Raw genomic sequence first — 57671 nt, forward strand, 5'->3', positions numbered from 1 at the left:
GTGGCCGCCGAGGCGCCGACGGGCGGCGGGGCCGGGCCGGCGACCGCGCCGGTCGGTGTGCGCCCGCCGCGCACCGCAGGGATGCGGCTGGCCTGGTCGGTGGTACGCGGACAGCCCGCCGCCCGACTCGGCATCGCCGCCGTGGCGATCGGTCACCTGGTGATGGTGGCGGTGATGGCGATGACCCCGGTCCGGCTCGGTGAGTCGCACGCCGACGCCGACGTGCTGCGGCTGGTCGGGATCGTGTTGAGCCTGCACATCGCCGGCATGTACGCGTTCTCCCCGGTGGTCGGCTGGCTCACCGACCGGCTCGGCCGGCGGGCGGTGATCCTCGGCGGGGTCGGGCTGCTGCTGGCCGCCTGCGCGGTCGCCGGCACCGCCGGGCACCACACGCCCCGGCTCTCGGTCGGCCTGGTCCTGCTCGGGCTGGGCTGGTCGGGGACGATGGTGGCCGGCTCGACGTTGCTCTCCGAGTCGGTGTCGGCCGGTGTGCGGCCGAGTGTCCAGGGATTCTCCGATCTGATCATGGGGTTGGCGGGGGCCGGCGCCGCGGTGCTCAGCGGGTTTGTCATGCAGCTCGCCGGTTATCCGGTGCTCACCCTGCTCGCGGCGGTCGCGACCGTGCCCCTGGTGGCGCTAGCGTTGCGCCCGGTGCCGACGGGGGCACCGGGCGAGGAGGATTGATCACGTGCGGCTGACCGACTTCTGGGCGCGGCTGGAGGAGGCGTTCGGGCCGGGCTACGCGGCCAGCATCGCCCGCGACCAGGTGCTGTCCCAGCTCCATGGGCGGACCATCGAGCAGGCGCTGTCGTCGGGGGAGCAGACGCACGTGGTGTGGCGGGCGGTCTGCGCCGCGTATCCCGACCGCGTGCCCGCCCGACTACGCTGAGCAGCCTTTTCGCCGGTTCCGCGTGTCGCTTGTCGAGTCGTACACCTGTTCGGCTATTGTCCACAGCGGGGTGCTCGTCCACAGCTCGCGGCCCGTCGGCTGGTTTTCTGTCGGACCCAGCGCCTAGCGTGTCCGCGTGACGCGAAGCTCAGCAAAGACGCCGGCGAAGGCAGGGGTGGCAACCATGGCAGCAGGGCCTGACCGGGAGAAGGCACTCGACCTTGCTCTCGCTCAGATTGACAAGCAATTCGGCAAGGGCTCGGTGATGCGACTGGGTGACCGGCCGGTTGTCCAGACCGCGATCATTCCGACCGGCTCCATCGCGCTCGACGTGGCCCTCGGCATCGGTGGTCTGCCCCGTGGCCGGGTGGTCGAGATCTACGGCCCGGAGTCCAGCGGTAAGACCACGGTGGCTCTGCACGCGGTGGCCAACGCCCAGCGCAACGGCGGCATCGCCGCCTTCATCGACGCCGAGCACGCGCTCGACCCGGAGTACGCGAAGGCCCTGGGCGTCGACACCGACGCCATGCTGGTCTCGCAGCCGGACACGGGCGAGCAGGCGCTGGAGATCGCGGACATGCTGATCCGCTCCGGCGCTCTGGACATCATCGTGATCGACTCGGTGGCGGCCCTGGTGCCGCGCGCCGAGATCGAGGGCGAGATGGGCGACAGCCACGTGGGCCTCCAGGCCCGGCTGATGAGCCAGGCACTCCGGAAGATCACCGGTGTGCTCAGCAACACCGGCACCACGGCGATCTTCATCAACCAGCTGCGGGAAAAGATCGGCGTCATGTTCGGCAGCCCGGAGACCACCACCGGTGGTCGGGCGCTGAAGTTCTACGCCTCGGTCCGGCTCGACGTGCGACGCATCGAGAGCCTCAAGGACGGCACCGACGTGGTCGGTAACCGCACCCGGGTCAAGGTCGTGAAGAACAAGGTGGCCGCGCCGTTCAAGCAGGCCGAGTTCGACATCATGTACGGCAAGGGCATCTCGCGTGAGGGCTCGCTCATCGACGTCGGCGTGGAGCAGGCGATCATCCGCAAGTCCGGAGCGTGGTACACGTACGACGGCGACCAGCTCGGCCAGGGCAAGGAGAAGGCCCGGGAGTTCCTGAAGGAGAACCCGGACGTGGCCGCCGAGATCGAGAAGAAGATCCTGGAGAAGCTCGGCGTCGGGGTCGGCGCGGGTGACGCCGCCGGTGGCCCGGAGCTACCGCCTGTCGACTTCTGATCGGTCGCTGACCAGTGGCAGGACGACGCGCCCGTACGGGGCGGGGCTGGGATGCCAGTCCGCCTCGTACGGGCGACGCCAGTGACCCGCCCCGCCCTCGCCGGGGCGGTCGGGCCGAGCAGCAGGTCGACAAGCCGGAGTCGCCGCCTCGCGACGAGTCGGAGGTGGCTCGCGAGATCTGCCTGCGCCAGCTCGCCGTCCGGCCCCGCACCCGGGCCGAGCTGGCCGACGCGTTGGCCAAGCGGGGCATCTCCGAAGAGGTCTCGGCCGAGGTGCTCGACCGCTACGACGAGGTCGGCATCATCGACGACGCCGCGTTCGCCCGCGCCTGGGTGTCCAGCCGGCACACCGGTCGGGGCCTGGCCCGCCGGGCGCTCGCCAACGAGCTGCGCCGCAAGGGCGTCGACGGCGAGGTGGCCACCGAGGCGCTGGGCGAGCTGGACGAGGAGACCGAGGCGGCGACCGCGCGCGCTCTGGTGGACCGCAAACTGCGTACCGCCCGGGGTGAGCCCGACGCCGTCTTCCGCCGCCTGGTCGGGATGCTGGCCCGCAAGGGCTACCCGCCCGGCGTGGCCATCCGCGCGGTGAAGGACGCGCTCGCCGCGCAGAGCGCCGAGGCGGCCGAGTTCGCCGAGCAGATCGATGCGGACGCGCTCGCCGACGCCGAGGGCGATCTGGAGCGCGACAGCCGTCCGCTCGACTGAGTGACGTGCTGGGTGCGGTGGGGAGTGACCCGATGCTGAAGGCGTGTCTGAACGGCCAGCGCAGCCGTGCGGCCCATCCGGCCGTGCCGGTGACCCCGACGGAGCTGGCCGCCGACGCGTCCCGCTGCGCCGCGCTGGGCGTCGCGGCAGTGCACGTCCATCCCCGGGACGCGGGCGGCGTCGAGTCGCTGCGCCCGGCGGTGATCGCCGACGCGCTGACCGCGATCCGTGCGGCCAGTCCGGGGCTGCCGGTGGGGGTGAGCACCGGCGCCTGGATCGAGCCGGATCCGGCCGCCCGGGTGGCCGCCGTCCGGTCCTGGTCGGTGCTGCCCGACTTCGCCTCGGTCAACGCGCACGAGCCCGGTGCCGAGGGGGTCGCCGCCGCGCTGCACGAGCGCGGCGTGCTCGTCGAGGTGGGGGTCTGGACACTCGACGCCGTCGAGGCGTACAGGTCCTGGCGGGTGCCGGTCGGCCGGATCCTCGTCGAGTGCATGGCCGAGGAGGCACCTGTCGCGTTGGCCGATGCGGCACGGATCCTCGCCGCGCTGCCGCCGTCCGGCGTCGCACCGGTGCTGCTGCACTCCGAGGGGCCGGCGACCTGGGCGGTGCTCGCCGAGGCGGTCGGCCGTGGCCTGCACACCCGGATCGGTCTGGAGGACACCCTGCTGCTGCCCGACGGCACATCGGCGCCCACAAACGCCGCGTTGGTCACCGCGGCGCTGGCAGCCGGTGCCCAGTGAGCCGCCGACGTCGCGTCAGCGGGGGAAGCGCAGGCTCTTCACGATCAGGTCGCACCCGGCCCGCATCTCCGCCACCAGACGATCGTGGCGACAGTCGACCATGAACGTGTCGGTGCTGCCCGGTACGACGCCGTAGACCATCACGTCTTCGACACCCGGCAGCGTCGCGGTGCTCGGCAGGGGTCCGGGGGCAAGTTCGGAGAGGTTCATCCGGACAGCCTTCGCGCCGTCCAGGGTCAGGCGTTCCATCGATGGATTCGGCGGCATGATGGCGGGGTCGTCGATCAGCAGCAGATCCATCGGTGATCCCTCCACCGAGTTGGCCGGTGACGTCAGCACCGTGACGGTGTCACCCTCGGTCGCTCCCCTGGGCGAGATCTGGGCGCAACCCGGGTCTTCGCGCGGAGGGCAGGGGCCTGTCGTCCAGCCCCTGGGTGCGGTGAAGCTCACCCTGCCGTCGACGGTGCCGGTCCGCTCACCCGGTTCGAGTGCGGTCGTACTGCCCGACCGTGCAGCCGGACCGTTGTTCACGCCCCGGCGGGCGAGGATCACCACGACGCTGAACGACAGCACCAGCACCACGCCGAACAGGAGCATCTTCCGCATCATGCATGGACCGTACGGGCGGCTCAGAACGTCGACAATCGCCCAGCCGTCCCGGACCGCGCTCCGTTGTACGTGAAGGTGGAGTGTGGGTCTGGCACGAGTTGGTCCGGTGCGGCCGGTTGTGGTCGATGGGGTCGCTGTTGTCACACAGCCGGCTCGGCGGATGGTGTCCTCGTCGCTGAACAGGTACGACATCCGGATCGAGGCCCGTCAGCTCGCCGCGTTTGTCCCTCGGTGTCCGCAACGACATCAGCTTTGGGTGACGCTACAACTTCGCTCCGTTCGGGGGGTTTGATCATGAGTCCTTGACCAGACCGCCCTTGGCGACCTAGCCTCGCCATACAGGCTCACATTGCCCGACCAGCGCAGGCTAAGCGCACAACATAGATCTCGTAACAGAACAGCATCACTTTGGCCGACTCCGCGGCCTTTGGCGGCAGTTCCGGACTGGCCGGTCCGGCGCTCCGCGACAACTGCACCCGGTCGCCGACGATGCCCGAGGGCACCGCCGGCGGAGAGAGCTATCCACGGCCAGCCGCTCCGGTCGGGCGTCCACAGCCGCAGGAGTGTGCCTCGGGCACAGTCGCTGCGGTCTCGACGTTCAGGGGAGGCGGCCATGGCGGCGCGGCGGCACAGGTTCACCGGTAGACCTCACGGGGTCCCGGCATGAACGCCCTCGACGTCGTGCTCCTCGCGGCCGTCCTGATCCTCGCGGTGGTCGTGGTCGGGGCGGTGCTGATCGGCATCCGGACGATGCGCCGGATGGGCACGGCGCCGGCCCCGGAGGATCCCGCCTTCATCGCGGAGAAGGACCGTCAGGAGCAGTCCCTGGCCGCCCTGCGCAACGCCGCCGACCAGGCGAACAGCACGATCGACGTGGCGAAGTCCGCCGCCTCCGCGGCTCATGCCGAGGCGGCGGCGGCGAAGGCCGAGGCGAAGGCGGCCCGGGCCGAGGCCCGGCGGGTGCTCGACGACGCCCGCGCCGAGGCGGACACCGTGCTGGAGCGGGCGCACAAGCAGGCCGAGGCCGACGCCGAGCAGCTCCGTACGGCCGCGCGGCGCAGCGGCGAGCGGGAGGTCGCGGTGCTCGCCGCCACCACCCGGGAGCAGGCCGCGGAGGTGGAGCGCCGGGCGGCCCGGATGGACGAGCGGGAGCGCCTGCACACCGAGGAGGTGGAGCGGTTCGCCGAGCGGGAGCGGCAGCTCACCGCCGCGAGCGCCGCCCTCGCGGCCCGGGAGTCCGCGCTCGCCCAGCGCGAGACCGAGCTGGCCGAGGCCGAGGAGTTGCGCCGTCGGGAGCTGGAGCGGGTGGCCGGTCTCACCGCCGACTCGGCCCGACTGGAGTTGATCGACGCGATCGAGACGTCCGCCAAGCGGGAGGCCGCGCTGCTGGTGCGCGACATCGAGTCCGACGCGCGCAACACCGCCGAGCAGCGGGCCCGACACATCGTGGTGGACGCGATCCAGCGGGTGGCCAGCGAGCAGACCGCCGAGAGCGTGGTCAGCGTCCTGCACCTGCCCGGCGACGAGATGAAGGGCCGCATCATCGGCCGGGAGGGGCGCAACATCCGCGCCTTCGAGTCGGTGACCGGGGTCAACCTGATCATCGACGACACCCCCGAGGCGGTGCTGCTGTCCTGCTTCGACCCGGTGCGCCGGGAGGTCGGCCGGCTCACGCTGGAGAAGCTGGTGCTCGACGGGCGGATCCACCCGCACCGGATCGAGGAGGTCTACGACCTGGCCCGCCAGGAGGTGGAGCAGCTCTGCCTGCGTGCCGCCGAGGACGCCCTGGTCGAGGTCGGCATCACCGAGATCCACCCTGAGCTGGTGACCCTGCTGGGCCGGCTGCGCTACCGCACCTCGTACGGGCAGAACGTGCTCAAGCACCTGGTCGAGACCGCGCACATCGCCGGCATCATGGCCGCCGAGCTGCGGCTGGACGTGCCCACCATCAAGCGGTCGGCGTTCCTGCACGACATCGGCAAGGCGCTCACCCACGAGGTCGAGGGCAGCCACGCCATCATCGGCGCCGACCTGGCCCGCAAGTACGGCGAGCACGAGGACGTGGTGCACGCCATCGAGGCGCACCACAACGAGGTGCCGCCGCAGACCATCGAGGCCGTGCTCACCCAGGCCTCCGATGCCTGTTCCGGCGGTCGGCCGGGCGCGCGTCGGGAGAGCCTGGAGGCGTACGTCAAGCGGCTGGAGCGGATCGAGGAGATCGCGGCCGGGAAGCTCGGTGTCGACAAGGTGTTCGCGATGCAGGCCGGCCGGGAGATCCGGGTGATGGTCAAGCCGGACGACGTGGACGACATCGGGGCGGCCGTGCTGGCCCGCGACGTGGCCAAGCAGATCGAGGAGGAGCTGACCTACCCGGGTCAGATCCGGGTCACAGTGGTCCGCGAGTCCCGGGTCACCGAGATCGCCCGCTGACCCGGCGGGCCCTTGATCGACACGCTTTCAGCGATATCGGGGTATCCCGTCGCCGGTGATACCCCGATATCAACGAACCCGTGTCGCCCGGCGGCCCGCCGCCCTCAGATCATCCGGGCGGAGTCCGCGCCGGCGTCCTGGGCGGGCAGCACCTTGGCCGCCGTGCGCGGTGTGCGACCCATCCGCTTCTGCAACCACCAGGCCAGGGCCGACAGCGAGCCGCAGATGGCGATGTAGATCGCCGCCACGATCAGGTACGTCGGCACGTACGGCAGCCCGAACGGCAACCGACCGCCGATCTGCTTACCCACGAAGAGCAGCTCGGGGTACGTGATGATGAAACCCAGTGCGGTGTCCTTGAGTAGCACCACGAGCTGGCTGACGATCGCCGGGAGCATCGACCGGACGGCCTGCGGCAGCAGGATCAACCGCAGCACCTGGTTCTTGCGCAGGCCGATCGCGTACGCGCCCTCGGTCTGCCCGTACGGCACGGCGTTGATGCCGGCCCGGAAGATCTCCGCGAGCACCGAGCCGTTGTAGAGCACCAGCCCGATGACCAGCGCCCACAGCTTGTCGATCGACCAGCCGTACTGCAGCGGCACGTAGTAGCCGAAGAAGATCAGGATCAGCAGCGGGATCGCCCGGAACAGTTCCACCACGAACGTCGCCGGGGCCCGCAGGATCCACTTGTCGCTCAGCCGGCCGCTGGCGAAGACCGCGCCGAAGAGCAGCGCCAGGACCGCGGCGATGCCGGCCGCCTTCAGCGTCGCCCCCAGGCCGCCGAGCAGTTCCCGTTGCACCGAGGCGTACTGGAACTGCTCCCACTTGCGGGCCTCGAACTGGCCGGTGTCGGCGAACTTGTAGCCGACGTAGGCGAGCAGCGCGATGATGCCGACGGTGGAGGCGACGCCCAGAATCGCGTTGCGCCGTCTGGCGCGCGGGCCGGGCAGGTCGTAGAGGATCGACGCCTGGCTCAACTCAGCCACCTTCCGTTCGCGACCACACCGACGGCGCTCATCGGGCCACTCTCCACTTGCGCTCCAGGAACCGTTGCAGGGCAACCAGCGGCAGGATCAGGATCAGGAAGCCGATGGTGATCCAGAGCAGGACGGCGAACTGCGGCTCACCGCGCTCGGCCATGTACGCCGGGATCGCACCGGCCTCCAGCACCGAGAACCCCGCGGCGATCGTGGTGTTCTTCAACATCGCGATGTACACGCTCATCATCGGCGGGACCATCGCCCGCAGGGCCTGCGGCAGCACGATGAGCGTGAGCACCTGGCCGAAGGTCATGCCCAGCGCACGCGCCGCCTCGGCCTGCCCGGCCGCGACCGTGTTCACGCCGGAGCGGATCACCTCGCAGACGAACGCCGAGGTGTAGACGGTCAGCGCGATGGCGGCGCTGGGAAAGTAGTCGATGTTGACGTCGAGCTTCGGAACCGCGAAGACGAGGAACGCGAAGACAAGCGTCAGAGGGGTGTTGCGTACCAGGTTGACGTACGTGGCACCGAACGCCCGCAGGGCCGGCACGGGGGAGACCCGCATCGCGCCGAGCAGCGTGCCGAGGACGAGGCTGCCGACCGCGGCGATCAGGAAGAGTTTGACGGTGTTGGTGAACCCGTCGACGAACAGTTGCCCGTTGTCCGTCAGTACGCGGAAGAACTCGCCCATGCCTCGCTCTCAGTCCCTGGGGCGGGCGCCGGACGGGGACGAGCCCCGTCCGGCACCGCAACTCGTGTCGAGCCGGTCGGTCAGTACCGTTCGACCTTGGGCGGGGTGCCCGCCGAGCCGGACTTGCCGAGCGTGCCGTCGTAGATCTTCTGCCACGTGCCGTTCGTGAAGGCGGCCTCGATCTGGTCGTTCACGTAGTCACGCAGCGCCTTGTCGTCCTTCGGCAGGCCGATGCCGTACTTCTCGGTGCTGAACGGCTGGCCGACGACCTTGAGCTCGTCCGGGTTCTGCGCCGCGTAGCCCTTGAGGATGGCGTCGTCGGTGGTGACGGCGTCGACCTTCTTGTCCAGCAGCTGCGAGACGCACTCCGAGTAGGTCTTGAACTCGACGATGTTGTTCGCCTCGGTCAGACCCTCGTCGCGGACCTTCTGGATCGGGGTCGAGCCGGTGGCCGAGCAGACCTTCTTGCCCTTGATGGTGTCCTTGCCGGTGATCGACGTCTCGTCCTTGCGGACCAGCAGGTCCTGGCCGGCGATGAAGTACGGGCCGGCGAAGGAGATGTCGTTCTTGCGCTTGTCGGTGATCGAGTAGGTGCCGACGTAGTAGTCGACCTCACCACCCTTGATCGCGGTCTCCCGGTTGGCCGACGCGATCTCCTTGTACTCGATCTTCGAAGGGTCGACGCCGAGCGTGCTGGCCACGTACTGGGCGATCTCGATGTCGAAGCCGCACCGCTTGCCCTGGGCGTCCTTGTAGCCGAGGTTCGGCTGGTCGAACTTGACCCCGACGGAGACCTTGCCCGCCGCCTTGATCTTTTCGAAGGCCGGGCTGCCGGCGACGGCCGCGTCCGTCTTCGGGGTGAAGGTCGCGCCGGAGCTCTTGCAGGTGTCTCCCTGGGCGGCACCGGAGGCGTTTCCACCGGCGCTCGGCGTCGGCTCACCCTCCTTGCCGCAGGCTGCGGCGGACAGGGCGAGGGACGCCATCATGGCGACCGCCGCCACGCGCTTCATACGCATACTCTTCTCCTTCTTCGACGGAGCCCACCGAGGTGCGGTGGTAGCTCCACTACGGACGCCTAGTGCGTGAGGATCTTGGAGAGGAAGTCCTTGGCGCGTTCGCTGCGCGGGTTGGCGAAGAACTCCGCAGGGGAGGCGTCCTCGACGAGCTTGCCGTCGGCCATGAAGATGACCCGGTTGGCGGCGTGCCGGGCGAAGCCCATCTCGTGGGTGACCACGACCATGGTCATGCCGTCGCGGGCCAGCGAGGTCATCACGTCCAGCACCTCGCCGACCATCTCCGGGTCGAGGGCGCTTGTCGGCTCGTCGAAGAGCATCGCCTTGGGCTGCATGGCCAGGGCGCGGGCGATCGCCGCCCGCTGCTGCTGGCCACCGGAGAGCTGGGCCGGGAACTTGTCCGCCTGGTTGGCGATGCCGACCCGGTCGAGCAGGGCCAGGCCGCGCTCGCGAGCCGCGGCGGGCTTCTCCCTGCGGACCTTTACCGGCCCGAGGGTGACGTTCTCCAGGATGGTCTTGTGGGCGAAGAGGTTGAAGGACTGGAAGACCATCCCCACCTCGCTGCGCAGCCTCGCGAGGGCCTTGCCCTCGGCCGGCAGCGGCTGACCGTCGAAGGTGATGGTGCCGGAGTTGATCGGTTCCAGTCGGTTGATGGCGCGGCACAGCGTCGACTTGCCGGAGCCGGACGGGCCGATCACCACGACCACCTCGCCCCGACCCACCGACAGTGAGACGTCGTCGAGCACGTGCAGCGGCCCGAACCACTTGTTGACCGCGTCCAGCACGATGAGCGGTTCGCCCGTCGTCACGTCGTCCACCGTCCCTGTCGTCTCCCCGGATCGGGGTCGGTTGACCCCCGGTTGGGCAACTGTAGGCGGCGGGCTGTGGCGGAGCGCAACTCAGTTGGTCACGGAGCGGTAACACCGGTCACGATCGGTGTCGAGGGTCCGATTTCGGTCATCGCGCGGGCCGCAACAGTGGCGGCGGCACCGGATGCCCGCGACGATGGGAAGCATGACCGAACCGGTACGCCTGACCAAGTACGCCCGCGGCGGTGGCTGCGCCTGCAAGATTCCGCCGGGTGAGCTGGAGGCCATGGTGGCCGGTCTCGGCCCGGCCACCGGCACGGCGGAGCTGCTTGTCGGCCTGGACCACGGCGACGACGCCGCGGTGGTCCGCCTGGACGAGCGGACGGGCCTGGTCAGCACCGCGGACTTCTTCACCCCGGTCGTCGACGACGCGTACGACTGGGGGCGCATCGCCGCCGCCAACGCGCTCTCCGACGTGTACGCGATGGGCGGCATCCCGCTGGTGGCGCTCAACCTGCTCTGCTGGCCGCGCGACGTGCTGCCGCTGGAGTTGGCGCGCGAGGTGCTGCGCGGCGGCCAGGACGTGGCCCGGCAGGCGGGCTGTCACCTGGCCGGTGGGCACAGCGTGGACGACGACGGTCCGAAGTACGGCCTCGCGGTCACCGGCACCGTCCGTCCGGAGGAGTTGATCACTCTGGACGCCGGCCGGGCCGGGGTGCCGCTGTCGCTGACCAAGCCGCTCGGGGTGGGCGTGCTCAACACCCGGCACAAGGCCACCGGCGAGAGCTTCCCGGAGGCGGTCGCCACGATGAGCGCGCTCAACTCCGACGCCGCGCGGGCGGCGGTCGCCGCCGGTATCCGGTGCGGCACCGACGTGACAGGCTTCGGCCTGCTCGGGCACGCCTCGAAGCTGGCCCGTGCCAGCCGGCTCACGGTGGCCATCGACACCGCCCGGGTGCCGTACCTGGCCGGAGCGCGGGAGGCGCTGCGCGACGGGTACGTCAGCGGCGGCAGCCGTCGCAACCTGGACTGGGTCACCCCGTGGACGGATTTCGGCGCGGCGGACGAGGGTGAGCGGTTGCTGTTGGCCGACGCGCAGACCTCCGGCGGTCTGCTGGTCGCCGGTGAGCTGCCGGGCGCGCCAGTGGTGGGCGAGCTGCTGCCCCGCGGCGAGCACCTGGTGGTCCTGCGCTGACGGCCACGGCGGCGCGATGACACGCGGGCGCGATGACGCGGACGGCGCACGATACCCGATAAACTGTCACCTTCCCGCTACTCCGAGCAATGCCGCTCAGGGAAATTTTGCCCGGAATGGTCACAGACCGGTAACTTGCCCCCGGCTGGGGTCAAATGCCCCCCACCATCGTGAGTAAGGCCCGATCCGGAGGCCGGTGGGACGAACGCAGCGAGGAGGCGGAATGACCGAGCTGTGGAACTGGAGAATCGATCGGGTACGACCCGTGGAGGTCTACCCGGCGCTGGCCGAGGCGCTCGGCCGGGTGGTGATGCCGCTGGCGGTGGCGGACCCGGCCCGACTGCCGGCGTACGCGGTGGTGTGTGACGTCTGGCAGGCGCCGGGCGAGTTCTCGACTGTCATCGACTGCTACGGGGTGCCCGACCGGCTCTCCGAGCACGCCAGCATCGCCGCGCTGGCCCGGCTGCTGGGCCGCGACTGTCTGCTGCGCGACGACACGCTCGACGCCGGCCGGCACCTGCTCGTCGCACCGGACGGGACGGTCCGCCCGGTGCACTTCGACGTCCGGGACACCGACGACGGCGAGGTGCTCAGCCGGCGGCGGCTGTGCACGCTCGGTGATCCGGGCTGTCGGGGCTGGTCGCAGTGTCACCGTTCGCGCTGGGCGCCCGACACCGTCGCGCCGGTGCTCGCCGCGGCGTGACCCGCAGCGACCGAGCTCGACCCGCCACCCCGCACGACCAGCTGGTCGAGCAGGGTGCGGGTGGCCTCCGTCACGGCGGCCACCGCGGCCTCGAACGCGGCGGCGTTGTGCGCGGCGGGCGCCCGGAAGCCTGAGATCTTCCGGACGTACTGCAACGCCGCCGCCTCGATGTCCGCGTCGGTCACCTGCGGGGTGAACGGCTCCCGCAACGTCTTGATGCTTCGGCACATGTCGGGTGCTCCTCGGTTCGGGGCGATCCGGTCGACCCGGATACGCTGTCCTGGTCATGACTACCGCAGCGGCGGGCAGCCCGCGCACCTACCAGGTGCGCACCTACGGCTGCCAGATGAACGTGCACGACTCCGAGCGCATCTCCGGCCTGCTCGAACAGGCCGGCTACGTGCGTGCGCCCCAGGCCGACGACACCCCGGACATCGTCGTCTTCAACACCTGCGCGGTGCGGGAGAACGCCGACAACCGCCTCTACGGCAACCTCGGTCATCTGCGCCCCGTGAAGGACAAGCACCCGGGCATGCAGATCGCCGTCGGTGGTTGCCTGGCGCAGAAGGACCGCGGCGAGATCGTGCGCAGGGCGCCCTGGGTCGACGTCGTCTTCGGCACGCACAACATCGGCGCGCTGCCGGTGCTGCTGGAACGCGCCCGGCACAACGCGGCCGCCGAGGTGGAGATCCTGGAGTCGCTCGACGTCTTCCCGTCCACGCTGCCGACCCGCCGCGAGTCCACGTACGCCGGCTGGGTCTCGATCTCGGTGGGCTGCAACAACACCTGCACGTTCTGCATCGTGCCCTCTCTGCGCGGCAAGGAGAAGGACCGCCGTCCCGGCGACATCCTCTCCGAGGTGCGCGCCCTGGTCGACGAGGGCGTGCTGGAGGTGACCCTGCTCGGGCAGAACGTCAACTCCTACGGCGTCGAGTTCGGTGACCGGTACGCGTTCGGCAAGCTGCTGCGCGCCTGCGGCGAGATCGACGGGTTGGAGCGGGTCCGGTTCACGAGCCCGCACCCCAAGGACTTCACCGACGACGTGATCGCCGCGATGGCCGAGACGCCGAACGTCTGCCACTCGCTGCACATGCCGTTGCAGTCCGGCTCCGACGACGTGCTGAAGGCGATGCGCCGGTCGTACCGCTCCGAGCGCTACCTGGGGATCATCGAGAAGGTCCGGACGGCGATGCCGGACGCGGCGATCACCACAGACATCATCGTCGGCTTCCCCGGTGAGACGGAGGCCGACTTCCAGCGCACCCTGGACGTGGTGCGCGAGTCCCGGTTCTCCTCGGCCTTCACCTTCCAGTACTCGAAGCGCCCCGGCACCCCCGCCGCCACGATGGACGGCCAGTTGCCCAAGCAGGTCGTGCAGGAGCGCTACGAGCGGCTGATCGCCTGCGTCGAGGAGATCTCCTGGGCGGAGAACAAGCGCCTGGTGGGGGAGGCCGTCGAGGTGCTTGTCGCGGTCGGCGAGGGCCGCAAGGACGAGCGGACCGGGCGGCTGTCCGGCCGGGCGCGTGACGGCCGGCTCGTGCACTTCGACGCCGGCAGCTTCGCCGGGTCGATCCGGCCCGGCGACATCGTGCGGACCACCGTCACGTACGCCGCGCCGCACCACCTCAACGCCGACGGAGCGCCACTGTCGCACCGGCGGACCCGGGCCGGCGACGCCGCCGAGGCGGGCCGCTCCCCGCGTACCCCCGGGGTGTTGCTCGGTCTGCCCACGATCGGCGCGCCGGCGGTCGCGCCCGCGCCCACCGGCGGCTGCGCCGCGCACTGATCCGGTCGGGGCCCGCCGGCGCGGCGGACCCCGACCGACCACGGTCAGACCGTGATACGACCGGCGCCGGCGCCTGCCGTCACGATGGACTTGACGTTGCTCGCGGTGTCCAGTTGGTACGAGTACGGGATGCTGGCGACGCTGCCGCCGGTCTGTCCGGCGGGCGAGTTGACGAAGTGGTTGTTGCGGGCCACCAGGCGGCCCGGCCCGGAGTCCGCCTCGCCGAGGTGGTACGTGTCGTTGACGTTCTCGAAGTAGTTGCCCTCGACGAGCACGCCGGCGTTCTCGGTGGAGGCCACGCCGTAGCCGCCGTTGGCCCGGTAGTAGTTGTTGTAGACGTGCACCGGGTTGCCGAAGCGCACCCGGGGGTTGCGCTGCCTGCTGCCGTCGAACCAGTTGTGGTGGTAGGTCACCCGCAGGTGGCCGGTGTCCTGGGCGCCGTTGTCGTCGCTGTGGCCGAGCAGCATGGTCTTGTCGTGGTTGAAGACCCGGTTCCACGACACCGTGACGAAGTCCGACCCGCGCTTGATGTCGACCGCGCCGTCGTACCCGTTGCTGAAGGTGTTGTGGTCGATCCAGATGTTGGTGGCCGACTCCTGCACGTTTATCGCGTCGTCGTTCCAGTCCCGGAACGTCAGGTTCCGGATGATGACGTTGCGGTCGCCGCTGACGTTGAGTCCGCAGCCGACGATCGTCGCGCCGGAGTTGCCGAGGACGGTCTTGTTGGACCGGACCCGCAGCATGCCGGAGCAGGAGATCGTGCCGGACACCCGGATCACCGCGGCGCCGCTCGCGTTGAGGGCGCTGGTAAGCGCCGAGGCGTTGCTGACGGTGGTGGTCGGTGCGCCGCCTCCGCCGGTGGTGCCGCCGTTCTGGGTGGCCCAGCCGACGAGACCGGTCGGTGGCGGCACGCTGGGCGGTGGATCGCTCGGGATCGGCGGGGTCGTCGGGGTGCCCGGCGTTCCCGGCGTGCCTGACGTGCCCGGGGTGCTCGGCGTGGTCGGGGTGGTGGTGCCGCCGGTGCAGGCGACGTTGTTCAGGGTGAAGCTGGTCGGGTCCGGGTTGCTGGAGCTGTTCCAGCTCGCGTTGAACCCGAACGAGGCGCTGCCGTTGGTGGCCAGGGTGCCGTTGTAGTCGACGTTTGTGGCGGAGACCTGGGCGCCGCTCTGGGTGGCGGTGGCGCCCCACGCCTGGCTGACCTGCTGGCCGGCCCCGTACGACCAGCGCAGCGTCCACCCGGAGACCGGGTCGCCGAGGTTGGTGACAGTGACGTTGCCGGTGAACCCGCCCGGCCACTGGCTGGCGACCGAGTAGGCGACCCGGCACCCGGCGGCCGCCTGGGCCGAGACGGCGGTCAGGAGCCCGCCGGTGACTAGGGCGGCGGTGGTGGCGGCGGTGGTGGCGAGCAGCGTCATCCGACGCTGTGGTGTGCGCATGCTGCTTCCTCTCGATGAGGCGGACAGACCGTCGCGACGCCCATGCCCGTGGGCGGCGAGGTGGGCCGCATAGAAGCCAGTGGATGTCATGCCCGGGTGGCCGACGCCCACGACGTGGGCGCCGGCCACCCGGTGGCTCAGCAGCTCGCGCCGTTGAGCTTCACGGTCGCCGGGGTGCTTGCCGTGCCGTTGGCGGTGAAGCCCACGGTGACCGAGGCCCCCGCCGCCAGGGACGGCGCGTGACTCGGCGCGGCAGCGGTGACTGTCGTACCCGACTGGGTGACCGTGGCGTTCCAGCCACTGCCCAGCGTCACGCCGGACGGCCAGGTCCAGGTCGCCGACCACGGGTTCACCGCGGCCGTGCCGGTGTTCTTCACTGTCAGTTCGCCCTGGAAGCCGCCCTGCCAGGCGTTCACCTGCCGGTAGGTGGCCGTGCAGGCACCCGGGGGCGGTGTCGTCGGCCCACCGGTAGGTCCACCCGTCGGCCCGCCGGTCGGTCCGCCCGTGGGTCCGCCGGTGGGTCCGCCACCGGACGGCGCGATCAGGTACGGCTGAAGGATCGCCTGCTTGGTGGTGTTGATGTTCGTCCAGTCGTCGAGCGCGATGCCGCCGGTGTCACCCGAGTTGGGGTTCCACGACCAGTACGTGAAGGACATCCCGGTCACCCCGGTGCCCGTGTACGCCATCAACTTCTCCAGCCACACCCGGTCCTTCGGGTCGGCCAGGGTGCTGCCGAACTCACCCATCATGATCGGGGCGATGTTCTGCTTGTAGAGGTAACCGAAGTACTTGTCCCAGATGGCCGGCATGTTCGCCGGGTAGTCCGGGGCGTCGAACCAGGTCTGCCGGTACACCGACGTGGCGTACTCGTGCGGCGAGTAGACCAGCCGGTTCGCCACGTTCAGCCGTACCGGGAACTGGCCGGCCTTCGACAGGTTGCCGCCCCACCAGCCGCAGTCCTCGTCGTTGCTCGGGTCGTTGTCCCACACGTTGGAGAGGCCACCGCTCGGGCAGCTCACCCCCTCCACGAAGATCAACCAGTTGGGCTGGACACCGAGGATAGCGTTGCCGGCCCGCTCGGCGGCGAGCCGCCAGTCCCGCGCCGTGTCGCCGCAGCCCCAGCACGCGCCGGTGGCAGCCGGGTTGGTGCCCTCGGCGTGCGGCTCGTTGTGCAGGTCCGCGCCGATCACCGTGGGATTGCCCGCGTACCGCTGGGCGAGCATCTTCCAGTCGTTGATCCAGGTCGCCTCGGAGACCGTCGGCGTGTACCACAGCGGCGACTGCCCGGCCGACGTCGGCCGGTGCCGGTCCAGGATGATCCGCATCCCCTTGCTGCCCGCGTAGGCGATCACCTTGTCCAGGATCTGCAACGGCGACAGCCCGATCAGGTCCGGGTTGACGAAGTCGTTGATCCCGGTGGCGGTCGCGCCCGGCTTCAGCGCGTCGTTCGAGTACGGCACCCGCAACGTGTTGTAGCCCAGCCGGGCCATCGTGTCGAGCTGCCCCCGCCACGGATTGCTCGACCAGAGCCCGTGGAAGGTCTTGTTGTCGGTCTCCATGCCGAACCAGTTGATGCCTGTCAACCGGACCGTGGCGCCGGTGCTGTCCACGATCTGACTGCCGTTCGTGTGCAGATAACCGGTGCCGGTGCCCGCGGCGGAGGCCGGGGTGGTGCTGACGGCGGCGGCGAAGAACACGCCGGCCGCGACGGTGGCGAGCGCGGTCAGCGCACCGCCGAGAGCTTTGGGACGGAACATTCGAGCTCCACTTCACAGGCCCGGCGTCGGCCATGAGGCCGCGCGGGCGAGCTGCCGTCGGCACGTCACGGCCCCTCTGGGGTACGCGGACAGTGCGCGACGGTCCATGTCACGCGGACGGGGACACTCGCGGAAGCTCACCGGCCGATCCTCGACAGCGGAGACCCGCCGTCGTCGCCCTCGTCCCGGTGGCCCTACCTGGCTCCGTCGCCCATTCTCATCAGCCCGCCTCGATGCGTCAACTGCACACCCCGCCGCCCCGCCCGCGCCGACGCGTCATCCCGGACACGCGAGAGCCCCCGGACACGCGAGAGCCCCCGGTCCCGCGCGGGGGACCGGGGGCTCTCGGACAGCGTCAGGTCAGCCGGCCTGCTCGGCGAGCTGGAGGAACTGGCGCTTGGAGGCGAGGGCCTGCTCGGCCTCCTTGATGCGGCGGGCGTCCCCGGCGCTCTGCGCCCGGGCCAGCCGCTCCTCGGCCTCCGCCACCTGGGACCGCATCTGGGCGAGCAGCGGGTTGTCCTCCTTGGTGGTGCGGCGCCACGCCGAGTCCATCACGTCGCGGACCTTGTCGTCGATGACACGCAACCGGCGTTCCAACCCGGCGGCGGCCTCGCGGGGCACCCGGCCGGCCTCGTGCCACTGGGCCTGGATCTCCCGCAGCTTGGCCTGGGCGCCCTTGGGGTCGGCGTCGATGTCCAGGGCCTCGGCCTCGGCCAGCAGAGCCTGCTTACGCTCCAGGTTGCCGCGCTGCTCGTTGTCGCGGGCGGAGAAGACCTCGCTGCGCCGGCTGAAGAAGGCGTCCTGCGCGGCCCGGAACCGTTCCCAGAGCTTCTGCTCGGCCTCCTTCGAGGCACGCGGGGCGGCCTTCCACTGCGTCATCAGCTCCTTGAGCTGGTTGGCCGTGGCCGCCCACTCGGTGGAGTCCCTGATCTTCTCGGCCTCGGCGACCAGCTCTTCCTTGACGGTCTGCGCCTGCTTGCGCGTCGCGTCCAGGGTGGCGAAGTGGGCGCCCCGACGTCGGGTGAAGCCGTCCCGTGCGGCGGCGAACCGCTTCCACAGCTCGCCGTCGGCCTTCTTGTCGACCCCGCGAATGGTCTTCCACTCGTCGAGGATCTCCTTGAGCCGGTCACCGGCCGTCTTCCAGCCGGTGGACTCGGCGGCGAGCTTCTCGGCCTCCTCGACCAGCGCGGTCTTGCGGGCCAGGGCCTCGCCGCGGGCGGCGTCCCGGGCGGCACGCGCCTCGGTGGCCTTCTCCTCGGCGACTGTCGACAGCTTGTCCAGCCGAGCGGCCAGGGCGTCGATGTCGCCGACCACGTGGGCCTCGGGCAGCGTCGCGCGGATCCGCTTGATCGTGCTCAGCGAGTGCCCGGCGTCCGCCGCGCCCGAGTTGAGCCGCGCTTCGGTCAGGTCCACCTCGGTGACCAGGTCGGCGAAGCGGCGTGCGAAGTGCGCGAGACCCTCCTCCGGTGCCCCCGCCTGCCAGGATCCGACCACCCGCTCGCCCTCGGAGGTCTTGACGTAAACGGTGCCGTCCGCGTCCACCCGTCCGAAGGCAGTCCAGTCGCTCATGTGCCCATCCTCGTTCTCCCGGCGTCGAGGGAACAGTCCCCCGTCGCCGCCACGGCGCAGCCAAGTTACTTCCGGCATTGTCACAGGTCCGACCCGGTCCGCGTCGAGCGCCTATCGCCGACCGTGACCATACGGTGTCCTAGAGCCTGATTGACCGTATCGGCGCGGAGACGCACCGGGCATTCCCGCTACGGTGAACGGGTGCCACTGGTCGCCGCCGCTGTCTGCCCCCATCCGCCTCTGCTCGTGCCCGAGGTCGCGGGTGCCGCCGCGGGGGAGCTGGACGACCTGCGGGCGGCCTGTGACCTCGCCGTACGCCGGCTGCTGGCCGCCGATCCGGACGCGGTGGTGCTGCTCGGTGTCGGCCCGTCGACCGGCCCGATCCGGCCCCCGGCCACCGGCACCCTGCAGCCCTGGGGCGTCGACCTGGACGTGCCCCTGATCCCCGGTCAGCCGGACCGGGGCGCGGTGCTGCCGTTGAGCCTGACGGTCGGCGCGTGGCTGCTGGCCCGGCACGCCGAGAGTTCCGCCGTGGCCGCCGCGCCGGTGAGCGCCGTGCAGGTGACCGCCGACGCCGGACCGGTCGAGGTGGCCGCGCTCGCCGAGCAGGTCGCCGGGTCTGGCGACCGGGTGGCGCTGCTGGTGCTCGGCGACGGGTCGGCCTGCCGGGGGGAGAAAGCGCCCGGGTGCGACGACGAGCGCGCCCTCCCGTACGACAAGCGGGTCGCCGCGGCCCTGGCCGAGGCGGACCTGGACGCCCTGCGCGGCCTGGACGCGGGCGTGTCGGCGCAGTTGAAGGTCGCCGGCCGGGCGTCGTGGCAGGTGCTCGCCGAGGCGGCCCGGTCGAGCGGCGGCGGGTGGCGCGGCGAGCTGCTGCACGACTCGGCCCCCTACGGCGTGGCCTACTTCGTGGCGTCCTGGGAGCGCGCGTGACCGGCGGCGGCGCGGTCCCGGCCGGCACGGTCGTGGCGGTGGTCGGGCCGACGGCTGCGGGCAAGTCGGCGTTGAGCATCGCGCTCGCGCACGCGCTGGACGGGGAGGTGGTCAACGCCGACTCGATGCAGCTCTACCGGGGCATGGACATCGGCACCGCCAAGCTGACCCCCGCCGAGCGGGACGGTGTGCCGCACCACCTGCTCGACATCTGGGAGGTCACCGAGCCGGCGAGCGTCGCGGAGTACCAGCGGCTGGCCCGCGCGGCAGTGGACGACATCCTCTCCCGGGGTCGGGTGCCGTTGCTGGTGGGTGGCTCGGGGTTGTACGTGCGGGCGGTGCTGGAGCGCTTCGAGTTCCCCGGCACCGACGCGGCGCTGCGCGAGCGGCTGGAACGGGAGTTGGCCGAGGTGGGCCCCGCGCCGCTGTACGCGCGGCTGCGTGCCGCCGACCCGGTCGCTGCCGAGGGCATCCTGCCCGGCAACGGCCGGCGGATCGTCCGTGCCCTGGAGGTGATCGAGTTGACCGGTGCGCCGTTCACGGCGTCGCTGCCGCAGCCGACGCCGTACTACCCGTCCGTGCAGCTCGGCGTCGACCTGGACACCGGTCTGCTGGACGAGCGGATCGCGCTGCGGGTGGACCGGATGTGGGCCGACGGTCTGGTGCCGGAGACCCGCGAGCTGGTGGGTCGGGGGCTGCCCGAGGGGCGGACGGCGAGCCGGGCGCTCGGCTACCAGCAGGTGCTGCGGATGCTCGCCGGTGAGCTGACCGAGGCGCAGGCGCACGACGAGACGGTCCGGGCCACCCGGCGTTTCGTCCGCCGCCAGCGGTCCTGGTTCCGGCGCGATCCGCGGATCCACTGGCTGGATTCGGCGATGCCGGACCTGATCGGGGCCGCCCTGCGTCTGGCGCCGGCCACTGCGCGATGATGGGGGCGTGGAGTTCACCAAGGGCCACGGCACCGGCAACGACTTCGTCCTCCTGCCCGACCCGGACGGTCAGCTCGACCTGACCCCGGAGTTGGTCGCCGCGCTCTGCGACCGCCGGCGGGGCATCGGCGCGGACGGCGTGCTGCGGGTCGTCCGCGCGGCCAAGCATCCGGACAGCGCCGGCCTGGCCGGTGAGGCCGAGTGGTTCATGGACTACTGGAACGCCGACGGTTCGTTCGCCGAGATGTGTGGCAACGGCGCGCGGGTCTTCGTCCGGTACCTGCTCGACAACGAGCTGGCCACGCCGGTCGGCGCGGCGCTGCCGCTGGCCACCCGGGCCGGCGTCGTGCGCGCGCTGGTCGAGGGCGACGCCGTGTCCGTCGAGATGCGCCGCCCCCAGGTGTACGACGCCTCGACCGCCACCCTGGGCGGTCTGACCCTGCCCGGCACCGCCGTGGACATCGGCAACCCGCACCTGGTCTGCGTCCTGCCGGCGGGCGTGGAGCTGGCCGCCCTGGACCTGACCGTCGCGCCCGGGTTCGATCCGGAGGTCTTCCCGGCCGGCGTGAACGTGGAGTTCATCGTGGCGGGCGATCCGGTCGACGCCACCGACGCGCACTCCCTGATGCGGGTGTACGAGCGCGGCAGCGCCGAGACCCTGTCCTGCGGCACCGGCGCGTGCGCGGTGGGCGCGGTGGCCCTGCGCGACGCCGGCCGGGACACCGGAGTGGTCGCCGTCGACGTCCCCGGCGGACGCCTCACGGTGACGGTCACCGAGAACTCCTGCTGGCTGTCCGGCCCCGCCGTCCTGGTGGCCACCGGCGAGGTCGACCTCTCCACCCTGTCCGCCGCCGCCTGACGCCGGTCTGGTCCGCGCGCCCCGGCTGCCGCCGTCCGACCCCGGGCTGGTCCGCACGCCCGGGCTGGTTCGTGCGCCCGGGCTGGTCCGCACGCCCGGGTTGTCGCCGGGCTGATCCGCGCGCCCGGCTGCCACCGGTCTGTGGTGGTCCTTTGCTCTGCTTCACCCGGCGCAACGCTCAGTGTCCGATTATCGGACACTCGCCGTTGCGTGGGTTGAAGCAGAGCAAAGGAGCGGAGACGACCCAGCCGAGGCTCGCCTCCCGGTGTCACACCGAAGGACTACTGGTCAGGGCGTCGCGCTGGCGTTGGCGGCGATCTCGGGGAGGTCGGACGGGCCCGGGTCTGCTGCCGGCAGCGGGCTGGGGTTGTGCGCGGCGGCCCGGACGGCGGCGGCGACCGCCGGGGCGACCCGCGAGTCGAAGACGCTCGGCACGATCACCGTCGGGTTGATCTTGTCCTCGCCGACGACGTCGGCGATGGCCCGGGCGGCGGCGATCGCCATCTCCTCGGTGAACTCCTCGGCGTGCGCGTCAAGCATCCCGCGGAACACGCCCGGGAAGGCGAGCACGTTGTTGATCTGGTTCGGCTGGTCCGAGCGGCCGGTGGCCACCACCGCGGCGTACTTTCGGGCCTCCCGCGGGTCGACCTCCGGGTCCGGGTTGGCCAGCGCGAAGACGATCGAGTCCTTCGCCATCTGGGCGATGTCGTCCCCGGTGAGCAGGTTCGGCGCGCTGACCCCGATGAACACGTCGGCGCCCCGGATCGCACCGGGCAGGTCACCCGCGTAGTTCTCCTTGTTGGTGTTCTCCGCCAGCCACTGCCACGCCGGGTTGAGGTCGGTCAGGCCGCGGTGCAGGGCGCCCTGGCGGTCGTACGCGATGATGTCGCCGACGCCCTGGCGCAACAGCAGCTTCATGATCGCGGTGCCGGCCGCGCCGGCGCCGGAGACGACCACCCGCACGTCCGCGAGCTGCTTGCCCACGACGCGCAGCGCGTTGGTAAGCGCGGCAAGCACGCAGATCGCGGTGCCGTGCTGGTCGTCGTGGAAGACCGGGATGTCCAGCGCCTCGCGCAGCCGGGCCTCGATCTCGAAGCAGCGCGGCGCGGCGATGTCCTCCAAGTTGATCCCGCCGTACGCGGGCGCGATCGCCTTGACGATCTGCACGATCTCGTCGGTGTCCTGGGTGTCCAGCACGACCGGCCAGGCGTCCACGCCGCCGAAGCGCTTGAACAGTGCGGCCTTGCCCTCCATCACCGGCAGCGACGCGGCCGGGCCGAGGTTGCCCAGCCCGAGCACCGCCGAGCCGTCGCTGACCACCGCGACGGTGTTGCGCTTGATCGTCAGCCGTCGGGCGTCCGCCGGGTTCTCGGCGATCGCCATGCAGACCCGGGCCACCCCCGGCGTGTACGCGCGGGACAGCTCGTCACGGTTGCGCAGCGCGACCTTGGAGGTCACCTCGATCTTGCCGCCGAGGTGCAGGAGGAACGTGCGGTCCGACACCTTGCGCACGTCCACGCCGTCCAGCGCGGTCAGCGCCTCGACCACCTGATCGGCGTGACCGGCGTCGGCGGTGTCGCAGGTCAGGTCGACGATCACGTTTGTCGGGTCCGAGTCCACCACGTCAAGCGCCGTGACGATCGCCCCGGCCTCGCCGACGGAGGTGGTGAGCCGGCCGATCGAGGACGCGTCCGCGGTAACCGCGATCCGGATGGTGATCGAAAATCCGGCGCTCGGCAGTCGGGTGATGGCCACGGGATCCCTCCGTCACGGCTGTGCGGCCGGTCGGCCGCCGCCCCGCCTTTCTACCGGGTTGTCGAGGTCGACCGGTATTCGCCCCCACTTTTGGCGACGTCCAGCACGGGCATATAGCAGGTGCGTTCGGCGTTGTGTCATGTCAGGATTACGTTCTACTCATCATTTCGGACAGGAGAACCGCTTGCGAGACCAGGAGAGCTTCGTCCCCGTCGAGGACGAGTTCGACGACGTCACCACTGGCGAGATGGAGCTGTCGGAGCGACAGTCCCTGCGACGCGTCCCGGGCCTGTCAACCGAGCTCTCCGACGTCACCGAGGTGGAATACCGCCAGCTGCGGCTGGAGCGGGTCGTCCTGGTGGGCGTCTGGACCGAGGGCACGGTGACCGACGCCGAGAATTCCCTCACCGAGCTGGCCGCGCTGGCCGAGACCGCGGGCTCCCAGGTGCTCGAAGGTCTGATCCAGCGTCGCACCCGACCCGATCCGGCCACCTACATCGGCCGCGGCAAGGTCGACGATCTGGGCGCGGTGGTGCTCTCCACCGGCGCCGACACGGTCATCTGTGACGGTGAGCTGTCCCCGTCGCAGCTGCGCAACCTGGAGCAGCGCACCAAGGTCAAGGTCGTCGACCGCACGGCGCTGATCCTCGACATCTTCGCCCAGCACGCCAAGAGCAAGGAAGGCAAGGCGCAGGTCGAGCTGGCCCAGCTGCAATACCTGCTGCCCCGGTTGCGCGGTTGGGGTGAGACGCTCTCCCGGCAGACCGGTGGTTCCGGCCGCGGGGGCGGCGCCGGCGGCGGCGTGGGTGTGCGTGGTCCCGGTGAGACCAAGCTGGAGACCGACCGGCGGCGCATCCGCCACCGCATCTCCCGGTTGCGCCGCGAGATCAAGAGCATGCGCACGGTACGCGTCACGAAGCGGGCCCGTCGTACCCGCAACTCCGTGCCCGCCGTGGCCATCGCCGGCTACACCAACGCCGGCAAGTCCAGCCTGCTCAACCGGCTGACCGGCGCGGGCGTGCTGGTGGAGAACGCGCTCTTCGCGACGCTCGACCCGACCACCCGCAAGGCCACCACCTCGGACGGACGGCTCTACACGCTCTCCGACACCGTCGGCTTCGTCCGGCACCTCCCGCACCAGATCGTCGAGGCGTTCCGCTCGACGCTTGAGGAGGTCGCGGAGGCGGATCTGGTGGTGCACGTCGTCGACGGCACCCACCCGGATCCGGAGGAGCAGGTCCGGGCCGTGCACGAGGTGCTCGCCGAGGTGGGCGCGGACCGGCTCCCCGAGCTGCTGGTGGTCAACAAGACCGACGCGGCCGACGAGGACAGGCTGCTGCGCCTCAAGCGCCTCTGGCCGGAGGCGATCTTCGTCTCGGCGTACTCGGGGCGGGGGATCGACGCCCTGCGGGCGGCGATCGAGGAGCGGCTGCCGCAACCCGCCGTCGAGGTCCGGGCCGTCCTGCCGTACGACCGGGGTGACCTGGTGTCCCGCGTGCACCGCACCGGCGAGGTGCTCAGCACGTCGCACCTGCCGGAGGGCACCCTGCTGCACGTCCGGGTCAGTGCGGCGCTCGCCGCCGAGCTGGCGCCGTTCGACGTCGCGCGGGAGGGCCAGGCGGTCGGCAGCCGGCCCTGAGCGCCCCCGGCGTCATCCACCGGAAACGCGTGGCATGCGACACTGGCCGAATGCGCCGCGTTGTTTCCTCGGTCACGGTTGCCCTCGGCCTGCTCGGGGCAACCGTGGCGCTGGCCGGAGTAGCCGTTGCCGCTCCCGCTCCCGGATCATCCCAGCCGCCCGCCGCCACTCCCGGCAAGAAGCGCTGCACGGTCGCCGACGAGCGGCTGCGGGAGCTGTCCGGGCTGGTGGCGACCAAGAGCGGCTACATCGTCATCAACGACGGCACCGACGTTGAGGCGCGCAAGCGGATCTTCTTCCTCGACAGCAAGTGCAAGGTCGTCAAGGAGCCGGTCCGCTACTCGGGCCAGGGGCCGTTCGACACCGAGGACCTGGCCGTGTCGCCGAAGGGCGACACCCTGTGGATCGGTGACATCGGCGACAACACCAGCAGCAAGGAGCGGCGGTCCCGGATCGCGGTCTGGACCATGCCGATCAACGGCAGCAAGCAGCCCGTGCTGCACCGGCTCTCCTATCCCGAGGCCAAGCCGCACGACGCGGAGGCGTTGCTGGTGGGGGCCGACGGCCTCCCGCTGATCATCACCAAGGTGTCGAGTGGCAACTCGGAGATCTTCACCCCGACGGCGAAGCTGAAGAACGGCGACACCGCGCCGGTGCCGATGAAGAAGGTCGGCGAGATCAAGCTCCCGAAGACCACTACCGAGAACCCGCTGAGCGTGTACGGGCGGTCCGCGGTCACCGGTGCCGCCCGATCGCCGGACGGCAGCCGCGTCGTCATCCGGACGTACGCGGACGCCTTCGAGTACGACGTGACCGGCGGCGACATCGTCGGGGCGCTCACCACCGGCAAGCCGCGGGTGACGCCACTGGCCGACCCGTTCGGTGAGGCGATCTCCTACACGTCGGACGGGAAGACCTTCGTCACCGTCTCCGACGGTGGTCAGCTCACCGCGGACGAGCCGGTCGACATCCTGAGCTACACGCCGTCCACGAGCGTGGCGGCGGCCGTGGCCGCTCCCGGGGGTGCCAAGCCTGCCGCCGGGAAGTCCTGGGTCGACGGCCTCAGTTTCGACGACATCACCTACCTCGTGGGTGCGGTCGGCGTCCTCGGTCTGCTGCTCGTCGGCGCCGGCATTTTCGGCATCCTGCGGGCCCGCAGCCGGCCACCGTCGGCGGAGCCGGCTGACGGGTCGGGCTCGGATGTCGACCCCGACGACAGGCGCGGCGCGCTCGCCGACGGCGGCGTGCCGGGGGCCGGAGGCCGTCCCGCCCCCGGCGTCTACGGCGGTGCGGCGGCCGGTGGCGGCGTCTACGGCGCCGGTCCCGGCCGGGGCGGTGCCGCTCCCGCCGGAGGTGCCGTCTACGGCGGCGGCGCACGCCCACCGGGCGGTGAGGGTGGTGGCTACGGTCCCGCCCGTCCGGGCGGTCGCGGCGGTGCCGCTCCGGCCGGTGGCGGTGTGTACGGCGGCGCCGGCGGCGGGGGCCGTCCGGCGGGTGCTGGCGGAGGAGGCCGTCCGGCGGGTGGCGGCGGCGGAGGCCGTCCGGCGGGTGGCGGCGGTCGACCCGGCAACGGCGTGTACGGCGGCGGTGGCCAGCCCGGCGGGGGTCGGGCCGAGCCGCCCCGGCGTGGCGGGCAGGAGCCGGACTACCAGGGCCAACGGCCGGCCCGCAGGCGGGACGGCGATGCGCCCGCCGACCCGTACGAGCAGTATCCCGGGGGCGGCCGTGGCCACCGGGGCGACCGCTACTGACGCGGTCCGCGCCTTCTTCGGTCGGGCGGCGCGGGTGAGCGCGGTAAACCACTCACCCGCCCGCCGGCCGGTCAGATTCGGCGGAGCACCGCCACGACCCGGCCCATGATGGTGGCGTCGTCACCGGGGATCGGGTCGAAGGCCGGGTTCTGCGGCATCAGCCAGACGTGCCCGTCGCGGCGCCGGTAGGTCTTGACGGTCGCCTCGCCGTCGAGCATGGCGGCCACGATCTCGCCCGAGTCGGCGGTCGGCTGCTGCCGGACGACCACCCAGTCGCCGTCGCAGATCGCCGCGTCGAGCATCGAGTCGCCCTTGACCTGGAGCATGAACACCTCGCCCTCGCCGACAAGCTCACGGGGGAGGGGGAAGATGTCCTCCACCGCCTGCTCGGCGAGGATCGGCCCACCGGCGGCGATGCGGCCGAGCATCGGCACGTACGCCGGGGTGGGCCGTTGGGCGCGGGACAACTCGTCGTCGATGGCCTCGCTGGGGGCCCGGACGTCCACGGCGCGCGGCCGGTTGGGGTCGCGGCGCAGGAAGCCCTTCTTCTCCAACTCCTTGAGCTGGTAGGCGACGCTCGACGGTGACACCAGGCCGACCGCCTCGCCGATCTCCCGGACGCTCGGCGGGTAACCGTGCCGCTCCACCCAGGTGCGGATGAACTCCAGGATGCGGCGCTGGCGGGCGGTCAGGTCGACCGTCGCCGGGTCGGGGAAGGCGCTGACCACCGGGGTGACCGGGCGCACGGCGGGCTGACCCGTCCGGCTGCGCGCGGCGCTGCGGCGTCGGGTGGCTGGCGGGCCCGCCTCGGAGATCTGCTGCGGGCTCTTCGGCCGGCTGGCCCGGTCCTCGGTCACGTCCGTCCTCCCTGGTCGGCGCTGGGTGCCTCGTCGGCTCGTGGTGCGTGCGGTGGTGCCACGGATGGTGCTCGAGTGGTGCGTCGCCGGGTGTGGTGAAGATCCATCGCGCCCGGTTGTTCCTGACCGTATAGGTGAGATCGGTCATTTTCAAACATCTGTACGACCTCTCACCGGCGTGTCGGGGTGAAAAACCGCTCCGCTCGTACGGATGTTCTGATAAATGGTACGTCGGATAGCACGGGTGTTCGATCGGTGGCTGTTTTCCGGGGTGGTCGGGCCGTGTGGCCGGTAACCGGGTCGGCTTGTCGGCGTTGGTTCTGCGGTGGAGCGGCGGGTCCGGATGACCGGATGGTCCGTGACGCGCCGGACACGCCGACCAACTTGACCCGCGTTCGCCAGCGACATACGGTCAACCCCTAGATGTAGTAGTGACATGGGCGTAAGTTGCCTACAGGTTGGGTTCGACTACCGACCGCACTCCCGTAACGTTGATCACGGCGGCCGTCACCGACAGTGGCGCCGTCGTGGCGAGTCGTGTCCGGGAGTGCCCGGTCGGGTCCGCGGTGGATCATCATTTTGGAGGTTTGGGCGATGCGGTGTCCGTACTGCCGGCACGCCGACTCCCGGGTGGTCGACTCGCGGGAGGCCGACGACGGCCAGCTCATCCGGCGGCGACGCTCCTGCCCGGAGTGCGGCAAGCGGTTCACCACAGTCGAGGAGGCGGTCCTCGCGGTCGTCAAGCGCAGCGGGGTGACCGAACCGTTCAGTCGTACGAAAATCATCGGCGGGGTGCGCAAGGCGTGCCAGGGCCGGCCGGTGGACGACGACTCACTCGCGCTGCTGGCGCAGCGGGTGGAGGAAACCGTCCGGGCCAAGGGGGCCGCCGAGATCCCCAGTCACGAGGTGGGCCTGGCGATCCTGGGCCCGCTGCGCGACCTGGACGAGATCGCCTACCTGCGGTTCGCCAGCGTCTACCGCTCGTTCGACTCGCTCGCCGACTTCGAGCGCGAGATCGAGACGTTGCGGGCCGTGGCGCGAGCCCGGGAGCAGGGCCGGGCCGACGCGGTCGAGGCCGCCGGCCGTACCAACTGACTTCACAGTTTTTCGAGAGATCAGGACGCGCGGTGGGTGACCGCGCAGACGAGGGGGGCGACGGCGTGACAACGAGCCGTTCACGGAACAAGGCAGGCACGGGGCTGAAGATCGAGCGGGTGTGGACGACGGAGGGGGTCCACCCGTACGACGAGGTCAGCTGGGAGCGCCGTGACGTCGTGATGACGAACTGGCGGGACGGCTCGATCAACTTCGAGCAGCGGGGTGTGGAGTTCCCGGAGTCGTGGAGCGTCAACGCCGCGAACATCGTGACCACCAAGTACTTCCGGGGCGCGGTGGGGACCCCGGAGCGGGAGTGGTCGCTCAAGCAGCTGATCGACCGGGTGGTCACCACCTACCGCACCGCGGGTGAGGAGTACGGCTACTTCGCCAGCCCGGCCGACGCCGAGGTCTTCGCCCACGAGCTGACCTGGATGCTCCTGAACCAGGTGTTCAGCTTCAACTCGCCGGTCTGGTTCAACGTCGGCACGCCGTCGCCGCAGCAGGTAAGCGCGTGCTTCATCCTCGCCGTCGACGACTCGATGGACTCCATCCTCGACTGGTACAAGGAGGAGGGGCTGATCTTCAAGGGCGGCTCCGGCTCCGGCGTCAACCTGTCGCGGATCCGCTCGTCCCGCGAGCTGCTCTCCTCCGGGGGCAACGCCTCCGGCCCGGTCAGCTTCATGCGCGGCGCGGACGCCTCGGCCGGCACCATCAAGTCCGGCGGCGCGACCCGCCGGGCGGCCAAGATGGTCATCCTCGACGTCGACCACCCGGACATCCAGGAGTTCGTGGTCACCAAGGCGCGCGAGGAGGACAAGATCCGCGCGCTGCGCGACGCCGGGTTCGACATGGACCTCGGCGGCTCCGACATCGTCAGCGTGCAGTACCAGAACGCCAACAACTCGGTCCGGGTCTCCGACGAGTTCATGACGGCGGTGGAGAACGACGGCGGTTTCGACCTGCGGGGTCGGCTCGACGGGTCGACCATCGAGACGGTCGAGGCGAAGAAGCTGTTCCGTTCCATCGCCCAGGCCGCCTGGGAGTGCGCCGACCCGGGCCTGCAGTACGACGACACGATCAACGGCTGGCACACCTGCCCGGAGACCGGGCGGATCACCGCGTCGAACCCGTGCTCGGAGTACCTGCACCTGGACAACTCCTCGTGCAACCTGGCCTCGCTCAACCTGATGAAGTTCCTCCGCGCCGACGGTGGCTTCGAGGTGGAGAAGTTCGTCAAGTCCGTCGAGTTCGTCATCACCGCGATGGACATCTCGATCTGCTTCGCGGACTTCCCGACCGACAAGATCGGTGAGACCTCCCGCGCCTACCGGCAGCTCGGCATCGGCTACGCCAACCTGGGCGCCCTGCTGATGGCCACCGGCCTGCCGTACGACTCGGACCAGGGCCGCTCGGTCGCCGCGTCGATCACGTCGCTGATGACCGGCACCGCGTACCGCCGCTCGGCCGAGCTGGCCGGCGTCGTCGGCCCGTACGACGGCTACGCCCGCAACGCCGAGCCGCACAAGCGGGTCATGCGCAAGCACGCCGCGGCCAACGACGAGATCAAGCCGACCAGCCCGGTGGCCACCGCGATCGTCCGCGAGGCGACGAAGCAGTGGACCCAGGGCAACAAGATCGGCGACAAGTTCGGTTGGCGCAACGCGCAGGCGAGCGTCCTCGCCCCGACCGGCACGATCGGCTTCATGATGGACTGCGACACGACCGGCGTGGAGCCGGACCTGGCGCTTGTCAAGTTCAAGAAGCTGGTCGGCGGCGGCTCGATGCAGATCGTCAACCAGACGGTGCCGCGCGCCCTGCGCAGCCTCGGCTACCCCGAGGAGCAGGTCGAGGCGATCGTCGAGCACATCGCCGACCACGGCCACGTGGTCGACGCCCCGGGCCTCAAGCCGGAGCACTACCCGGTCTTCGACTGCGCGATGGGCGAGCGGTCGATCGCCCCGATGGGCCACGTGCGGATGATGGCGGCCATCCAGCCGTTCGTCTCCGGCGCCATCTCCAAGACGGTGAACATGCCGGAGGCGGCCACCGTCGAGGACGTCGAGAAGATCTACTTCGAGGGCTGGAAGCTCGGCCTCAAGGCGCTGGCGATCTACCGGGACAACTGCAAGGTCGGCCAGCCGCTCTCGGTGGCCAAGTCCAACAAGGCCACCACGCCGGCCGCCGTCGAGACCGCAGCCGCCGCGCCGGCCGCGCCGGCTGCGGTGGAGAAGGTCATCGAGTACCGGCCGGTGCGCAAGCGCCTGCCGAAGAAGCGCCCGTCCGAGACGGTCAGCTTCTCCGTCGGTGGCGCCGAGGGTTACCTCACCGCGTCGTCCTACCCGGACGACGGCCTCGGCGAGGTCTTCCTGAAGATGTCCAAGCAGGGCTCGACCCTGGCCGGCGTGATGGACGCCTTCTCGGTGGCCATCAGCATCGGCCTGCAGTACGGCGTGCCGCTGGAGACGTTCGTCAGCAAGTTCACCAACATGCGCTTCGAGCCGGCCGGCATGACCGACGACCCGGACGTGCGCATGGCGGCCTCGGTGATGGACTACATCTTCCGTCGCCTGGCGCTGGACTTCCTGCCCTACGAGCGCCGCGCCGAGCTGGGCATCTTCACCGCCGGCGAGCGGGCCGCCCAGCTGCGGGCCGAGGCCGACGCGGAGGCCGCCGCCGTCACCGGCGCGGAACTCACCGCGATGGCGTCGTCGGCGCCGGTCGAGGCTCCGGCCAAGACCGAGGCCGTCGCCCAGCCGGCCCAGGAGATGGCCGACGTGGCCGCCGCCAAGCCGGCTCCGAGCGTGGGTTCCAGCACCGAACTGCTGGAGGCCGTGATCGGCAAGGCCGCGGACGCGCCGCTCTGCTTCACCTGCGGTACGAAGATGCGCCCCGCCGGTAGCTGCTACGTCTGCGAGGGCTGCGGCTCCACCAGCGGCTGCAGCTGACGTACGCGTCAGCGCTGCCCCGACCTCCTGCCCGGAGGCCGGGGCAGCGCAGTTTCCGCCGCCCTCGTGATCGACTCGAGTTCCAGGAACTCGGGGTATCGCGCCCGCCCGGACACCCCGACTTCAGCGAACCCGCGATCACGCACTGAAGCCGGAGGGTCTACCGGGTCGCGCGTTCGGTGGCGCGCACGGCGTTGCGGAACAGCATCGCGACAGTCGTCGGACCGACCCCGCCGACCCGGGGCGTGATGGCGCCGGCGACCTCGGCGCACGCCTCGTCCACGTCCGGCAGGAGGCGCCGCCCGGCGTAGCGGACACCGGCGCCGATGACGACGGCGCCCGGCTTGACGTGCTCGGGCTGGACGATTCCGGGTACGCCGGCGGCGGCGACGAGGATGTCGGCGCGGCGGGTGTAGCGGGCCCAGTCGGGCACGCCGGTGTGCACGACTGTGACGGCGGCGTTGGCGGTCGGGCGCTTCTGGGCGAGCAGCATCGCCAGGGGCCGGCCCAGGGTGGCGCCGCGGCCGAGGATGACTACCTCACGGCCGGCGACGGGGATCTCGTGGTGCGCCAGGAGGGCTTCGATGCCGGCGGGGGTGCACGGCAGCGGGCCGGGCAGGCCGACGGCGAGACGGCCCATGTTCAGCGGGTGCATACCGTCGACATCCTTGTCCGGGTCGATGGTCTGCAGCGCCGCGTCGTAGTCCAGGTGTCCCGGGACGGGGTACTGCACGAGCAGTCCGTGCACGGCCGGATCGGTGTTGAACCGGGCGATGGCCCGGTGCAGATCGGCCTGGGTGACGGTGGCCGGCAGATGCACGTGCGGGGAGGCGAAGCCGAGCGCGGCCGCCTGACGCTGCTTGATGCCGATGTAGCCGGCGCTGGCGTCGTCGTCGCCCACCAGGATGGTGGCGAGGCTCGGTGTGATCCCGCGGTCCCGTAGGCGCGCGACCGCGGCGGCGACCTCGGCGAAGATGGCGTCGGCGACGGGTGCGCCCGGCAGGAGTCGAGCCGCACCCGACGTGGTGTGGGTCTCTGCGGATTCGCGTGTCGTGGTCATGAAATCCCTCGACGCGGGCGCCCAGGCGGTCGACGTCCGCGAGAGGCTCCCCGATGGTTCCACCATCCCCGTGCCGCCAGTCGCCGGTGGTTCGATGATGCCCCATCGGCGAGGCGGTCGCCCAGCAGGGGATGCGCGGCGGGGATCACCCGCCACGCTCGTGGCCTGAGCCGTTCCCTCGGTCGGGGGACGAGGCGGCACGAAGGTCCCACTGCGGCGGGATCCCGACGGCCGGTAACCGGGAGAGGCTCGCCGGAGCCGGAGCCGGAGCCGGAGCCGGGCCGAGCCGGGTCGGGTCGGGTCGGGTCGGGGCGGTTGTAGCGGAGGGCGGGACCAGTGACGGATGCACAGATCGGCGTGACGGTGGCGGCGGTGCCGCCCGAGCAGGACATGGGCGCGCGGTGGAGCGCCGCCCGCAAGGTCGCCGGCTACGCGGCGGCGTCGGCCATGTCCCTGTACCTGCTCGTCAAGGTCGTCTGGATCGCTGTCGCGCTGCTCGGGAGCGGGCCGGACGACATGGGAACCGTCGCCTGGGTGGTGCTCAACGCGGTCACCGTGGGGATGTCCGCGATCGGGGTCACCGTCGGGCTGGCGCTGGCCCAGGACTGGGGCAGGCGGATTCCCGCGCGACCGTTGATCTTCTTCGCCTGGGTGGGCGGTGGCTTCCTGGTGCCGATGCTTCCGTACCTGATGGTCAGCGGTGTTCTCGCGGCGCTGGAAGGCGGCGGGTCCGTCGACGGTGGCGGGCAGGCGCCGGCCTGGGAGGGTCTCCTCATCGGCGTCGGCTTCCTGGGAATGGCGGCGGGACTGGCCGTGGCTCTGCCGATCTATCTGCGGCAACGGTGGCCGGCCGCCTTCCTGGGCCGGCTGGGGGATCGGCCGCCCCGCCCGTCGTGGTTCGTGCTGCCGGCGGTGACGGTGACCGTCGCGCTGGGTCTGCTCTGGCTGTCCTGGGCGTGCGGCGGGACGCTGGGCATCGAGTCCGCGCACCGCGCTGGTGGCGGTGACCTCAACGACCGCCTGTTGAACGGCAACGCGGGATTGTGGGCGCTGATCGGCGGGTGGAGCGTCTGGGCGCTCGACCGTCGCCGCCCCGGTCGGCTGCCGCGCTGGATTCCGCTGACGTTCGCGTTCGCCGCGTCGGGCTCGCTGTTCGCGTGGGGCGGCTGGAAGCTGCCGATGGCCGTCATCCGGCCGGCGGGTTACGTGGCCGTCGAGTATCCCGCCGTGGCCGTCGCCCAGCACACCCTGAGCATCGTCGCGGGTCTCGCCCTGCTGGCCACCGTCCTGTCCGTCGCCCGGGCCCGGAGGCATTGGTGATGAAGGCCGCCGATGGCACCGAGGCGGGCCGGGAGCCGCGGGGCTGAAAACTCGGCAGAACGTTGCGACGATCGGGGCATGACGACCATCGAGGCGTACGTCGAGTTCGGCACCCGCGAGGCGCACGGCGTCTCACCGACGTACGAGCGGCTGTCCCACGCCGTCGCCCACGACGGCGACCTGCTCGCCCTGCTCGACACGCTCCCGCCCGGCAAGCGGCAACCCAACCTGCTGTTCGGCGTCGTGCGCTGGCTGGGCGGGCCGGTCGACGACCCGGTCGCCTTCCACGACTACACGGTGGCGCACTGGCCGGCCGTCGAGGCGCAGGTGCTAGCCCGAGCCACCCAGACGAACGAGGCCGGCCGGTGTGCCGTCCTGCTGCCCGTGCTCGCCGCGTTGCCGCAGCCCCTCGCCCTGCTGGAGGTCGGCGCGTCGGCGGGGCTCTGCCTCTATCCCGACCGGTACGCCTATCGGTACGGCGAGTACGAGGTCGGCGACGGCACGCCGGTGCTGGAGTGCGCGGCCGGTGGGTTGGTGCCGCCGGCGCGCGTACCCCAGGTGGTGTGGCGGGCCGGTCTGGACCTGAACCCGCTCGACGTGACCGACGCCGGCGACGTGTCCTGGTTGGAAGCCCTGATCTGGCCGGAGCACGCGCACCGGCGGGCCCGGTTGCGTGCGGCGGCGGCGGTCGCCGCGGCCGACCCGCCGCTGCTGGTCCGCGGCGACCTGGTGGACGACCTGCCGGCGCTTGCCGCGCGGGCGCCGGCCGACGCGACGCTTGTCGTCTTCCACACCTCGGTGCTCTACCAGGTGCCCGTCGCGCGCCGGGAGGCGTTCGTCCGGCTGGTGCGTGAGCTGCCGGGGCACTGGATCGCCAACGAGGCCCCGGAGGTGCTGCCCTACGACGGGCTGCCCGACCCGCCGGACGCGGCGCTGCACAACGTCCTCGCGCTCGACGGCAAGCCGCTGGCCTGGACCCGGGGCCATGGTCAGGCGATGACCTGGTTCGGCTGAGATCAGGCCCCCGCCGGCAGCCGGGCGCGCAGCGCTCGACTGAACCAGTCCACCGCCGGCGTCACCCCGCCACCCGTCGCCCAACCGTTGATCACCGACAGCAGGTCGAGGTAGCGGTCCCGGCGGCTGTCGTTCGCCAGGGTCAGCCGGTCCAGCAGCCGACGGCGCAGGTCGGTGTCGTCGGGGATGTGGTGCAGTCGCGCGTACCGGCCGGTGACCGCCGCGACCACCGGCTCGGCCTCCGGGCCGGTCGGATCGAGACCGGCCGCCAGGGCGGCCGCCACCCCGTTCCGGACGATCGCGACGGCGTCCGGGCGGGGCGGCCCGGGTACGTCGTGGTCGGCGGCGTGCTGACGCGCCAGCCGCCGCATGCTCGCCCGGAAGGTGGTGTCCCGGCACAGCTCGGCCAGCTCCAGCCACGCCTGCACCTGCTCGGTGGTCGGGTCGTCGGGCAGCTCCGGCGTCATCGAGACGATCACCCCCGGGTACGTCGGCGGGTCGCCCGTGAAGACGCTGTCCAGGAAGTCGTCCACCAGTTGCTTCCGTTCCCGGGTGGTGAGCTGGGCCAGTCGGTGCAGGTCGTCCACCTCCGCCGGGCCCGACCCCCGCCGCGCCGCCACGGTGAGCACCGCCCGGCGCAGCCGCAGCACCCGGATCTGCACCGCCAGAGCCTCGGCGTGCGCGGCGGCCACCTCGTGCAGGGGCACCTCGCGGTCCACCACCCGCCGAATGGACGCCAGATCCACGCCCAGGTCGCGCAACGTCCGGACCAGTTCCAGTCGGGCGACGGCATCCGGGCCGTACCGCCGATAGCCGGCCGGGCTCCGATCGGTGGGCGGCACGATCCCGCTGTCGGCGTAGTACCTGATGGTCTTGACGCTCAGGCCGCTCCGCCGGGCCAGGTCACCGATCGTGTAGCGCTCTTCCCCGTCCATGCCCCCACCCTGCTGTCTCCCCCCGGTGGAGACTCAAGCCCCGGCCGGACCGGCGAGGAACGCCGCGAGCGTCGCGCGGAACGCCTCGGCGTCGTCGAGCCACGGGTAGTGGCCCGCGCCCGCCTGCACGACCACCTCGGCCCCGGGAATCAGCTCGCCGAGCTGGGCCACGAGGCCGGGCGGCGCGCCGAGGTCGACCTCACCGGCGACCAGCAGCACCGCGCCTCGGTGCGCACCGAGCGCGGCGCGGGTGGCCGGCGGGTCGAAGGCGCCCTCGCTGCCGAAGATCCGCGCCGCCTCCTCGTTGCGCTGGCCGGCCTCGGCCGCCTGGTGCGCCTGGGCCGTCTCGTCCCACCGGCCGTAGAAGAACGGGGCGATCGCCTGCCAGGCCTCCGGACTGGCCCAACCGGCCACCATGGAATCCAGGGCCTCCGCCGCCGCCGGAAACCACGGCTCGGCCACGCGGACGCGGGTGACCTCCTGACGCAGCGCGGCCGTCGCCGGCAGCCCGACCGCCCGGGTGCTCGGGGTGACAAGCGCGAGCCGGCCCACGCGGTCGGGGTGCCGGGCCGCGTACTGCGCCGCCACGTTGGCGCCGGCGGAGTGCCCGAGCAGGTCCAGCCGGTCGAGGCCCAGGTGCCGACGCAGTGCCTCCACGTCATCGACCAGACGGTCGCAGCGATAGGTGGAGACATCCGCCGGCGCCGCCGACCGACCGGTGCCCCGGTGATCGAGAACGACAAGCGTCCGCAGTGCGCCCAGGCCACCGAGATCGCCGAGGTACGCGGAGTCGCGCATCGGGCCGCCCGGCAGGCAGACCAGCGGGTCACCACCCCCGAGGGTCCGGTACGCGAGCGCCGTCCCGTCCGGCGCGGCAAAGGTGGCCATCGTCGGACCCTACGACGAAACCGGCGGCGGAGTGTCCCGCATGCGGCGCAACGGTGAGCAGACCACGAACAGGCACGCCGCCCAGGTGCCCAGCACGCACACCCAGAGCGCCCCGCGCAGCCCCAGCGCCGTGCCGAGCGCGCCCCCGGTCAGCGCGCCGAGCGGGATCACCCCGAAGCAGATCCAGAGGAACGCGGCGTTGACCCGGCCGAGGATCGCCGGCGGGGCGATCCGCTGCCGGTACGACATCGCGGCCACGTTGAACAGCACCGCGTTGGCCGAGAACGCGGCCAGCCCGACCCCGTAGAGCAGCAGTCCCCAGCCCGGTCGGGCCAACGGCATCAGCAGGTAGAACGGGCCTGGCGCGGTCATCGCCACCCAGATCACCCGGGCCGAGCCGAGCCAGGCCGACAGCCGGGCGGCCAGCACCCCCACCACCAGCCCGCCGACGGCGCTCACCGAGAAGACCAGACCCACCTGCACCGGCGCGGCGTGCAGCTCACGCACCAGGAAGGTCACCTCGATCGAGGCGGACGCCATCACCCAGAAGTTCGACCACGTCGTGCAGGCCAGGATGCTGACCAGGATCGGTTGCCGCCGGATGAAGCCGAGCCCGTCGGTCAGCTCCACCCGCAGGGGTACGCGGGGAGCGGGCTCGCGGCGTACCGGTGGCTGCCGGATCAGGATCAGCGTCAGCGCGCTGACCAGGAAGGCGAACCCGTTGGCCAGGAAGGTGCGGGCCGCGCCGACCAGCCCGATCAAGGCGCCGCTTACCGTCGGGCCGACCAGTTCGGCGGCGTCCTGGCTGATGGTCAGCTTGGCGTTGCCGTCCACCAGCAGGTCCGCCGGCACCAGCCGGGGCAGCAGGGTCTTGTACGCCACGGTGAACAGCACGGTGAGCACGCCGCCGAGCCCGACCACCGTGTACAGGAAGGGAAGGGTGAGGTGGCCGACAAGCGCGGCCACCGGCACCGACAGCAGGAGCGCGGCCCGACCCAGGTCGCAAACGATCATCAGCCGCCGCTTGTCGAGCCGGTCGGCGACGATGCCCGCCGGCAGGGAGAACAGCAGGTACGGCAGCCAGGCCAGGACGGTCAGCAGGGAGATCTGGAACACGCTGGCGTGCAGGGTGTCGGCGGCGAGCAGCGGCACCGCCACGTTCGTGATCCGGGTGCCCAGCTCGCTGACGGTCTGACCGCCCCAGAGCAGGAGGAAGTTTCGGCTGCGCCACAGCGACGGGGTCGTCCCCGCCTGGATCGCCGGGGACTGCTCCACCTGCTGGCTCACTGTCGCCGCCTGTCCGTGCGGGTTGGCGCCGCCGGCCGGCGGCCCGGGGACTCTATCGAGGCGTCACCCCGGCCGGCACCGCATTTCCGCCGGCCCGGGGCACGGCGGGGCCACCGCCGACGGGTCCTCCTAGACTGCTGCGGGTGAGTGACGAGCGACGACCCCTGGCGGATCGGCCGCTCACCGAGCCGCACCCGTCCCGGCTGCCGCCCGAGCGCCCCGACCGGGCTCGGATCCTCGCCGCGCACGCCGCCGCGCTGGCCGCCGGGGAGGCCGGTTACCTCGACCCGGCGACGGGGCTGTTCGTGCTCAGCGCCGGTTTCCTGGCCCGCCGTGGCACGTGCTGCGGACGCGGCTGCCGCCACTGCCCGTACGTGGACGATTGACTCCCCGAATCCTGCTTACTGACCGTTACCGGGGGCGGAGTTCTGGTGGCATGGGTCCGTTTCGCGCTCACCAGTTGTACAGAAGTCTTTACTGCGTGACAGGTCGATCTCTACAGTGCGCCTGCTGATCAAAACTGACACGGGGGACCTTGTGGGTGTGTCCACGGCACGCCGCGCTTCGGCGTGGCTGATTTCGATTGCGGTGGTAGCGGCCAGCGCCGGCTTTTCCGGAGCCGACGCCTTTGCCACCGCCGCAGGGCGTACTCCAGCGGCGAAACCGGCCGACTGCGCAGGCGAAGCACCGACCGAGTCCGCAGCGGTGAGGCTGGCATCGGCCTGTGATCGCGTGGTGGAGGCGCTCGATCACCGGACCGAGTACGCCCAGGTGCTGGTGGAACCCTCCGGTCGACGAAAGCTCGTGGCGGCGGTGGCACCGCAGCGGGTACGCCGGGCAGACGGCTCCTGGACGCCGATCGATGCCACACTGCACTCCAGGAACGGGGTTCTGACGCCGGCAGCCACTTTGGCCGACGTGACCTTCTCCACCGGCGGCGACGCTCCGCTTGTCATCTGGCGCGAAGGTGGGTCGACCTTCACCCTGAGCTGGCCACTGGGCGCGCTGCCCGCACCGGAGTTGCGCGGCGCGACCGCCATCTACCGATCGGTGCTCAAGGACGTCAACCTACACGTGACAGCCACCGCCGAGGGCTACACCCACGTGGTTGAGGTGCTGACGCCGGAAGCCGCGGCCCGGCCCGAGATCCGGGCGCTGCGCTACCGGACGGGCGGGGACATGACGGTCGCGCAGGGCGGCGCCGGGGGTCTCCGGCTGGTGACAGCTTCGGGCATCACCGTCGCCAGCTCGGCACCCGCCCGGATGTGGGACTCCTCGACCGACCCAGGGCGGGCGGGCGAGGTGATGTCCACCGTGGCGGCGGCCGGCGTGCGGGGTTTCGCCGCCCCGGTTGGTGAGCGGGCCACCCCGATCGAGGAGGCGGTCACGTCCCGCGCTGCGAAGGTGGCCGTGGCGACGTCCGACCGGACGCTCACGGTCACCCCCGACGCGAAGCTGATGGCTGACCCGGGTCTGACCTACCCGGTGTTCATCGATCCGCAGTTCGAGAAGCAGCGCACCAAGTGGGCGTACTCCACGAGCAACGGCGAGAACAACGACACGACGCGAGCCCGAGTGGGGCGGCAGCCGTACCCGGAGGGCGGTAACGGCGAGCGCTACCGCTCCTACTACGACTTCGCGATCTCCGGCCTGACCGGCAAGCAGATCCTCGGCGGCACCGTCCGGATTACACTCGACCACTCGTACTCCTGCGGCCCGACCTGGGTACACGCCTACCGGACCAGCGCCATCACGGTGGGCAGTGGCGGCCGAATGGGCTGGACGACGCGGCCGTTGCCGGCGACGTTCCTCGACTCGTGGGAGGGCAACGCGAACGAGGCGGGTGGCTGTGGTTCGATCCAACCCGACGTCGATGCGGAGTTCTCCAGCACGGCGCTCAAGAACGACCTGCAGTCCGCGGCCAACAAGAAGTCATCCACCTACACGGTCGGCCTCTGCGCCTGCAACTCGTCCGGTGAGTACGAGGACCAAGAGAGCCGCTGGAAGAAGTTCTACACCGACAAGGCGTGGCTCGAGGTCACCTACAACTCCAAGCCCGCCAAGCCGAGCAACCTCACGACCTCCGGCCAGTCGTGCGGTGTGACAATCGGCACCGCATCGCCCCTCTTCAAGGCCTTCTATGGCGACGCCGACGCCGGCGCGGACAGCCTCACCGGCTACTTCGAGTACCAGTTGGCGAATCCGTTGGGCTCGCTCACCGCGAAGACTGGCCAGGTCAAGCCGGGCAACAGCTACGGCGAGTCGGGGACCATCAGCCTCGGCGCTACCTCCGAGGGCAAGACCTACCAGTGGCACGTACGGACCAAGGACTCCGCTGGCGCGTACTCGGACTGGAGCGACTGGTGCCAGTTCACCGTCGACGTGTCCAAGCCGTTGCCGCCCGGCGTGACCTCCACGACCTATCCGGCGGACGGGGTGGCGCACGGTGGCCCCGGTGTCTCCGGCACTTTCACCTTCACGGCGGGCTCACAGGACGTGGTGAAGTACGTCCACGGCTGGTCCGGACAGACCACACCACTGACCACCGTGACGGTTACGGCGGGCGCCTCCTACACCGTCGCGCTGACGCCACCGCGATTCGGGCTCAACGTGCTTCAGGTCTATAGCATCGACAAGGCCAACAAGCTCAGCGACACCAAGCCGTACCAGTTCCTGGTCGGAGCGCCGTCGGCACCGGTTGCCCATTGGCCACTGGACACCATTGACGGCCATGGCCTCAAGGAGGAGCTGACCGGGGCCGAGTTGACCATGAACGGCACCCCCGTGACATGGGCGGCTGACAGCCGAGTCGTCGGGGAAGCCACGCCGTCCTTCGACCGTGGTCGTGACCTGTCAGGCAGCGTCGGGTTCGATACGAGCAAGTCGTTCAGCGTGGCGGCCTGGGTGAACATGACAGACGACGACCCAACCGACCCGGACCTCGATCTTCCGAATGGCAACCGGACGGCGTTGAGTAAATCTGGCACCAAGGTAAGTGCATTCTTTCTGGGGTTCCGCTTGATCAGCGGCGTGCCGAGGTGGAGCTTCATGCTGCCCAGCGCTGACGTCGAGCAGGTCCCGAATGCCGTCACGGTGAACTCGGCGGCGGTCGTGACCGCCGGCAACGTGGGCAAGTGGACGCACCTGGTCGGCACGTACGACGCCGCGACGGGTCGGAGTCAGCTGTTCGTGAACGGGGCGCTGGCAGGCTCGGCCCTCCGCTCCACGGCGGGCTGGAATCCCACCGGGCCGCTGGTCGTCGGTGGTGCGGTCTTCACCCCTTCTGGCGAAGCCACGCGTGCGACCGACCGGTGGCGGGGCCAGATTTCCGACGTACGGCTCTGGAACCGGGTCATCACCGTGGACGACCTGAACGGCACAGACGAGGATGCCAAGGCCGGCACCCTGGACGTGCCGGGCATCCTGACGCCGGTGCAGGTCGCGAACTGGACCTTCAGCGGGATGCTGTCGTCGGCACCGTGTGACCAGGCGACCAGCGTCAGCTACTGGGCGCAACCACTTGACCTGCACGGCTGCACCGATCCGTACTCGGAGACCCAGGACGTCGGGTACACCGGCGACGGCCATGACGGCGACGAGTCCCTCTGGCTCAACCATCCCCAGCTCGACGGCTGGGGCACGACTGGCGCCAAGACCGGGTTCGCCTCGACCAGCGGACCGATCGTCAACACTGGACAGTCACTCACCGTCTCCGCCTGGGTCCGGCTCGAGTCGCTGAACGGCACCGAGCAGGTCGTGCTCCGGCAGGGGAGCGGACAGGCCGCGCTCAAGCTGTACGCCTTGCCCAACGGACTGTGGCAGTTCGCCATGATGACGCCGGACGGCGCAGGTGGGGGGGTGTGGTCCGCAGCCCACGCTGACTCCCTGGACCAGACCACGCTCGGCGAATGGACCAACCTCACCGGTGTCTTCGATGCCGGCAGCGGCGATGTTCGTCTGTATGTCGACGGGGTCCGGCAGCAGCAGGTGGGCACGGGTGCCAGTGGCGGGTCGGTGGCCGAACCCCTGTACGTCGGCGGTGGGCATCCCGACTGGGGTTACTTCACCGGGGAGATTGACCAGGTGAAGATCTATGCCGGCGCCATGACCGATCGCGAGGCTGCCGCCCTCTACCGCCTCCCCTGATCACCGTGATGGGGCTCGCCTGCCGTCATGCCGGTGCGGGCCCCGGTCGCCGACTCTTTCGTCCCCCTTCCCACCCCCCGCTGACGGTGGAGGTTGTTGATGTCCGCTGCCCAGTCGCCGGTCGATCCGACGTGGCGTGCTCCTCGAAATCTCTTCTGGCGCCCCGACAGCCGGCTCAGGTCGGGAACGTCGGCCGCGCTCGCACTCGTCGTGTTGTCGTCGATGCTTACCACCCTGTCGCAGCGTGCCGCCGTGGCGGCACCCGCGCGGCTCGGCGTCAGCCAGCCGACGGCGGTCTCCACGAAGCCCGTCGCCGCCCGTCCGCGCCCGGCTGACCTGTCCCAGGGCGCCAACCGCCGGCCCACCGAGGGGATCGTCTGGCCGACGGCCTCGGTGGCGGAGGCTGACGTACCGGCGACCGTCCTCGGTCGCGCGGCCGGCTCGGCGAAGGTGCCCTCGGCTTCTACCCGAGCCGGCAAGCTCCCGGTGTACGTCGGCCAGCCCGTCGGCGGTGGCGATGCCTCCCGAGTGGCTGCCCAGGATCCGGTAAGCCGGGCCCGGGTCGAGATCCTCGACCGCGGCAGAGTGTCCGCTGCCTGGCGGGACGGCCTAGTGGTGCGGGTGGGGCGCGCTGATGGCGCCGCCGGCCGGGGCAGTCTGAGCGTGGGCATTGACTACTCGGGTTTCGCCGCCGCCTTCGGCGCGGACTGGTCGACCCGGCTGCGCTTGGTGACCCTGCCGGAGTGCGCGCTCACGAATCCTGACCGGCCCGAGTGCGGTTCCCGCCCGCTGGCCTCCCACAACGACGTCGCGCACGACCGGGTGACCGCCGAGGTGCCGGTGCCGCCGTCTGCCCATGAGGTGTCGACGCGGTCAACCGCTGCCACCACCACTCTGGTCGCACTCTCCGCGGGTGCTTCCGGGTCGACCGGGGACTACGGGGCGACACCGCTCCAGGCCTCGTCCTCCTGGACCGCCGGCGGATCCAGCGGCGACTTCTCCTGGTCGTACCCGGTCCGAGTACCACCGGCGGTCGGCCCCGCACCCACAGTCGGACTGAGCTACTCGTCGAGCGCGGTCGACGGCCGTAGTGACGCCTCGAACAATCAGCCGTCCTGGATGGGCGAGGGCTTCGAATACCAGCCCGGGTTCGTCGAACGTCGGTACGTGCCCTGTTACGAGGACACGGCCGGCGGCGCCACCAACGGTGACCAGCTCGGTGACTTGTGCTGGGGTACCGAGAACGCGGTGTTGTCGCTCAACGGCCGGTCGACCGAGCTGGTCAGGGATGATGCCACCGGTGTCTGGCGGGCCAAGAACGACGACGCCTCCAGGATCGAGAAGCTCACCGGAGCGTCGAACGGCGACGACAACGGTGAGCACTGGAAGGTAACCACGGCCGACGGTGTCCAGTACTTCTTCGGCCTCGACGACCTGCCGGGACAGAGCGCCGGCACGGCGTCGACCAACACCGTGCGGGTCTACGGCAACCACACCGGTGAACCCTGCTACAACGCCAGCTTCGGGTCTGCCCACTGCAACCAGGCCTGGCGGTGGAACCTCGACTATGTCCGCGATCCGCACGGCGGCACCATCTCGTACTGGTACAGCCCGGAGAGCAACAAGTACGCGGCCAACCTGACCGACACCGACGACGTCTCGTACATCCGCGCGTCTAACCTGACCCGGATCGACTACGGCACCTGGGACCGGAGCGCGACGGATCGATCGGTGACGCCTACGGCGCAGGTCTTCTTCTTCACCGACGACCGCTGCACCTCCAACTGCGCCACCCACGACAACGAGGGCCTGAACTGGCCCGATACCCCCTGGGACCAGGAGTGCACCGGAACCTCCTGCCCGGGCCTTTACTCCCCGACGTTCTGGAGCAGTCGCCGCCTTTCGAAGATCACGACGAGGGTGACCGGCGTTTCCGGCGACGTGGAGAGCTGGGACTTCACCCACACCTTCCCGCCGAACGGGGACAAATCGCGGGACGGCATGTGGCTGGAAAGCATCCGGCACACCGGCTACCTCGGCGAAAAGGTCACGTTGCCCGAGGTGAACTTCGACTTCGTGCAGAAGGCGAACCGGGTCGACCGCACCAACGACGGTGAGCCGCCGATGTACTGGCTGCGGATGTCGACGATCTGGACCGAGACCGGCGGCAAAATCCTCATTACCTATTCGGGCCCCCAATGCGACTCCGGCGGCCCGATGCCCTCCTCCCCGGAGACCAACACCCTGCGCTGCTATCCCGTGCTGACCGAGGACCGGTTCACCAAGCAGACAAAGACCGCGTACTGGCACAAGTACGTGGTCGAGGAGGTCGATGAGTGGGACACCAGTGACCGGGCCAGCACCGATGTAATCACCAGGTACGAGTACCTCGACGGGGTGGCGTGGCACCACAACGACGACGACGGGCTCACCAGGGACAAGTTCCGCACCTGGGCCGACTACCGCGGCTACGGCCGGGTCCGCGTCCGGGTCGGCACCGACGGGAATGAGACGCTCACGCAGACCCGCTACTACCGGGGCATGGACGGCGACCGGCTCGCCCCCTCCGGCGGAACCCGCAACGTCACCCTGCCCGCCCGGGACCTGAACGGCGATGGTGACACCGCCGACGCGGCCGATGCGCCACAGGTCGACGACCAGGACGCTCTCGCCGGCGAGGTGCGGGAGCAGACCGTCTACAACGGGGTCGACACCGATGTGGTCTCCACCTCGGTAAGCGAGGCATGGCAGTCCGCGCCGACGGCCACCAGAGATATGGGCGACACGAACTCGTACGCCCGATTCTCCGGTGTCCGAACCAGTTGGAACGCGGTACGGCTGGACGTGGGCCGAGGCTGGCGGGTCAGCAAGAAGAGCCGCACCTTCGACGGGTACGGCATGGAGACCACCGCCACCGACTTCGGCGACGTCGCCAGGAACGACGACGACCGCTGCCTGAAGACGTCCTATGCACGGAACACGGACAGCAACCTGCTCGTCCTCGCCAGCCGGTCGCAGACCTTCGCCATTGCCTGCACCGCGACGCCGGCCAGCGTTGACGACGTCATCGGCGACATCCGTACCTCGTACGACCAGAAGGCGTTCGGTGATACGCCCATCAAGGGTGACATGACCAAGGTCGAGAACCTGAAGGACTGGTCCCCGAGCGCCGGCACCACCTGGATGACCACGGCGAGCGCCAGCTACGACCCGTACGGTCGGGTGACCGAGTCGTACGACATTCGCGGCAACAAAACGAGGAAGGAGTACACGCCGGCCATCGGCGGACCGCTCACCTCGATGAAGACCATCAACCACCTCGACTGGTCGAACACCGAGAACCTGTCTCCGGCCTGGGGTGTCACCGAACGCAAGACGGACGCGAACGGCAAGATCACCGACCTGCGGTACGACGGTCTGGGCCGGCTCCGCAAGGTGTGGTTGCCGACGCGTCCGATGGGGTCGGACCCGGCCAACCCGACCAGTCCGTCCACGGAGTACACCTACACGGTCCGTAACAGTGGTGGGGTCAACGCGATCGCGACAACCACGCTGAACTCCGAGGGCAACTACACGACAGCCTACGAGCTGTTCGACAGTCTGCTCCGCCCCCGGCAGACTCAGGCACCCGCACCGTCCGGTGGAGGCGCCGTGGTGACGGAGACGGTGTACGACGCGGCGGGCCGGGTTGCCTACACCAATGCCAACCACCACGACCCGGCCCTGACGCCGAGCAGGAACCTGCGTTCGCTGGCAGCGTGGGAGGCCAACAGCCAGAACCGCAGCGTCTACGACCGGGCGGGCCGGACGATCGCCTCCGTGCTTATGAGCGGCGGTGAGGAGAAGTGGCGCACCACGACGGGGTACGGCGGCGACCGGGTCTACGTCACGCCGCCGAAGGGCGGCACCGCCACTACGACCATCAGCGAGGCTCGTGGGAACACCATCGAGGTGCGGCAGCACGACGGCCGGTCGGTCACCGGGCCGTTCGATGCCAGCACCTACACCTACAACCGTAAGTCCCAGTTGACGGGCGTCCGGGACGCGGCCGGCAACGCCTGGAGTTACCAGTACAACGTCCAAGGCCAGCAGGAGGTGACCACGGATCCGGACAATGGCCGGACGACCACGCACTACACCGAAGCGGGTGACATCGACTACACGATCGATGCCCGGAACCAGAAGCTGGTGTACCACTACGACAGCCTGGGCCGGAAGGACGCTGTCTACGACACCGCCGTCGCCTCCGAGAACAAGCTGGCAACCTGGGCGTACGACCCGACGGGCGCCAAGGGACGGTTGGCCTCCAGCAGCCGGTGGACCGACAAGGGGGTCAACGAGTACAAGGTCAGGGTCCGGGGTTACTCGGCGCTTTACCAGTCGACCGGCGAGGACTACGTCATCCCGGCCTCCGAGACCGGGCTGGCAGGCACCTACACCTTCAGCCGGACGTACAAGCCCGATGGCGTGACCGTGGCCACGGCCAGCTACCCGAACGCCGGCAGCCTGGGCGCGGAGCAGTTGACGTTCACCTATGACGAGACGACGGGCCTAGCCGAGCGGGTTGAGACCAACTGGCCGAATGCCGGGCAATACGTCACCGACACGGGTTGGAGCGCGTTCGCGCAACCGGCGCTGGTGCGCTTCCAGCAGACGGCGCAGAACTTCCTCGACCAGGCGTGGACGTATGACGACAGCACCGGTCGCCTGAAGAGCGCGACCACCATGCGGCAACTCGCCCCGCAACCCCTCGCCGACCTGCACTACGACTACGACGAGGCGGGCAACGTCACCCGCGTGGCGGACACCCCGCAGGGTGGCACCGCAGACGTCCAGTGCTTCGGCTACGACTACGCGCGCCGGTTGACCAGCGCGTGGACGCCCGCATCCGGTGACTGCGCCGCCGCTCCGACCGTGGCCGGCCTGGGCGGCCCGGCACCCTACTGGCACTCGTGGGCCTTCGGCCCGGTGGGCCAGTCGAACGGCAACCGGGTAAAGGAGACGAAGTACGGCACGACCACGACGGAATCGACCTACACCTACCCGGCCACCGGTGCTGCCCAGCCGCACGCGGTGAGCCAGGTAGTGACTACCGGTACCGGCGCGGGCACCCGTAACTACCGTTACGACAAGGCCGGCAATCTGGAGTGCCGACCCAGCTCCACGGCCGTCAATAACACCTGCCCCGACGGGACGGGCAGCCAGAAGCTGACCTGGAACAGCGAGGGCCAGTTGACGACCCTCACCGACGGCGGCAAGCAGCACTCCTACCTGTACGCCGCCGACGGAGGGCGGCTCATCGCCCGTGACCCGACCGGGAAGACCCTCTACCTGCCGGGTACCGAGATCCGCTGGCGTTCCAGCGACTCGGTCAAGACCGCGACCCGGTACTACACCCACCTCGGGCAGGTCGTCGCCATGCGGCAGCCCGGGACCGGCGTCACCTGGCTGATGGCCGACCACCAGGGTACCCAGTTCATGACGGTGGCCTCCGGCAACCAGTCGGTGGCCTGGCGCAGGCAGACGCCCTACGGCGGACCTCGGGGCACAGCTCCCTCCGCCTGGCCGAACCAGCTCGGCTTCGTCGGCGGCACGATCGACGGTGGGAGCGACCTCACCGGCCTGATCAACGTCGGTGCCCGTCCGTACGACCCGACCATCGGAAAGTTCGCCGCCGTCGATCCGCTGATGGACCTGGCGGCTCCTGAGCACTGGAACGGCTACGCGTACGCGAACAACTCGCCGGTGACGCTGTCGGACCCGAGCGGTCTGAGCCCCGAGGACGCGCAGTGGGAGGAGAAGCACCCCGGCACCCACACGTCGGACAACCTGGGCTGGGACAAGTACGGCTGCCCGGACGGGGATTGCAGCGCGCGGGACGAGAGTGGCCAGCCCAAGCGGGATCGCGTCTTCACCGGGGCGAACGGGACCACGGTCACCCGCGATTCGCTGGGCAACTACTACCTGGACGGGTATCGCCTCCCGCCCACCACCGTCGACGTGGTGCGGCTGGCTGCGATCGTCGACAAGAACCGTGGCGAGGGGCAAGGGTCCCCGGATCGCAACAACACCACGGACCCAGTGGCCCGCATGTGGGCCATTCTTCAGGATATCGCTGCGGCGTGCGGGGAGATGGACGAGTGCAACGATCGTAACGGTGATCTCTACCTGGGCGTCCAGTACGACATAGACCAAGTCCTGCAAATGCGTCATAACAGCAACGGCTACACCTGGAACGGCTTGCTCCTGGAGATGGTCCAGAACGCCGCTGCCCTCTGTATCGGAAGTGGTCTGCGCGGCGGCTGTATGGGTCGTCAGTCACTGACTGGGTCGACTGGTGGTTGTCGGAGTTTCGATGCCGACACGCGCGTGTTGATGGCGGACGGGACCAGCAAACGCATCGCCGACGTGCGACCGGGCGACCTTGTGTGGGCCCTGGACCCGGAGACCGGCGAGGCGGGTGCCCGCATGGTCACCGATACCTGGGCTCATGAGGACATGCTCCACGAGTTCAGGGTCGGCGATGGCCTACTGACAACCACTGCGGATCACTCATTCTGGAACGCAACGGATCGCGAGTGGCAGGAGTCCCAGTACCTCGACCCTGGTGACCGCCTTCTGTCGCTTGATGGGCGAACTGTTACCGCCGGCGGGCTTGGGGATGCTTTCGTCGTTGGTCGAGCCTACAACCTCACGATCGCGCAACTGCACACGTACTATGTGCTCGCCGGCAACGTGCCGGTGCTCGTGCACAACGAAAGCGGTGAGCCATGCCTCTCCACAGCCATTAGTCGACAGAAGCAAGGGCGGCATGTTCAGGGGGACCCACTGCACAACGGCACTGGCAAGAGCTATTTCAATAGCCAAGCTGACGCCCAAGGTGTGCTGGATGCCTATCACCGGGGTGACACAACGGTTTTGGGCCGAACGAGCAGTGGAAACATCGTTGTCCGCTACGACGGTGTCACCGGATACAATAACAATCCTGGTGCCGGCTTCCATGACCAGCCCACGAATGTTTTTATGATCAAGGGTACGAAAAGTCCTAGCGTTGTTCCGATCAGTCCGGGCTGGAGCCCTAAGGAGTTTGAGTTGGTGGAGCCTTCTCTGGAGCGTGAGAACAGGTTGGTGCTCGACGTCGTCCAGGCGGCGCTTGGGCTTATTTCGCCAGAGATTCTTGCCATCTCGGTCAAGGGGGATCCGAGTCGGATAGCCTTGTACGTCGCGGTCCGTGTGCGTAATGCGCAAGTTGATGAGGATGTGGAGGATCTGGTTTTTGAGCTAGAGACACTTCAAAGTGGTCCAACTGCTATAGAGGTGTCCATTTTTGTGGGTGCGCCGATCGGTGACTGGCCAGGAATTTCCGGTCGCAGTGTTTATTTGGCGAAAGCGTCAGAAAATCAAGGGTAGAAATTTCTGGGCGGTCTTGCGGGGCCACCTTTCGCTGACCGCCTGTGTGCCGCTTTCTGTTCGCGGTCCCTGAAATATGCTCCGGTTGCTGCCATGGCTGACGTCGTCCCATCAAATTCATACATATTGGCACATGTGAGATCAGCCGCAGTCATGTGATGTGGCGGATGTCAGAGGCTATGCGTCGTAAGGGCTTTACTTCAGTGCTTGCCATGGCGATCGCACGCGGCCTGCCCTCGGCGCGCCACCCTGATTAACGGAAGCTGTGTGCTGAGGGTCAGCGACTTTTTTCGCCGCAGATCAGCCCTCCGGTCGCTATCACCGGCGGTCGCACTCGGTAGCGGGTGGGTGTCGATGGACGCTCGGGTCGGCCCGGGATGCCATCACGGTTGCCCTCGTAAGGCGAGACGTATTCGAAGCGACGCACAGCACCAGCACCGCCACGCTCGCCTCGCCCAACACCGGCCCACTGGGCCAGGTCATCGGCGGGGAGGTGCGGGTGCTGCCCGCCCGGTGTGCCACCAGGCGGTGCCGCCCATCGACCCGGACCGGCTCGACGCGACCCAGGTGGCGCTGTGCGTAGTCACCCTGGACGACGACGGCCCGCTCCTGCGGGGCCTGGCCGACACCCACCAGGGCCTGGTGGTCGCCGGCTTCGGGGTCGGGCACGTGCCCGCGACGCTGGCCCCAGTGCTCGGCAAGCTCGCCGGCCGGATGCCGGTGGTGCTCACCAGCCGCAGCGGCTCCGGCTCAGTGCTGCGCCACAAGTACGGGGCGGTCGGCTCGGAGACCGACCTGCAACGGCGGGGCTGCGGGACGGCGGGTTGCTCGGCCCGTACAAGGCCCAGGTGCTGCTGCGGCTGCTGCTGGCCGCCGGCGCGGACTCCGACGAGCTGACCGCCGCCCTGACCCGGCACGGTCGAGTCGCCGTCGTCGGGCCGCCTCTAGACTTCTGCGGGTGACCCGGAAGGACCGCTGTTGGTGACTGGGGAGCGACGACCCCTGGCGGATCGGCCGCTCACCGAGCCGCACCCGTCCCGGCTGCCGCCCGAGCACCCCGAACGGGCTCGGATCCTCGGCGCGCACGCCGCCGCGCTGGCCGCCGGGGAGGCCGGTTACCTCGACCCGGCGACGGGGCTGTTCGTGCTCAGCGCCGGTTTCCTGGCCCGCCGTGGCACGTGCTGCGGACGCGGCTGCCGCCACTGCCCGTACGTGGACGATCCACCGACCGCAAAGGCGTAAACGAGGACTTCCGCCCGACCCGGACACCCCGTACGGTTTCCGACGGACAACCGGCGGGCCCCTTCCGCCGTCGCTCGGTGAGAGGGTGGAGCGTGCGCGGGCGGATCGTGGTCGCCGGGCTGGCGGGCCTGCTGGTGAGCGGCTGTGCCGCCGAGGCCGAGCCGGTGGCGGTGCCGCCGCCGGCGCCGGTCGCCCTGGACGTGTCGGCGGCCTCCTCGGGAGGCGCCTGCCGGCTGCTGGACTTCGCGGTGATCGAACAGCTCGTCAAGGTGCGCTTCGACGTGGCGGCGGCCAGCGAGCGGGGTGACACGCACACGTGCGTGGTCCGGGCCGAGCGCGCGGCGCTGCCGGAGCTGATGCTCAGTGTGTCCGAGACCACAATCGACAAGGCGACCTTCGGCGCGGACGTGGTGCCCGACAGGGCGGCGAAGGTCACCGGCCTGGGTCAGCAGGCGTACCGGCGTACCACCGCAGCGGCCGGCGGGCACGGGCCGGTCGCCGAGGTCGGCTGGCTGGCCACCGACGGGCGCCTCGCCACGCTGGCCTGGACGGGCGCCCGGGACGCCGAGCGCGCGGCCGCCGAGAAGCTGGCCACGGACCTGGTCGCGCTGGCCAAGAAGGTGGACACCCGGGCGCTGTGACGCCCGGGTGCGCAGTGCGTCAGTTGGCGGCGACGAAGACCCGGGAGGCGACCTCGCGGGGCAGGCGCACCCGGTCACCGGAGCGGTCGATGGACACCCCGTCGCGCTCCTGGGCCACTGTCACCGTGGCGCCCGGGTCGACACCCGCGGCGTGCAGTTGCCGCAGCACGTCGGCGTCCTTCTGCACGCTCTCGCAGATCCGCCGCACCACTACCGACCCGGACAGGCCGGGGAAGGCCAGGTTGCGCTCGCCCTCGGCGGCCTCGGTGGTCTCGGCCTCGGCCGAGCCCAGCTCCTGAAGACCCGGGATCGGGTTGCCGTACGGAGAGCGGGTCGGCCGGTTGAGCAGGTCGTACACCCGCTTCTCCACCGCGTCGCTCATCACGTGCTCCCAGCGGCAGGCCTCCTCGTGGGCCTCCTCGTAGGGCATTCCGATGACGTTGACGAGCAGCAGTTCGGCGAGGCGGTGCTTGCGCATCACCGAGACGGCGCTGCCGCGGCCGAGCGCGGTGAGCGTCAGGTGCCTGTCGCCCTCGACGGTGAGGAGCCCGTCGCGCTCCATCCGGGCGACGGTCTGGCTCACGGTGGGGCCGCTCTGCTGCAGCCGTTCGGCGATCCGGGCACGCAGCGGCGGCACCCCCTCCTCTTCCAACTCGAGGATGGTGCGCAGGTACATCTCGGTCGTGTCGACCAGGTCGTGAGACTTCATAACGTCAGCGGCCCTCCGGTGCACGATGCTACCCCGCGGCGCGGCCGTCGACCGCCGCCGAATCGCGTGCTGCCGCCCCGGATGGTGTTGGATGGTCGCCATGTCCGGTACCGAGGAGCTGCTTGTCGAGGCCGACCGGCTCGCCGCCGAACTCGACCACGCCGACCCGCCCACCCTGCTCGACGTCCGCTGGCGGCTCACCGGCCCGCCCGGCCACGACGACTACCTGGCCGGCCACCTGCCCGGCGCGGTCTTCGTCGACCTGGACACCGCGCTCTGCGGTCCCCCCGGGGCCGGCGGCCGGCACCCGCTGCCCGACCCGGGCGCGCTTCGGGTCGCGCTGCGGGCGGCAGGCGTCCGCTCCGGTCACCCCGTGGTGGTGTACGACGGCGGTGACGGCCTGGCCGCCGCGCGCGCCTGGTGGACGTTGCGCTGGGCCGGGCACCGTCCGGTGCGCCTGCTGCACGGTGGCTTCCCGGCCTGGGTCGCCGCCGGACGACAGGTCTCCACCACCGCGCCCGCCCCGGTCGACGGCGACGTCGAGGTGCGCCCCGGTGATCTGCCGGTGCTGGACGCCGGGCAGGCCGCCGCGCTGGCTGCCGCCGACGACGCCGTGCTGCTCGACGTGCGCGCGGCGCCCCGCTACGCCGGCGAGGTCGAGCCGATCGACCCGGTCGCCGGTCACGTCCCCGGCGCCGCCAACCTGCCCGCAGGCGAGTACGTGGGCGGCGACGGGCGCTTCCCGGCCGCCGACGTGCTGCGCGAGCGGTTCGCCGCGGTCGGCGCGACCGGGGCGCGGGCGGTCGGGGCGTACTGCGGCTCCGGGGTGACCGCCGCGCAGGCGGTCCTCGCGCTGCACCTGGCCGGCCGCACGGACGCCGCCCTCTACGTGGGTTCGTGGAGCAACTGGGTCGCCGACCCGGCCCGGCCGGTCGCCTCCGGGCCGACACCCGGGCGCTGACCAGCGCGTGCGGTGGGCCGACGACGGTCCTCGTGCGACGATGACCCCATGTCCGACGACACGGTGGTGGTGTGGGACCCCTCGCTGCTCGCCTACAACATGGGTGACCATCCGCTGGACCCGGTCCGGGTGGAGCTGACCGTCGCGCTCGCCCGGGAGCTGGGCATCCTGGACCGTCCCGGCGTACGCGTGGTCACGCCGGAGCCCGCCGACGACGCCCTGCTGACCCGCGTGCACCACCCGGCCTACCTGGCCGCGGTGCGGGCCGCGCCGCGTGACCCGCTGTTCGCCGGGTACGGGCTGGGCACCTCCGACAACCCGGTCTTCGAGGGGATGCACGAGTCGAGCGCCCTGATCACCGGCGCGACGGTGGCCGCCGCGGAGGCGGTGTGGCGTGGTGACGCCCTCCGGGCGGTGAACGTGGCCGGTGGGCTGCACCACGCGATGCCCGCCCGCGCGTCCGGCTTCTGCGTCTACAACGACCCCGCCGTGGCCATCGCCCGCCTGCTCGACCTGGGCGCGGAGCGGATCGCGTACGTCGACGTGGACGTGCACCACGGCGACGGGGTGCAGGACGTCTTCTGGGACGACCCCCGGGTGCTCACGGTCAGCCTGCACGAGACGCCGCTCGCGCTCTTCCCCGGCACCGGCTTCCCGGACGAGACGGGCGGGCCGGGCGCGCAGGGCACCGCGGTGAACATGCCGCTGCCGCCGGGCGTCGACGACACCGGTTGGCAGCGGGCGTTCCACGCGATCGTGCCGTCGGTGCTGCGCGCGTTCCGGCCGCAGGTGCTGGTGAGCCAGTGCGGCGCGGACGGGCACCGGCTGGATCCCCTCGCCGACCTGAACCTGACGGTGGACGGGCAGCGCGCCACCTATCTGGCGTTGCGGGCGCTCGCCGACGAGCTGTGCGAGGGCCGCTGGGTGGCCACCGGCGGCGGCGGGTACGCGCTTGTCGAGGTGGTGCCCCGCGCCTGGAGCCACCTGTTGGCCGTGGCGACCGGCGACCCGATCGACCCGGCGACGCTCACCCCGCCGGCCTGGCGGGAGCTGGCCGCGGCCCGTCGGCCGGGCCGTGAGATTCCGCTGCGGATGACCGACGACGCGGACCCGTCGTTCGAGCCGTGGCAGCCGACGGGCGAGCCGAACGCGGTGGACCGGGCGATCGCGGCGACCCGCAAGGCGGTCTTCCCGCTGCTCGGGCTCGACCCGCACGACCCCCGGGACTGAGCCGGGGCGGGGGAGGGTCACGCCCGTGACGACAGTGGACCAGCCGGTGGACGTGCTGCTCAGCGACGGCAGCACCGTCCAGTTGCGACAGATCAGCCCGGCCGACGCGCCGGCGGTCGTGGCGATGCACAGCCGGTTCTCCGAGCGCACCCGCTACCTGCGCTACTTCTCGCCGTACCCGCGCATCCCCGAGCGGGATCTGATCCGGTTCGTCACTGTCGACCACCACGACCGGGAGGCGTTCGTGGTGCTGGCCGGGGACCGGCTCGTCGCCGTCGGCCGGTACGAGCGGCTCGGTCCGCAGGCGCCGGAGGCGGAGGTCGCCTTCGTGGTCGAGGACGCCTTCCAGGGCCGGGGCATCGGCTCGGTGCTGATGGAGCACCTGGCCGACGCCGCGCGGCGCAACGGCATCATGAGCTTCGTCGCCGAGGTGCTGCCGGCAAACGGGACGATGCTGCGGGTCTTCTCCGACTTCGGCTACCAGGTGCAGCGCGCGTACGCCGACGGCGTGGTGCACCTGAGCTTCCCGATCGCCCCGACGGAGACGACCCTGGAGGTGCAGCGCGGCCGGGAGCACCGCACCGAGGCCCGCTCGATCGCCCGGCTGCTCGCCCCGCGCGGCATCGCCGTCTACGGCGCGAGCGCCACCGGCCAGGGAGTCGGCGCAGCGGTCCTCGGGCACCTGCGCGACGGCGGGTTTACGGGCGCGGTGGTGCCGGTGCACCCGAGCGCGTCGGCGGTGGCGGGGCTGCCCGCGTACCCCTCGGCGGTCGACGCGGGCGTCGCGGTGGACCTGGCGGTGGTGGCGGTCCCGCCGGAGGCGGCGACCGGGGTGGTGGCGGACGCGGCCGCCGCCGGGGTGCACGGCCTGGTCGTGATCTCGGCCGGCTTCGCCGAGGCCGGCGGTGAGGGCGCGGCCACGCAACGGGCGCTGGTCCGCGCGGCGCACGCCGCCGGGATGCGCGTGGTCGGCCCGAACTGCCTGGGCGTGGCCAACACCGACCCGGCGGTACGCCTCAACGCCACCCTCGCCCCGGCGCTGCCGCCGGCGGGTCGGGTCGGCATCTTCAGCCAGTCCGGCGCGTTCGGGGTGGCGCTGCTCGCCGAGGCGGACCGGCGTGGCCTCGGGCTGTCCAGCTTCGTATCGGCCGGCAACCGGGCCGACGTCTCCGGCAACGACCTCCTGCAGTACTGGCAGGACGACCCCGGCACCGACGTGATCATGTTGTACCTGGAGACGTTCGGCAATCCGCGCAAGTTCGCCCGGCTGGCCCGGCGGATCGGCCGCGCGAAACCGGTCGTGGCGCTGGCCTCGCCGGCCCGTCCGCCCGGTGTGGGCGACACCGCAGGCCCGGACGAGGTGGCGGTGGCCGCGCTCTTCGCCCAGTCCGGCGTGATCCGGGTGGACACCGTGCCCGAGCTGCTCGACGTGGGGGTGTTGCTGGCCAACCAGCCACTGCCCACCGGCGGCCGGGTCGGCGTGGTCGGCAACTCCTCGGCGCTTACCGGCCTGGCCGCCACGGCCTGCGTCGGGCAGGGCCTGACCGTCGCCGAGAGCTACCCGCGCGACGTCGCGCCGAGCGCCGGCGCCGACGAGTTCGCCGCCGCCCTCGCCGAGACGGCCGGCGACGACCGGGTGGACGCCCTCGTCGTGGTCTTCGCCCCGCCGCTGCCCGGCCAACGCACCGAGGTGGACGCCGACGTCACCGCCGCGCTGCCGGCCGCCCTCGCCCTGGGCAAGCCGACCGTGGCGACGTTCCTGGTCGGTCGGTTGCCGGCCGGGGTGCCCGCGTACGGCGGCGTGGAGGAGGCCGTCCGGGCCCTCGCCCGGGCGCACCGGTACGCCGAGTGGCTGCGCCGCCCTCCCGGAGTCGCGCCCGAACTGCCCGGGATCGACCGGGACGCCGCGGCGGCCGCGCTGCGCGCCGACAGCGCCGACGCGGAGGCGCTGCTGGCCGCGTACGGCATCGGGACCGTGGCGTCGGTGGCCGTGGACTCGGTCGACGCGGCCGTCGACGCGGCGGCGCGGGTGGGCTTCCCGGTGGCGCTCAAGGCCGCCGCCGCGGGGCTGCGGCACCGGCTCGACCTGGGCGCGGTCCGCCTCGACCTGCCCGACGAGGCGAGCGTCCGCCGCGCGTACGCCGACATGGCCGCCGGCTTCGGCGCGGACGTGCTGGTGCAGCCGATGGTCCCGCCGGGCGTGGCCTGCGTGGTGGAGGTGGTGGAAGATCCGGCGTTCGGGCCGGTGGTCGGCTTCGGCCTCGGCGGGGTCGCCACCGAACTGCTTGGCGATCGGGCCTGGCGGGCGGTGCCGCTGACCCACACCGACGCCGCCGAGCTGGTCGACGAGCCGCGGGCGGCACCGCTGCTGCGGGGGCACCGGGGCGCCGCACCGGTGGACCGGGCTGCCCTGGCCGACCTGCTGCTGCGGGTCGGTCAGCTCGCCGACGATCAGCCCCGGGTGCGCTCGTTGACCCTCAACCCGGTCCTCGCCCGCCCGGACGGCATCTCCGTGCTGCACGCCCAGGTCCGGGTCGGCGGCGTGGCCGCCCGCCCGGACACCGGCCCCCGGCGTCTCTGAAGGTGGCCGCTCAGGTGCGGCTGGAGATCTGCTGGACGCCCCAGGTGTTGCCGTCCGGGTCGGCGAAGAAGACGAAGCCGACGTTGTCCAGCGGGTCCGGCACCTGTCGCGGGTTCTGGCCCACCACCTGGATGTCACTGACCTGCACGCCACGTTCGACAAGCTCCGCGTGGGCCCGCTTCAGGTCGGGCACCACCAGTTGCAGGCCCCTGAGTGAGCCGGGCGGCATCTCCGGGACCACACCCGTGCCGATGACGATCGAGCAGCCGGAGCCGGGCGGCGTCAACTGGACGATGCGCGCGTCCTCGCTGATCACCGTGTCATGGTCGACGGCGAAGCCGAGCTGGTCGGCGTAGAACGTCTTCGCCCGGTCCACATCGGAGACCGGGACGATCACCACTTCCAACGTCCAGTTCATGGCACTCTCCTCGCGTCGTCGGGCAGCCGATCGGTGTCACAGTCAAACACCTCCACAGCAGGGAAGGCCCCGGCGAACCGCCGGGGCCTTCCTGCGCATATCCGGTGCGTCAGCAGGCGTACGCCTCCAGGCGCTGCGCCCGCTCCGGAGCGCGCAGCTTCAGCAGCGTCACCTTCTCGATCTGCCGGATACGTTCACGGGACAGGCCGAACTCCCGGCCGACCTCGTCCAGGGTGCGCTGCCGGCCGTCGTCCAGCCCGAACCGGAGCCGGATGACCGCCTGCTCCCGCTGCGACAGCGTGGACAGCACGATGCTCACCTCGTTGCGCAGTTCGCCCTGCGCGGCGCCCTCGCCCGGGTCGGTGCGCGGGTCCACCGAGGCCACGAAGTCACCGAGCGCGCTCTCGCCGTCGTCGCCGACGGCCTGGTCCAGGCTGACCGGCTCGCGGTCGTACGAGATCAGCTCGATGACCTGGAACTCGGGGATGTCCAGGGCGCGGGCGACCTCGGCGACAGTGGGC

At 71.0% G+C, this 57671-nt stretch carries 45 protein-coding genes and 1 riboswitch (1 of these 46 running past the window's edge); of the genes, 27 read left to right on the plus strand and 18 right to left on the minus strand.

The features are described 5' to 3' along the window. From MILUP08_RS08925 to MILUP08_RS08945, 5 genes are all read left to right on the plus strand, one after another. On the plus strand, positions 1 to 684 hold a 684-nt coding region (locus MILUP08_RS08925), incomplete at its 5' end, for an MFS transporter (protein WP_144056887.1). Between the two features lie 4 nt (positions 685 to 688). Next, positions 689 to 889: a DUF3046 domain-containing protein gene (locus MILUP08_RS08930; RefSeq protein WP_007456799.1), complete on the plus strand. Its 201-nt coding sequence runs from the start codon at positions 689 to 691 to the stop codon at positions 887 to 889. 184 nt (positions 890 to 1073) lie between these two features. Further along, complete coding sequence (gene recA / locus MILUP08_RS08935; protein WP_007456801.1) at positions 1074 to 2120, plus strand: recombinase RecA; 1047 nt, start codon at positions 1074 to 1076, stop codon at positions 2118 to 2120. A 14-nt stretch (positions 2121 to 2134) separates the two neighbouring features. Next, positions 2135 to 2824, plus strand: a complete 690-nt coding sequence (locus MILUP08_RS08940; RefSeq protein ID WP_007456803.1) for a regulatory protein RecX — start codon at positions 2135 to 2137, stop codon at positions 2822 to 2824. Between the two features lie 32 nt (positions 2825 to 2856). Continuing rightward, positions 2857 to 3564, plus strand: a complete 708-nt coding sequence (locus MILUP08_RS08945) for a 3-keto-5-aminohexanoate cleavage protein (protein ID WP_007456805.1) — start codon at positions 2857 to 2859, stop codon at positions 3562 to 3564. Positions 3565 to 3579: 15 nt separating this feature from the next. Here MILUP08_RS08945 and MILUP08_RS08950 read toward each other — a convergent pair whose 3' ends face one another. Beyond that, entirely contained in the window at positions 3580 to 4173 is a 594-nt protein-coding gene (locus MILUP08_RS08950) for a hypothetical protein (protein WP_007456807.1), read from the minus strand. Positions 4174 to 4836: 663 nt separating this feature from the next. On the opposite strand from MILUP08_RS08950, the gene rny reads away from it, so the two are divergent. Next, positions 4837 to 6603 carry a ribonuclease Y gene (rny, locus tag MILUP08_RS08955; RefSeq protein WP_007456809.1) on the plus strand — a complete coding sequence of 589 codons (1767 nt, stop codon included), beginning with the start codon at positions 4837 to 4839 and terminating at the stop codon, positions 6601 to 6603. A 104-nt stretch (positions 6604 to 6707) separates the two neighbouring features. Here the strand turns inward: rny and MILUP08_RS08960 are convergent, their stop codons facing one another. The 4 genes from MILUP08_RS08960 to MILUP08_RS08975 form a co-directional block, all read right to left on the minus strand. Then, positions 6708 to 7580, minus strand: a complete 873-nt coding sequence (locus MILUP08_RS08960; protein ID WP_007456811.1) for an amino acid ABC transporter permease — start codon at positions 7578 to 7580, stop codon at positions 6708 to 6710. Between the two features lie 37 nt (positions 7581 to 7617). Continuing rightward, positions 7618 to 8274 (minus strand): amino acid ABC transporter permease, encoded by a 657-nt coding sequence (locus MILUP08_RS08965; RefSeq protein ID WP_007456813.1) that lies wholly within the window; start codon positions 8272 to 8274, stop codon positions 7618 to 7620. 80 nt (positions 8275 to 8354) lie between these two features. After that, positions 8355 to 9290 carry a glutamate ABC transporter substrate-binding protein gene (locus MILUP08_RS08970; RefSeq protein WP_007456814.1) on the minus strand — a complete coding sequence of 312 codons (936 nt, stop codon included), beginning with the start codon at positions 9288 to 9290 and terminating at the stop codon, positions 8355 to 8357. 59 nt (positions 9291 to 9349) lie between these two features. Next, positions 9350 to 10105, minus strand: a complete 756-nt coding sequence (locus MILUP08_RS08975) for an amino acid ABC transporter ATP-binding protein (protein ID WP_039905672.1) — start codon at positions 10103 to 10105, stop codon at positions 9350 to 9352. A gap of 196 nt (positions 10106 to 10301) precedes the next feature. On the opposite strand from MILUP08_RS08975, the gene selD reads away from it, so the two are divergent. After that, on the plus strand, positions 10302 to 11291 hold the full coding sequence (selD, locus tag MILUP08_RS08980; RefSeq protein WP_039905673.1) for a selenide, water dikinase SelD: 990 nt from the start codon (positions 10302 to 10304) through the stop codon (positions 11289 to 11291). 223 nt (positions 11292 to 11514) lie between these two features. Beyond that, complete coding sequence (locus tag MILUP08_RS08985) at positions 11515 to 11994, plus strand: hypothetical protein (RefSeq protein WP_007456820.1); 480 nt, start codon at positions 11515 to 11517, stop codon at positions 11992 to 11994. Here MILUP08_RS08985 and MILUP08_RS08990 read toward each other — a convergent pair. Beyond that, entirely contained in the window at positions 11940 to 12224 is a 285-nt protein-coding gene (locus tag MILUP08_RS08990; RefSeq protein ID WP_007456822.1) for a DUF2277 family protein, read from the minus strand. The two genes, MILUP08_RS08985 and MILUP08_RS08990, sit on opposite strands and share 55 nt — an antisense overlap. 56 nt (positions 12225 to 12280) lie before the next feature. On the opposite strand from MILUP08_RS08990, the gene miaB reads away from it, so the two are divergent. After that, complete coding sequence (gene miaB / locus MILUP08_RS08995) at positions 12281 to 13780, plus strand: tRNA (N6-isopentenyl adenosine(37)-C2)-methylthiotransferase MiaB (protein WP_007456825.1); 1500 nt, start codon at positions 12281 to 12283, stop codon at positions 13778 to 13780. 44 nt (positions 13781 to 13824) lie between these two features. Here miaB and MILUP08_RS36595 read toward each other — a convergent pair whose 3' ends face one another. The 3 genes from MILUP08_RS36595 to MILUP08_RS09010 form a co-directional block, all read right to left on the minus strand. Beyond that, complete coding sequence (locus MILUP08_RS36595; RefSeq protein ID WP_007456826.1) at positions 13825 to 15216, minus strand: pectate lyase family protein; 1392 nt, start codon at positions 15214 to 15216, stop codon at positions 13825 to 13827. Positions 15217 to 15353: 137 nt separating this feature from the next. After that, positions 15354 to 16973 carry a cellulase family glycosylhydrolase gene (locus MILUP08_RS09005; protein ID WP_007456827.1) on the minus strand — a complete coding sequence of 540 codons (1620 nt, stop codon included), beginning with the start codon at positions 16971 to 16973 and terminating at the stop codon, positions 15354 to 15356. A gap of 360 nt (positions 16974 to 17333) precedes the next feature. Further along, on the minus strand, positions 17334 to 18542 hold the full coding sequence (locus MILUP08_RS09010) for a DUF349 domain-containing protein (RefSeq protein WP_007456828.1): 1209 nt from the start codon (positions 18540 to 18542) through the stop codon (positions 17334 to 17336). A gap of 201 nt (positions 18543 to 18743) precedes the next feature. On the opposite strand from MILUP08_RS09010, the gene MILUP08_RS09015 reads away from it, so the two are divergent. The 3 genes from MILUP08_RS09015 to dapF are packed head-to-tail and all read left to right on the plus strand — an operon-like array spanning position 18744 to position 21263. Next, a complete protein-coding gene (locus MILUP08_RS09015; RefSeq protein ID WP_007456829.1) occupies positions 18744 to 19475 on the plus strand; it encodes a class III extradiol ring-cleavage dioxygenase family protein in 732 nt (243 codons plus the stop codon). After that, positions 19460 to 20404, plus strand: a complete 945-nt coding sequence (miaA, locus tag MILUP08_RS09020; RefSeq protein ID WP_377555672.1) for a tRNA (adenosine(37)-N6)-dimethylallyltransferase MiaA — start codon at positions 19460 to 19462, stop codon at positions 20402 to 20404. The genes MILUP08_RS09015 and miaA overlap by 16 nt, the downstream gene beginning before the upstream one ends. Before the next feature lie 7 nt (positions 20405 to 20411). Next, a complete protein-coding gene (gene dapF, locus MILUP08_RS09025) occupies positions 20412 to 21263 on the plus strand; it encodes a diaminopimelate epimerase (protein ID WP_007456832.1) in 852 nt (283 codons plus the stop codon). Positions 21264 to 21551: 288 nt separating this feature from the next. Here the strand turns inward: dapF and MILUP08_RS09030 are convergent, their stop codons facing one another. Next, on the minus strand, positions 21552 to 23018 hold the full coding sequence (locus MILUP08_RS09030; RefSeq protein ID WP_007456834.1) for an NAD-dependent malic enzyme: 1467 nt from the start codon (positions 23016 to 23018) through the stop codon (positions 21552 to 21554). Between the two features lie 184 nt (positions 23019 to 23202). On the opposite strand from MILUP08_RS09030, the gene hflX reads away from it, so the two are divergent. Then, a complete protein-coding gene (gene hflX / locus MILUP08_RS09035) occupies positions 23203 to 24657 on the plus strand; it encodes a GTPase HflX (RefSeq protein ID WP_007456835.1) in 1455 nt (484 codons plus the stop codon). Between the two features lie 50 nt (positions 24658 to 24707). Next, complete coding sequence (locus MILUP08_RS09040) at positions 24708 to 26408, plus strand: hypothetical protein (protein ID WP_007456838.1); 1701 nt, start codon at positions 24708 to 24710, stop codon at positions 26406 to 26408. 71 nt (positions 26409 to 26479) lie between these two features. Here MILUP08_RS09040 and lexA read toward each other — a convergent pair whose 3' ends face one another. Further along, positions 26480 to 27265: a transcriptional repressor LexA gene (gene lexA / locus MILUP08_RS09045; protein WP_007456842.1), complete on the minus strand. Its 786-nt coding sequence runs from the start codon at positions 27263 to 27265 to the stop codon at positions 26480 to 26482. 594 nt (positions 27266 to 27859) lie between these two features. Between lexA and nrdR the strand changes: the two genes are divergently transcribed. Both nrdR and MILUP08_RS09055 read left to right on the plus strand, forming a co-directional pair. Next, positions 27860 to 28360: a transcriptional regulator NrdR gene (gene nrdR / locus MILUP08_RS09050; RefSeq protein WP_007456845.1), complete on the plus strand. Its 501-nt coding sequence runs from the start codon at positions 27860 to 27862 to the stop codon at positions 28358 to 28360. Positions 28361 to 28392: 32 nt separating this feature from the next. Next, entirely contained in the window at positions 28393 to 31308 is a 2916-nt protein-coding gene (locus MILUP08_RS09055; protein ID WP_007456846.1) for a vitamin B12-dependent ribonucleotide reductase, read from the plus strand. Between the two features lie 160 nt (positions 31309 to 31468). Here MILUP08_RS09055 and MILUP08_RS09060 read toward each other — a convergent pair whose 3' ends face one another. Beyond that, positions 31469 to 32368 carry a bifunctional 5,10-methylenetetrahydrofolate dehydrogenase/5,10-methenyltetrahydrofolate cyclohydrolase gene (locus tag MILUP08_RS09060; protein ID WP_007456848.1) on the minus strand — a complete coding sequence of 300 codons (900 nt, stop codon included), beginning with the start codon at positions 32366 to 32368 and terminating at the stop codon, positions 31469 to 31471. 12 nt (positions 32369 to 32380) lie between these two features. After that, positions 32381 to 32462, minus strand: a riboswitch (ZMP/ZTP riboswitch). A gap of 242 nt (positions 32463 to 32704) precedes the next feature. Here MILUP08_RS09060 and MILUP08_RS09065 point away from each other — a divergent pair. Beyond that, a complete protein-coding gene (locus MILUP08_RS09065; RefSeq protein WP_007456852.1) occupies positions 32705 to 33688 on the plus strand; it encodes a hypothetical protein in 984 nt (327 codons plus the stop codon). A gap of 78 nt (positions 33689 to 33766) precedes the next feature. Beyond that, positions 33767 to 34702, plus strand: coding sequence for a DUF2332 domain-containing protein (locus MILUP08_RS09070; RefSeq protein ID WP_007456854.1), 936 nt, complete (start codon positions 33767 to 33769; stop codon positions 34700 to 34702). Between the two features lie 2 nt (positions 34703 to 34704). Here MILUP08_RS09070 and MILUP08_RS09075 read toward each other — a convergent pair whose 3' ends face one another. The 3 genes from MILUP08_RS09075 to MILUP08_RS09085 are packed head-to-tail and all read right to left on the minus strand — an operon-like array spanning position 34705 to position 37812. Beyond that, positions 34705 to 35637, minus strand: a complete 933-nt coding sequence (locus MILUP08_RS09075) for a MerR family transcriptional regulator (RefSeq protein ID WP_007456856.1) — start codon at positions 35635 to 35637, stop codon at positions 34705 to 34707. Between the two features lie 33 nt (positions 35638 to 35670). Further along, positions 35671 to 36525 (minus strand): alpha/beta fold hydrolase, encoded by an 855-nt coding sequence (locus MILUP08_RS09080; RefSeq protein ID WP_007456858.1) that lies wholly within the window; start codon positions 36523 to 36525, stop codon positions 35671 to 35673. A 9-nt stretch (positions 36526 to 36534) separates the two neighbouring features. Next, positions 36535 to 37812, minus strand: a complete 1278-nt coding sequence (locus MILUP08_RS09085; protein ID WP_007456860.1) for an MFS transporter — start codon at positions 37810 to 37812, stop codon at positions 36535 to 36537. Between the two features lie 143 nt (positions 37813 to 37955). Here MILUP08_RS09085 and MILUP08_RS09090 point away from each other — a divergent pair, with 143 nt between their 5' ends. From MILUP08_RS09090 to MILUP08_RS09115, 6 genes are all read left to right on the plus strand, one after another. Continuing rightward, positions 37956 to 38198, plus strand: coding sequence for a DUF5522 domain-containing protein (locus tag MILUP08_RS09090; protein WP_007456862.1), 243 nt, complete (start codon positions 37956 to 37958; stop codon positions 38196 to 38198). A 115-nt stretch (positions 38199 to 38313) separates the two neighbouring features. Continuing rightward, complete coding sequence (locus tag MILUP08_RS09095) at positions 38314 to 41958, plus strand: LamG domain-containing protein (RefSeq protein WP_144056888.1); 3645 nt, start codon at positions 38314 to 38316, stop codon at positions 41956 to 41958. 99 nt (positions 41959 to 42057) lie between these two features. Next, on the plus strand, positions 42058 to 49368 hold the full coding sequence (locus tag MILUP08_RS09100) for an RHS repeat-associated core domain-containing protein (RefSeq protein ID WP_007456868.1): 7311 nt from the start codon (positions 42058 to 42060) through the stop codon (positions 49366 to 49368). Positions 49369 to 49881: 513 nt separating this feature from the next. Beyond that, positions 49882 to 50265: an L-asparaginase family protein gene (locus tag MILUP08_RS09105; protein WP_007456873.1), complete on the plus strand. Its 384-nt coding sequence runs from the start codon at positions 49882 to 49884 to the stop codon at positions 50263 to 50265. Positions 50266 to 50349: 84 nt separating this feature from the next. Continuing rightward, positions 50350 to 50610 (plus strand): DUF5522 domain-containing protein, encoded by a 261-nt coding sequence (locus MILUP08_RS09110; RefSeq protein WP_039905677.1) that lies wholly within the window; start codon positions 50350 to 50352, stop codon positions 50608 to 50610. A 92-nt stretch (positions 50611 to 50702) separates the two neighbouring features. Continuing rightward, positions 50703 to 51251, plus strand: coding sequence for a hypothetical protein (locus tag MILUP08_RS09115; RefSeq protein WP_007456879.1), 549 nt, complete (start codon positions 50703 to 50705; stop codon positions 51249 to 51251). 19 nt (positions 51252 to 51270) lie between these two features. Here MILUP08_RS09115 and MILUP08_RS09120 read toward each other — a convergent pair whose 3' ends face one another. After that, positions 51271 to 51960: an iron-dependent transcriptional repressor DtxR gene (locus tag MILUP08_RS09120; protein WP_007456883.1), complete on the minus strand. Its 690-nt coding sequence runs from the start codon at positions 51958 to 51960 to the stop codon at positions 51271 to 51273. 100 nt (positions 51961 to 52060) lie between these two features. Here MILUP08_RS09120 and MILUP08_RS09125 point away from each other — a divergent pair, with 100 nt between their 5' ends. Genes MILUP08_RS09125 through MILUP08_RS09135 form a run of 3 tightly spaced genes read left to right on the plus strand, consistent with a single transcriptional unit; the run spans position 52061 to position 56732 of the window. Then, the gene (locus tag MILUP08_RS09125) at positions 52061 to 52921 is read left to right on the plus strand and encodes a sulfurtransferase (protein WP_039907530.1); all 861 of its coding nucleotides are present in this window, start codon (positions 52061 to 52063) and stop codon (positions 52919 to 52921) included. A gap of 48 nt (positions 52922 to 52969) precedes the next feature. Beyond that, positions 52970 to 54151 (plus strand): acetoin utilization protein AcuC, encoded by a 1182-nt coding sequence (locus tag MILUP08_RS09130; RefSeq protein ID WP_007456887.1) that lies wholly within the window; start codon positions 52970 to 52972, stop codon positions 54149 to 54151. A gap of 25 nt (positions 54152 to 54176) precedes the next feature. Next, positions 54177 to 56732 carry a bifunctional acetate--CoA ligase family protein/GNAT family N-acetyltransferase gene (locus MILUP08_RS09135; RefSeq protein WP_007456888.1) on the plus strand — a complete coding sequence of 852 codons (2556 nt, stop codon included), beginning with the start codon at positions 54177 to 54179 and terminating at the stop codon, positions 56730 to 56732. Between the two features lie 10 nt (positions 56733 to 56742). On the opposite strand, the gene MILUP08_RS09140 is transcribed toward MILUP08_RS09135, so the two are convergent. Together MILUP08_RS09140 and sigB are read right to left on the minus strand one after the other, a co-directional pair. Then, the gene (locus MILUP08_RS09140) at positions 56743 to 57150 is read right to left on the minus strand and encodes a VOC family protein (RefSeq protein WP_007456890.1); all 408 of its coding nucleotides are present in this window, start codon (positions 57148 to 57150) and stop codon (positions 56743 to 56745) included. 109 nt (positions 57151 to 57259) lie between these two features. Beyond that, a protein-coding gene (gene sigB / locus MILUP08_RS09145) for an RNA polymerase sigma factor SigB (protein ID WP_007456891.1) crosses the window boundary here: on the minus strand, positions 57260 to 57671 show its 3' end. It continues 605 nt past the right edge of the window; the window shows 412 of its 1017 coding nt (coding positions 606-1017); its start codon lies off the right edge, out of view; it ends in the stop codon at positions 57260 to 57262.

Origin of the sequence: Micromonospora lupini str. Lupac 08, from assembly GCF_000297395.2 — a bacterium.
Taxonomy (GTDB): domain Bacteria; phylum Actinomycetota; class Actinomycetes; order Mycobacteriales; family Micromonosporaceae; genus Micromonospora; species Micromonospora lupini.

Bases quoted from the DNA above. Each gene is read 5' to 3' on its own strand.
- recA (WP_007456801.1), top strand. From the start codon at position 1,074: ATGGCAGCAGGGCCTGACCGGGAGAAGGCACTCGACCTTGCTCTCGCT.
- MILUP08_RS08945 (WP_007456805.1), top strand. From the start codon at position 2,857: ATGCTGAAGGCGTGTCTGAACGGCCAGCGCAGCCGTGCGGCCCATCCG.
- MILUP08_RS08950 (WP_007456807.1), bottom strand. From the start codon at position 4,173: ATGATGCGGAAGATGCTCCTGTTCGGCGTGGTGCTGGTGCTGTCGTTC.
- rny (WP_007456809.1), top strand. From the start codon at position 4,837: ATGAACGCCCTCGACGTCGTGCTCCTCGCGGCCGTCCTGATCCTCGCG.
- MILUP08_RS08965 (WP_007456813.1), bottom strand. From the start codon at position 8,274: ATGGGCGAGTTCTTCCGCGTACTGACGGACAACGGGCAACTGTTCGTC.
- MILUP08_RS08970 (WP_007456814.1), bottom strand. From the start codon at position 9,290: ATGCGTATGAAGCGCGTGGCGGCGGTCGCCATGATGGCGTCCCTCGCC.
- selD (WP_039905673.1), top strand. From the start codon at position 10,302: ATGACCGAACCGGTACGCCTGACCAAGTACGCCCGCGGCGGTGGCTGC.
- MILUP08_RS08985 (WP_007456820.1), top strand. From the start codon at position 11,515: ATGACCGAGCTGTGGAACTGGAGAATCGATCGGGTACGACCCGTGGAG.
- MILUP08_RS08990 (WP_007456822.1), bottom strand. From the start codon at position 12,224: ATGTGCCGAAGCATCAAGACGTTGCGGGAGCCGTTCACCCCGCAGGTG.
- miaB (WP_007456825.1), top strand. From the start codon at position 12,281: ATGACTACCGCAGCGGCGGGCAGCCCGCGCACCTACCAGGTGCGCACC.
- MILUP08_RS36595 (WP_007456826.1), bottom strand. From the start codon at position 15,216: ATGCGCACACCACAGCGTCGGATGACGCTGCTCGCCACCACCGCCGCC.
- MILUP08_RS09005 (WP_007456827.1), bottom strand. From the start codon at position 16,973: ATGTTCCGTCCCAAAGCTCTCGGCGGTGCGCTGACCGCGCTCGCCACC.
- MILUP08_RS09010 (WP_007456828.1), bottom strand. From the start codon at position 18,542: ATGAGCGACTGGACTGCCTTCGGACGGGTGGACGCGGACGGCACCGTT.
- MILUP08_RS09040 (WP_007456838.1), top strand. From the start codon at position 24,708: ATGCGCCGCGTTGTTTCCTCGGTCACGGTTGCCCTCGGCCTGCTCGGG.
- nrdR (WP_007456845.1), top strand. From the start codon at position 27,860: ATGCGGTGTCCGTACTGCCGGCACGCCGACTCCCGGGTGGTCGACTCG.
- MILUP08_RS09060 (WP_007456848.1), bottom strand. From the start codon at position 32,368: ATGACCACGACACGCGAATCCGCAGAGACCCACACCACGTCGGGTGCG.
- MILUP08_RS09070 (WP_007456854.1), top strand. From the start codon at position 33,767: ATGACGACCATCGAGGCGTACGTCGAGTTCGGCACCCGCGAGGCGCAC.
- MILUP08_RS09075 (WP_007456856.1), bottom strand. From the start codon at position 35,637: ATGGACGGGGAAGAGCGCTACACGATCGGTGACCTGGCCCGGCGGAGC.
- MILUP08_RS09080 (WP_007456858.1), bottom strand. From the start codon at position 36,525: ATGGCCACCTTTGCCGCGCCGGACGGGACGGCGCTCGCGTACCGGACC.
- MILUP08_RS09100 (WP_007456868.1), top strand. From the start codon at position 42,058: ATGTCCGCTGCCCAGTCGCCGGTCGATCCGACGTGGCGTGCTCCTCGA.
- MILUP08_RS09120 (WP_007456883.1), bottom strand. From the start codon at position 51,960: ATGAAGTCTCACGACCTGGTCGACACGACCGAGATGTACCTGCGCACC.
- MILUP08_RS09125 (WP_039907530.1), top strand. From the start codon at position 52,061: ATGTCCGGTACCGAGGAGCTGCTTGTCGAGGCCGACCGGCTCGCCGCC.
- MILUP08_RS09130 (WP_007456887.1), top strand. From the start codon at position 52,970: ATGTCCGACGACACGGTGGTGGTGTGGGACCCCTCGCTGCTCGCCTAC.
- MILUP08_RS09140 (WP_007456890.1), bottom strand. From the start codon at position 57,150: ATGAACTGGACGTTGGAAGTGGTGATCGTCCCGGTCTCCGATGTGGAC.